This window comes from Paraburkholderia madseniana (assembly GCF_009690905.1).
GTDB lineage: Bacteria > Pseudomonadota > Gammaproteobacteria > Burkholderiales > Burkholderiaceae > Paraburkholderia > Paraburkholderia madseniana.
Genome location: NZ_VOSW01000022.1, coordinates 1 through 57,501, shown reverse-complemented (window position 1 = coordinate 57,501; position 57,501 = coordinate 1). Strand labels below are relative to the sequence as shown.

The 57,501-nt window shown below is 61.1% G+C and carries 52 protein-coding genes and 1 pseudogene (1 of these 53 only partly in view); 19 read left to right on the top strand and 34 right to left on the bottom strand.

Annotated features, from left to right (window positions below; translation table 11 throughout):
• Positions 1–86 carry the 3' portion of an MFS transporter gene (locus FSO04_RS13760; RefSeq protein ID WP_233464838.1) on the top strand. The gene continues 1,156 nt to the left of window position 1, outside the view, so 86 of the gene's 1,242 nt are visible here — the last part of the coding sequence; the start codon falls outside the window, past its left edge; its stop codon occupies positions 84–86.
• A 51-nt stretch (positions 87–137) separates the two neighbouring features.
• Positions 138–1,343, top strand: coding sequence for a M20 aminoacylase family protein (locus tag FSO04_RS13755; RefSeq protein ID WP_414693420.1), 1,206 nt, complete (start codon positions 138–140; stop codon positions 1,341–1,343).
• Between the two features lie 812 nt (positions 1,344–2,155).
• Here the strand turns inward: FSO04_RS13755 and FSO04_RS13750 are convergent.
• Positions 2,156–3,253 (bottom strand): lactonase family protein, encoded by a 1,098-nt coding sequence (locus FSO04_RS13750; protein ID WP_154560205.1) that lies wholly within the window; start codon positions 3,251–3,253, stop codon positions 2,156–2,158.
• A gap of 152 nt (positions 3,254–3,405) precedes the next feature.
• Positions 3,406–4,962 carry a methyl-accepting chemotaxis protein gene (locus FSO04_RS13745; RefSeq protein WP_154560204.1) on the bottom strand — a complete coding sequence of 519 codons (1,557 nt, stop codon included), beginning with the start codon at positions 4,960–4,962 and terminating at the stop codon, positions 3,406–3,408.
• A gap of 420 nt (positions 4,963–5,382) precedes the next feature.
• On the opposite strand from FSO04_RS13745, the gene FSO04_RS13740 reads away from it, so the two are divergent.
• The 5 genes from FSO04_RS13740 to FSO04_RS13720 all read left to right on the top strand — a co-directional run bounded on the left by FSO04_RS13740 (position 5,383) and on the right by FSO04_RS13720 (position 10,482).
• Positions 5,383–5,991: a TetR/AcrR family transcriptional regulator gene (locus FSO04_RS13740; protein ID WP_154560203.1), complete on the top strand. Its 609-nt coding sequence runs from the start codon at positions 5,383–5,385 to the stop codon at positions 5,989–5,991.
• A 116-nt stretch (positions 5,992–6,107) separates the two neighbouring features.
• On the top strand, positions 6,108–6,917 hold the full coding sequence (locus FSO04_RS13735; RefSeq protein ID WP_154560202.1) for an oxidoreductase: 810 nt from the start codon (positions 6,108–6,110) through the stop codon (positions 6,915–6,917).
• Positions 6,918–7,011: 94 nt separating this feature from the next.
• Positions 7,012–8,013 (top strand): NADP-dependent oxidoreductase, encoded by a 1,002-nt coding sequence (locus tag FSO04_RS13730; RefSeq protein WP_154560248.1) that lies wholly within the window; start codon positions 7,012–7,014, stop codon positions 8,011–8,013.
• Positions 8,014–8,175: 162 nt separating this feature from the next.
• On the top strand, positions 8,176–9,477 hold the full coding sequence (locus FSO04_RS13725) for a UDP-N-acetylglucosamine 1-carboxyvinyltransferase (RefSeq protein ID WP_154560201.1): 1,302 nt from the start codon (positions 8,176–8,178) through the stop codon (positions 9,475–9,477).
• Between the two features lie 45 nt (positions 9,478–9,522).
• Positions 9,523–10,482, top strand: a complete 960-nt coding sequence (locus FSO04_RS13720) for an alpha/beta fold hydrolase (RefSeq protein ID WP_233464837.1) — start codon at positions 9,523–9,525, stop codon at positions 10,480–10,482.
• A gap of 71 nt (positions 10,483–10,553) precedes the next feature.
• Here FSO04_RS13720 and FSO04_RS13715 read toward each other — a convergent pair whose 3' ends face one another.
• Positions 10,554–11,795 carry an NAD(P)/FAD-dependent oxidoreductase gene (locus tag FSO04_RS13715; protein WP_154560200.1) on the bottom strand — a complete coding sequence of 414 codons (1,242 nt, stop codon included), beginning with the start codon at positions 11,793–11,795 and terminating at the stop codon, positions 10,554–10,556.
• 64 nt (positions 11,796–11,859) lie between these two features.
• Positions 11,860–12,648 (bottom strand): ABC transporter substrate-binding protein, encoded by a 789-nt coding sequence (locus FSO04_RS13710; protein ID WP_154560199.1) that lies wholly within the window; start codon positions 12,646–12,648, stop codon positions 11,860–11,862.
• Positions 12,649–12,888: 240 nt separating this feature from the next.
• Here FSO04_RS13710 and FSO04_RS13705 point away from each other — a divergent pair, with 240 nt between their 5' ends.
• The 4 genes from FSO04_RS13705 (at position 12,889) to FSO04_RS13690 (ending at position 16,895) form a co-directional block, all read left to right on the top strand.
• Positions 12,889–13,860, top strand: a complete 972-nt coding sequence (locus tag FSO04_RS13705; protein WP_154560198.1) for an ornithine cyclodeaminase family protein — start codon at positions 12,889–12,891, stop codon at positions 13,858–13,860.
• 144 nt (positions 13,861–14,004) lie between these two features.
• The gene (locus tag FSO04_RS13700) at positions 14,005–14,649 is read left to right on the top strand and encodes a helix-turn-helix transcriptional regulator (RefSeq protein WP_054038287.1); all 645 of its coding nucleotides are present in this window, start codon (positions 14,005–14,007) and stop codon (positions 14,647–14,649) included.
• 270 nt (positions 14,650–14,919) lie between these two features.
• Positions 14,920–16,323, top strand: coding sequence for a GGDEF domain-containing protein (locus FSO04_RS13695; RefSeq protein WP_154560197.1), 1,404 nt, complete (start codon positions 14,920–14,922; stop codon positions 16,321–16,323).
• 125 nt (positions 16,324–16,448) lie between these two features.
• The gene (locus tag FSO04_RS13690; RefSeq protein WP_154560196.1) at positions 16,449–16,895 is read left to right on the top strand and encodes an SRPBCC family protein; all 447 of its coding nucleotides are present in this window, start codon (positions 16,449–16,451) and stop codon (positions 16,893–16,895) included.
• 10 nt (positions 16,896–16,905) lie between these two features.
• Here FSO04_RS13690 and FSO04_RS13685 read toward each other — a convergent pair whose 3' ends face one another.
• The 9 genes from FSO04_RS13685 to FSO04_RS13645 all read right to left on the bottom strand — a co-directional run bounded on the left by FSO04_RS13685 (position 16,906) and on the right by FSO04_RS13645 (position 26,576).
• Positions 16,906–17,526: an ANTAR domain-containing response regulator gene (locus FSO04_RS13685; protein ID WP_154560195.1), complete on the bottom strand. Its 621-nt coding sequence runs from the start codon at positions 17,524–17,526 to the stop codon at positions 16,906–16,908.
• Positions 17,523–18,698 (bottom strand): transporter substrate-binding domain-containing protein, encoded by a 1,176-nt coding sequence (locus FSO04_RS13680; protein ID WP_154560194.1) that lies wholly within the window; start codon positions 18,696–18,698, stop codon positions 17,523–17,525. The genes FSO04_RS13685 and FSO04_RS13680 overlap by 4 nt, the downstream gene beginning before the upstream one ends.
• A gap of 32 nt (positions 18,699–18,730) precedes the next feature.
• Positions 18,731–20,032 carry an amidase gene (locus tag FSO04_RS13675; protein ID WP_154560193.1) on the bottom strand — a complete coding sequence of 434 codons (1,302 nt, stop codon included), beginning with the start codon at positions 20,030–20,032 and terminating at the stop codon, positions 18,731–18,733.
• Positions 20,033–20,067: 35 nt separating this feature from the next.
• On the bottom strand, positions 20,068–20,775 hold the full coding sequence (locus tag FSO04_RS13670; protein ID WP_154560192.1) for a branched-chain amino acid ABC transporter ATP-binding protein: 708 nt from the start codon (positions 20,773–20,775) through the stop codon (positions 20,068–20,070).
• Entirely contained in the window at positions 20,772–22,634 is a 1,863-nt protein-coding gene (locus FSO04_RS13665; protein ID WP_154560191.1) for an ABC transporter permease subunit, read from the bottom strand. The genes FSO04_RS13670 and FSO04_RS13665 overlap by 4 nt, the downstream gene beginning before the upstream one ends.
• Entirely contained in the window at positions 22,627–23,460 is an 834-nt protein-coding gene (locus FSO04_RS13660) for a branched-chain amino acid ABC transporter permease (RefSeq protein ID WP_097394188.1), read from the bottom strand. Before FSO04_RS13660 ends, FSO04_RS13665 begins: the two co-directional genes overlap by 8 nt.
• Before the next feature lie 86 nt (positions 23,461–23,546).
• Complete coding sequence (locus FSO04_RS13655) at positions 23,547–24,713, bottom strand: substrate-binding protein (RefSeq protein WP_154560190.1); 1,167 nt, start codon at positions 24,711–24,713, stop codon at positions 23,547–23,549.
• A 65-nt stretch (positions 24,714–24,778) separates the two neighbouring features.
• Positions 24,779–25,675: a nitrilase family protein gene (locus FSO04_RS13650; protein ID WP_154560189.1), complete on the bottom strand. Its 897-nt coding sequence runs from the start codon at positions 25,673–25,675 to the stop codon at positions 24,779–24,781.
• Between the two features lie 361 nt (positions 25,676–26,036).
• Complete coding sequence (locus FSO04_RS13645) at positions 26,037–26,576, bottom strand: carboxymuconolactone decarboxylase family protein (RefSeq protein ID WP_154560188.1); 540 nt, start codon at positions 26,574–26,576, stop codon at positions 26,037–26,039.
• 248 nt (positions 26,577–26,824) lie between these two features.
• On the opposite strand from FSO04_RS13645, the gene FSO04_RS13640 reads away from it, so the two are divergent.
• Complete coding sequence (locus FSO04_RS13640) at positions 26,825–27,784, top strand: AraC family transcriptional regulator (RefSeq protein ID WP_154560187.1); 960 nt, start codon at positions 26,825–26,827, stop codon at positions 27,782–27,784.
• 91 nt (positions 27,785–27,875) lie between these two features.
• On the opposite strand, the gene FSO04_RS13635 is transcribed toward FSO04_RS13640, so the two are convergent.
• The 4 genes from FSO04_RS13635 to FSO04_RS13620 form a co-directional block, all read right to left on the bottom strand.
• The gene (locus tag FSO04_RS13635; RefSeq protein WP_267905029.1) at positions 27,876–28,838 is read right to left on the bottom strand and encodes an aldo/keto reductase; all 963 of its coding nucleotides are present in this window, start codon (positions 28,836–28,838) and stop codon (positions 27,876–27,878) included.
• A 152-nt stretch (positions 28,839–28,990) separates the two neighbouring features.
• Positions 28,991–29,857 (bottom strand): NmrA family NAD(P)-binding protein, encoded by an 867-nt coding sequence (locus tag FSO04_RS13630; protein WP_154560185.1) that lies wholly within the window; start codon positions 29,855–29,857, stop codon positions 28,991–28,993.
• A gap of 56 nt (positions 29,858–29,913) precedes the next feature.
• The gene (locus FSO04_RS13625; RefSeq protein ID WP_154560184.1) at positions 29,914–31,227 is read right to left on the bottom strand and encodes a serine hydrolase domain-containing protein; all 1,314 of its coding nucleotides are present in this window, start codon (positions 31,225–31,227) and stop codon (positions 29,914–29,916) included.
• Between the two features lie 50 nt (positions 31,228–31,277).
• Entirely contained in the window at positions 31,278–31,613 is a 336-nt protein-coding gene (locus FSO04_RS13620) for a DUF4148 domain-containing protein (RefSeq protein ID WP_154560183.1), read from the bottom strand.
• Positions 31,614–31,773: 160 nt separating this feature from the next.
• Between FSO04_RS13620 and FSO04_RS13615 the strand changes: the two genes are divergently transcribed.
• Entirely contained in the window at positions 31,774–32,688 is a 915-nt protein-coding gene (locus FSO04_RS13615) for a LysR family transcriptional regulator (RefSeq protein ID WP_154560182.1), read from the top strand.
• Between the two features lie 33 nt (positions 32,689–32,721).
• Here FSO04_RS13615 and FSO04_RS13610 read toward each other — a convergent pair whose 3' ends face one another.
• From FSO04_RS13610 to FSO04_RS13575, 8 genes are all read right to left on the bottom strand, one after another.
• Positions 32,722–34,020 (bottom strand): L-fuconate dehydratase, encoded by a 1,299-nt coding sequence (locus FSO04_RS13610; RefSeq protein ID WP_154560181.1) that lies wholly within the window; start codon positions 34,018–34,020, stop codon positions 32,722–32,724.
• A 166-nt stretch (positions 34,021–34,186) separates the two neighbouring features.
• Positions 34,187–35,128 carry an ABC transporter substrate-binding protein gene (locus FSO04_RS13605; RefSeq protein ID WP_154560180.1) on the bottom strand — a complete coding sequence of 314 codons (942 nt, stop codon included), beginning with the start codon at positions 35,126–35,128 and terminating at the stop codon, positions 34,187–34,189.
• Between the two features lie 98 nt (positions 35,129–35,226).
• Positions 35,227–36,252: an ABC transporter permease gene (locus FSO04_RS13600; RefSeq protein WP_154560179.1), complete on the bottom strand. Its 1,026-nt coding sequence runs from the start codon at positions 36,250–36,252 to the stop codon at positions 35,227–35,229.
• A 24-nt stretch (positions 36,253–36,276) separates the two neighbouring features.
• Entirely contained in the window at positions 36,277–37,788 is a 1,512-nt protein-coding gene (locus FSO04_RS13595) for a sugar ABC transporter ATP-binding protein (protein ID WP_154560178.1), read from the bottom strand.
• A gap of 266 nt (positions 37,789–38,054) precedes the next feature.
• On the bottom strand, positions 38,055–39,020 hold the full coding sequence (locus tag FSO04_RS13590; protein ID WP_168435674.1) for a LysR family transcriptional regulator: 966 nt from the start codon (positions 39,018–39,020) through the stop codon (positions 38,055–38,057).
• Positions 39,021–39,256: 236 nt separating this feature from the next.
• On the bottom strand, positions 39,257–39,898 hold the full coding sequence (locus tag FSO04_RS13585; protein WP_154560176.1) for a DsbA family oxidoreductase: 642 nt from the start codon (positions 39,896–39,898) through the stop codon (positions 39,257–39,259).
• A gap of 143 nt (positions 39,899–40,041) precedes the next feature.
• Positions 40,042–40,524, bottom strand: a complete 483-nt coding sequence (locus FSO04_RS13580) for a cupin domain-containing protein (protein ID WP_154560175.1) — start codon at positions 40,522–40,524, stop codon at positions 40,042–40,044.
• Between the two features lie 131 nt (positions 40,525–40,655).
• Positions 40,656–41,165, bottom strand: coding sequence for a DUF1993 domain-containing protein (locus FSO04_RS13575; protein ID WP_154560174.1), 510 nt, complete (start codon positions 41,163–41,165; stop codon positions 40,656–40,658).
• A gap of 284 nt (positions 41,166–41,449) precedes the next feature.
• Between FSO04_RS13575 and FSO04_RS13570 the strand changes: the two genes are divergently transcribed.
• The 3 genes from FSO04_RS13570 (at position 41,450) to FSO04_RS13560 (ending at position 44,835) form a co-directional block, all read left to right on the top strand.
• A complete protein-coding gene (locus FSO04_RS13570) occupies positions 41,450–42,739 on the top strand; it encodes an NAD(P)/FAD-dependent oxidoreductase (protein WP_154560173.1) in 1,290 nt (429 codons plus the stop codon).
• 15 nt (positions 42,740–42,754) lie between these two features.
• The gene (locus FSO04_RS13565; protein WP_154560172.1) at positions 42,755–43,312 is read left to right on the top strand and encodes a helix-turn-helix domain-containing protein; all 558 of its coding nucleotides are present in this window, start codon (positions 42,755–42,757) and stop codon (positions 43,310–43,312) included.
• Positions 43,313–43,488: 176 nt separating this feature from the next.
• A complete protein-coding gene (locus FSO04_RS13560) occupies positions 43,489–44,835 on the top strand; it encodes a glutamine synthetase family protein (RefSeq protein WP_154560171.1) in 1,347 nt (448 codons plus the stop codon).
• Between the two features lie 8 nt (positions 44,836–44,843).
• Here the strand turns inward: FSO04_RS13560 and FSO04_RS13555 are convergent, their stop codons facing one another.
• Together FSO04_RS13555 and FSO04_RS13550 are read right to left on the bottom strand one after the other, a co-directional pair.
• Positions 44,844–45,704, bottom strand: a complete 861-nt coding sequence (locus FSO04_RS13555) for a class I SAM-dependent methyltransferase (protein WP_154560170.1) — start codon at positions 45,702–45,704, stop codon at positions 44,844–44,846.
• A 113-nt stretch (positions 45,705–45,817) separates the two neighbouring features.
• On the bottom strand, positions 45,818–46,597 hold the full coding sequence (locus tag FSO04_RS13550) for an SDR family NAD(P)-dependent oxidoreductase (RefSeq protein WP_154560169.1): 780 nt from the start codon (positions 46,595–46,597) through the stop codon (positions 45,818–45,820).
• 158 nt (positions 46,598–46,755) lie between these two features.
• Here FSO04_RS13550 and FSO04_RS13545 point away from each other — a divergent pair, with 158 nt between their 5' ends.
• On the top strand, positions 46,756–47,649 hold the full coding sequence (locus FSO04_RS13545) for an AraC family transcriptional regulator (protein WP_154560168.1): 894 nt from the start codon (positions 46,756–46,758) through the stop codon (positions 47,647–47,649).
• 17 nt (positions 47,650–47,666) lie between these two features.
• Here the strand turns inward: FSO04_RS13545 and FSO04_RS13540 are convergent, their stop codons facing one another.
• The 7 genes from FSO04_RS13540 to FSO04_RS48275 form a co-directional block, all read right to left on the bottom strand.
• Positions 47,667–48,569, bottom strand: coding sequence for a metal-dependent hydrolase (locus FSO04_RS13540; protein WP_154560167.1), 903 nt, complete (start codon positions 48,567–48,569; stop codon positions 47,667–47,669).
• Between the two features lie 28 nt (positions 48,570–48,597).
• Complete coding sequence (locus tag FSO04_RS13535) at positions 48,598–50,397, bottom strand: SDR family oxidoreductase (protein ID WP_154560166.1); 1,800 nt, start codon at positions 50,395–50,397, stop codon at positions 48,598–48,600.
• Positions 50,398–50,408: 11 nt separating this feature from the next.
• Positions 50,409–51,281 carry a M24 family metallopeptidase gene (locus FSO04_RS13530; RefSeq protein ID WP_154560165.1) on the bottom strand — a complete coding sequence of 291 codons (873 nt, stop codon included), beginning with the start codon at positions 51,279–51,281 and terminating at the stop codon, positions 50,409–50,411.
• Positions 51,282–51,619: 338 nt separating this feature from the next.
• On the bottom strand, positions 51,620–53,410 hold the full coding sequence (locus FSO04_RS13525) for a chloride channel protein (RefSeq protein WP_154560164.1): 1,791 nt from the start codon (positions 53,408–53,410) through the stop codon (positions 51,620–51,622).
• Between the two features lie 6 nt (positions 53,411–53,416).
• Positions 53,417–53,830 (bottom strand): MarR family winged helix-turn-helix transcriptional regulator, encoded by a 414-nt coding sequence (locus FSO04_RS13520; protein ID WP_154560163.1) that lies wholly within the window; start codon positions 53,828–53,830, stop codon positions 53,417–53,419.
• A gap of 95 nt (positions 53,831–53,925) precedes the next feature.
• A complete protein-coding gene (locus tag FSO04_RS13515) occupies positions 53,926–55,089 on the bottom strand; it encodes an HPP family protein (protein ID WP_154560162.1) in 1,164 nt (387 codons plus the stop codon).
• 198 nt (positions 55,090–55,287) lie between these two features.
• Entirely contained in the window at positions 55,288–55,515 is a 228-nt protein-coding gene (locus FSO04_RS48275; RefSeq protein WP_325063522.1) for an SDR family NAD(P)-dependent oxidoreductase, read from the bottom strand.
• A gap of 182 nt (positions 55,516–55,697) precedes the next feature.
• Here FSO04_RS48275 and FSO04_RS13505 point away from each other — a divergent pair, with 182 nt between their 5' ends.
• Together FSO04_RS13505 and FSO04_RS13500 are read left to right on the top strand one after the other, a co-directional pair.
• The gene (locus FSO04_RS13505) at positions 55,698–56,543 is read left to right on the top strand and encodes a helix-turn-helix transcriptional regulator (RefSeq protein WP_408383682.1); all 846 of its coding nucleotides are present in this window, start codon (positions 55,698–55,700) and stop codon (positions 56,541–56,543) included.
• A gap of 548 nt (positions 56,544–57,091) precedes the next feature.
• A pseudogene (locus FSO04_RS13500) lies at positions 57,092–57,501 on the top strand (hypothetical protein); the annotation flags it as partial.

Sequence of the window (57,501 nt, the reverse complement as noted above, 5' to 3'; positions counted from 1 at the left end):
CATTGATCAGCTGCGTGCCGGTGCTGTTTATGACCAAAGGCAAAGGCAACCCGGAACCGGACACGGTCCAAACCCAGCTCGAGTGATTACATCGTCCAGTCGCATGCCCCAAAAACCAGATCGCACCAAAACTGAAAATGATTTACGACGAATCGATTATCGCCTTTGAACCCGAACTGATCCGTATCCGGCGACATCTCCATGCGAATCCCGAGCTTCGTTTCGAAGAACAGCGGACGTCCGACTATATCGCCAGTCTTCTTGACGACTGGGGAATACCGGTCGTTCGAGGGATCGGCGGGTATGGACTTGTCGGTGTTCTGCGTCACGGAACGAGCGAGCGTTCCATTGGTTTGCGCGCTGACATGGATGCGCTGCCGATGCACGAAGCAAACACGTTCGCGCACGCGTCGCGTTACTCGGGCAAGATGCACGCGTGTGGCCACGATGGACATACCGCCATGCTGCTCGGCGCAGCGCGCTATCTTTCCCAGCATCGACATTTCGACGGCACCGTAAACTTCATCTTTCAGCCTGCAGAGGAAGGCGGCTGCGGCGCGCGTCTGATGATCGAGGACGGCCTGTTCAATCGATGCCCAATGGACGCCGTGTTTGGAGTTCACAACTGGCCGGGCATGCCCGCGGGCAACTTCGGCATCCGTCCGGGTGCATTGATGGCGTCGAGCAACACGTTCGAAGTGCACATAAATGGACGCGGCTCGCATGCCGGGCAGCCGCATCGTAGTGCGGATCCTGTCATGGTCGCCGTCCAGATCGCGCAAGCCTGGCAGACGATCGTGTCGCGCAACGTCGATCCAAACGAGTCGGCTGTGTTGTCAGTCACGCAAATTCACGCAGGCAGCGCGGTGAACGTCATCCCTGAGCAGGCGATGCTCAACGGCACCGTACGCAGTTTCAGCGTCGATGTGCTCGACATGATAGAAAGCCGCATGCGCACAGTGGCGGAAGGTATCGCCGCTGCATTCGATATCGAGCTCACGTTCAATTTCACGCGCATCTACCCGGCGCTTGTCAATCACGCGGCCGAAGCCGCGCTCGCTGGCAACGTCATGCGCGACCTGGTAGGAGCCGCGAACGTGGACGAAAACGTGGAGCGCACCATGACGTCGGAAGACTTCGCGTTCTATATGCTGCACAAACCGGGCGCCTATGCGTTCATCGGCAACGGCGACGGCTCGGCGCGCTTGCCCGGACAAGCGGGCGGCCTGTGCCAGTTGCACAGTGCGAGCTATGACTTCAACGACGCGCTGCTGCCTCTTGGCACGTCGTACTGGGTCGCGCTTGCCCACGCCTATCTCGACCATCCGGGCGCAGAGGCATAAGCAGGCTCAGCGGAAAACGAACTGTCGGCTTGACCCAACACACATGTGTTGACACGCGTTCCAATTGCAAAGAAACTTGATGCCATGCTGACGCAAAACCTCTTCTCCTTCGCGTTTCAATGCCACATGGCAGTCCGTTCGGGCATGCCATCGGAGGCCAACGCGCGTTAGATAAGCAGGAACGCAGCTCAAAGGCCTCGCCGAAAATACGGATGAGGCCTTTTTTGTTTGTGGCGTCTCCGTGATCGGCATCACCAGCGGAGATGACCATGGACGAAAGAAGCCCAAAGTTGGCCCCATCCGGCTTACCTGCAACCGACGATTGCAGCAAAGACCGCGTGGCAAGTACTGCGATCTACCCAACCCGGGGCCCTGTGTCGGCAACGCGTTGGGACACTACCGTCGAATGGCACGATGGCGGATGCGATGCACGTATTCGCTTCGCCCGGATGTTGTACCCGTACGAGTACTGGAATCTTCCGATGCAGGAAGGCCACTTCGGCCGGCCGGTCATTTCGATGATTTCAGAGGATGACCCACCGACAACGACAGGGCCACCCCTCCCCGGCATTCTTGCGACTGTGGGCCGTTTGTGGCGGCTGGCGATCCGCAGGGCGCGGGCTACCGGGAGAGCCACATCTGCGCTCTTCGGCAAGCGGCCGCAGGATTGACTAACGGCTTGACGTTCCGCGCGACGGTGCTGCGCTGTCGCGTGGAACTTCATCCGCAAAGCTCTTCACTTGACCGTCCAACGTCACAGAGTGACAAGGCAGTTCGTGTGCAACTTGACCTGCTCACCCGTGACCCGGCTCTCAATTGCCGTTTGTCCCCTCGAACTCAACGATCTCGATCCAGTTCGCACCCTTACCCACGGGGTACTGTCCAATCAAAGCCAGTGCGCCGGAGTTGCGGTCAATACTGTAAGCGCTCAGGTTTGACGACAGTTGACCCACTGCAAGCAGATACTTGCCCGACGGATCGATATTGAATCCGCGCGGCTGCTTTTCTGTCTGATACGTGCCGATGCGCGTCAATTCACCTGATTTTGCGCTCACCCGATAGGCAGCCAGCGTGTTGGACGTGCGTTCAGTGGCGTACAGGAAACGCCCGTCTGGCGTGACGTGTACATCAGCACCCCACGGCTTGTCGCCGGAAAAATCGGGCGGCAGGATGGAGACGGTCTGGACGGGTTTGACTTTGTCACGCGTGCTATCGAACGCGAGCACATGCAGTTTGCCATCGAGCTCATCGATCAGATAGACAAAGCGATGATCCGGCGAGAACACAAAGTGGCGCGGACCCGACTTCGCAGGCAACGAATAGGCGGGCGCGGCGTCTTCGGTCAACTGACCGTTCGACGCATCGAATTTCAGACGCAACCACGCATCCGAGCCGAGCACCGATGCGAAGACATAACGATTGTCGGGCGCATTGCGTATGGCGTGAGCCATGGGGCCGGTTTTGACGGTTCGCAGGACTTCACCCGCCACGCCATTCGCGGCGATCCGGCTCACTGCCAGAAGGTTTCCGCCATACGATGCGGAAAAGAGGTAGCGGCCGCTCGCATCCGTCGAAACGTAGGCCATGCTATCCGCAAGCGGCGCCCTGCCCAGTTCGATCAGCCGACCGTCGAGCGGATTGACCGCGAAGCTCACCACGCTATACGGCTTGGAGCGTAACGCAGCATAGAGCCGGAGGTGGTCGGGCGAAAGCGCCATCGGCATGACCGTGCCCCCAACCGGCACGGTCTCGACTGCGGCGAGTGAGCCGCTCGATTTGTCGAGGCTGAAGACAGAAATGTCCTGGCTGTCCGCATTCGATACGTAGGCGTACGTAGCAGCCTGCGATACGCCCGATCCCAAAGCACCCGCAAACAGGATTGCTGCGACCAGGGTGGCCCTAACGCTCATCGTGACACTCCGTTGAAATGGTTGAATTCGTCGAATATGAACATCCAGCATCGGCCGCCTCAGTCTTTTCGAAAGAATATCCGCGGCCGGTGGCAGTACATTGCCAGCCCGGCACGTGCGCGACAGATGCTTCTACTGGATATGGATGCGGGTCAAGCCCGATTGAGGCGGAATGCCGAAACAGCATCCGTCATCGCCTGCGCCTGCTGCTCAAGTGCGCTCGCGGCGGCGGCTGCCTGCTCGACTAGCGCGGCGTTTTGCTGCGTTACCCGGTCCATCTGGCTGACGGCCTGCCCGACCTGCTCGATGCCGGAGCTCTGTTCAACTGTCGCCGAAGTAATCTCAGCCATGATGGTGGCGACGCCTTGCACCGCGCCCACAATCTCGCCCATGGTCTGCCCGGCCTGGACAACGAGTTCATTGCCGTCACGGATATCGTTGACGGATGCGGCGATCAGCGTTTTGATCTCCTGTGCCGCGGCAGCGCTGCGCTGCGCGAGCGTGCGCACCTCGCCGGCGACAACGGCAAAGCCGCGACCCTGCTCCCCTGCTCGCGCGGATTCGACCGCCGCATTCAAGGCCAGGATGTTGGTTTGAAATGCGATGCTGTTGATCATCCCCGTGATCTCGGCAATCTTGTTCGAGCTGGCCGTGATCGCCGTCATCGTTTGCACTGCCTGCTGCACGACATTGCCGCCTCGCTGTGCGACGTCCGCCGCGTTAGCGGCGAGCTTGCTTGCCTGGCGGGCATGGTCGGCGTTCTGTTTGACGGTCGAAGTCAGCTCTTCCATGCTGGCCGCCGTTTCTTCAAGCGACGCAGACTGCTGCTCGGTTCTACTCGACAAATCGAGGTTGCCGGCAGCGATCTCACGCGCACCACCGTGGATGGCTTCACAGTTCACGCGCACATTCGACACCGTCTTCGCCAAGCCCGTCTGCATCTGCGACATCGCCGTAAACAACTGTCCCAACTCGCTCCTGCCCCCTTCCGGAATCGATACGGTCAGGTCGCTGCCCGCGATACGGTTGAGCAACTCAGATGCAATCTGCAGCGGACGAACCACGATCTTCCGCAAAGCGAAATGCGCAGCGACGATCAATGCAAGGGCCAGTGCCACCCCCGCCGCCACCATCGTGACGACCCAGGTGTACTCACGATCACCTTGCGCGGCGGAATCCTTGGCAAGTGCTTCAGCGAGGTTCTGGAACTTCTCGACATTGGCCGAATAGGCGACACCAGCCAGCGTGATGTCTTTATCGTTGATCGATACGTAAGCATTCGTATCGCCCCGCCGCAAGGCGTCGAACGCAGCATGCAGAATCGTGGCCAGAGTATTGGAAGAATCGACGAGTTTTTGCTTCAGCGCGTCGTCCTGCCCCGCAAATTTATCAGCATCGCGAAACATCTGGGTTTCACGATCCGCACGCTCCAATGTCGTGGCCGCACTTTTGAGCGCCGAGTCGCGGGTCGCTTCGTCATTGCGCTCTTTCAAAGCAGAATACGCACGCGTCAGAGCGGCGCGGGTGCGTGTGGAGTCTTTATAGGCATCGTTGACCAGCACTTCCTGGCTGGCGATATCGTGCAGACGCCGAGCGTTGTCGTTAGAACGGCCAAGTGCCAGCACCCCCACTACGCCGCCGATCAGAATCATGCCCGCGAAAAGCACGAGGACGGCAAGGAGACTGTGTCTTATTGTCAGATTACGCATGCCTACCGATCCAGTTAACCATTGTTTGACTGTTTACGACATAAACAACGCAAAACCTGAGCCGTCGATCTCGCAGGATTGCGGTACAGCCCGCGGCGTGGCGTGGTGCCGTGCAGATCCATTTCGAGATACGTCATCATACAAGACGAATTGACCCCTTGTCGAAATTATTCGACGCGTATTTACCCGAATTTCCCCAAATCACTAAATTTCAATTTCTTTCAACGCGATACCGGCTGAGACCTTATTTATATGACGTCATATGTCTATGAAGCTGATCGTAACCGCCGATATCGCAGGCGAAGCAACGCGGGCACGCACTGCCAAGACCCCGGAGCTGGTAGCGCTGCTCAGCGCAGTCTGAGAGACATTGACCGTCATCGACATTGCCCCGCCCAGTAAATTGCGTCGAAATGTTATATGATGGTCATCATGAAAAAGCCATCAATCAATCGGAAGGCTGCCAGCCGCAAAGAAATCACGCACGAGCGCATCGTCGAAGTCGCCGCGCGCGCGATCCGGCGCAGCGGATACGACGGCACAGGAGTGGCCGACATCATGAAGGAGGCCGGCCTGACGCATGGCGGCTTCTATTCCCACTTCCCGTCGCGCGAGGTGCTGCTTGCCGAAGCCGCTGACCGCGCCGGTGCTGAAGCCGTCGCGCTCTCGGAACATATCGCCGCCTCCGTACCGCCAGAGGAAGCGTTGCCGTCGATGGTGCGCGCGTATCTGTCGAAGGAACATTGCGAAGACATAGAGAATGGCTGCCCGGTCTCCGCCCTTGGCTCCGAGATGCCGCGCCAGGCGCCGGTCGTGCGGCGCGCAGCCACCCGCCGCATCAAGGAGATGATCGATGTCATTGCGCGCCAGTTGCCCGATTGGGGTCAGCCAGGCGCGCATGAGCAGGCGCTTGTCACGGCGGCCACCATGGTTGGCACCATGGTGCTGGCGCGTGCCGTCGACGACCCCAAACTGTCGGAAAATTTTCTTGAAGCCGCATTGAAAAAACTCGCGCCCACTGACGCGTAAATCCACCGGCCCGGTGCCGGTTTTTGTTGGACCGGAAATATGATGAACATCATATTTTTGCGAGATGAACACTCAAGCAAGCACCTAAAGACATCCCTCAATATCGGAAGGACATCATGGAAACTGGAATAGCGCTCGTTACGGGCGCCTCGTCAGGAATCGGCGAAGCCACGGCCAAGCGGCTCACGAAGGCCGGATACAAGGTCTACGGCACCAGCCGGCGCGGCGCACAGGCCGGCCAACGGACGTTCGAGATGCTGCCCCTGGACGTGACTAGCGATGAATCGGTCGAAGCTGCCGTCAAGGAAGTACTGCGCCTGCACGGCCGCATCGACCTGCTGGTGAACAACGCTGGTTTCGGCGTGGCCCCTGCCGCTGCAGAAGAGAGTTCGATTGACCAGGCCCGCGCGATCTTCGATACGAACTTCTTCGGAATCGTCCGCATGACGCGTGCCGTGGTGCCCCATATGCGGCAGCAAGGCAGCGGCCGCATCATCAACATCGGCTCTGTGCTGGGTTTCTTACCCATGCCCTATATGGCGCTGTATTCCGCCACCAAGCATGCGGTCGCGGGCTATTCGGAATCGCTCGATCATGAGTTGCGCACGATGGGCATCCGGGTCTCCGTCATTGAGCCCGCCTACATCAAGACGCCTTTCGACGCGAACTTCATGGAGCCGGACGCTCCCCTCGACGACTACCTTGAGATACGCACGGCCATCGCGAGGCGTGTGAAAGAGGTCGTCGAGAGCGCTGACGGTCCCGAAGTCGTGGCCGAGACCGTACTGCACGCCGCCATCGCGGCTCGCCCGAAACTTCGCTATACAGCCGGTGGACTCGCCGCCCGTCTGCGATTGCTGCGCAGGTTTGCGCCCGCCGGCCTTGTGGATGCAGGTATTCGCAAAGACCTTCGACTTCAAACTTAACGGCATGACTGCGTTGCCATCGAGCTAGAGCGCTACATCCCCGCTACTGTCCGCGAAGCACCCTGACTCAACGAGAAACGTACAAGGAAACATGATGAAGGCATTTGTTGTCGATCGATATGGCCGCAAGAATGACTTGCGAGCCGGCGAAATGCCGGTCCCGGAGCCGCGTGAGGACGACGTATTGATCCGGATCCACGCCGCGGGCGTGAATCCGCTCGATGCCAAAATCAGGGACGGCGAGTTCAAGCTCATTCTGCCCTATCGTTTGCCGCTGATTCTGGGCAACGACCTGGCCGGGGTGGTGGTCCGTGTTGGATCGCGCGTTCGGCAATTCAAGCCAGGCGATGAAGTCTATGCCCGACCGCATAAAGATCGCATTGGCACTTTCGCGGAATTCATTGCCGTCAAAGAAGACGGCGTGGCGTTGAAGCCCAAATCACTCGCCATGGAAGAAGCAGCCTCGATTCCGCTGGTAGGCTTGACCGCGTGGCAGGCGCTAATCGAAAAAGGACAACTCAAGAAAGGGCAGAAAGTGTTGATCCATGCTGGCTCGGGCGGCGTCGGCACATTCGCCATTCAACTGGCGAAACATGTGGGCGCGACCGTCGCGACGACAACGAGCGCGCGCAATGCCGAACTGGTGAAGCAACTCGGTGCGGATATCGTCGTCGATTACAAAAAAGACGACTTTGCTGACATCCTCAAAGGTTACGATCTGGTGTTCGACACGCAGGGCGGCGATACGCTCAAGAAGTCACTGCGCGTGCTCAAGCCGGGTGGCAAACTCATCGGGATCGCGGGACCGCCCGATCCCGACTTTGCCAAAGAGATGGGCGCTTCGTGGTTCCTGAAAATGGTGATGCGTCTTTTGAGCTATCGCATCCGGAAAACTGCAAAACGTCATGACGTCAGTTATTCATTTGTGTTCATGCGCGCCAGCGGGGACCAACTGAGCCGGATCGCTGCACTGATCGATGCAGGATCCATACGACCGGTGATCGATCGGATCTTCCCGTTTGCGGCAACCAACGAGGCCTTGGCTTACGTCGAAACCGGGCGTGTAAAGGGTAAGGTTGTCATCAAGATCCAATAGAAGGCTTGGACCGGTCGCGGGCCAATGCCCGCGAGATGCTGGATAGACTGTTTTAAGAAGCGACAATAAAAAAACCGCCCCGGAATCCCGAAACATCCTCCGCATGCCATCCAATGGCATGATAGTGGCCTCGCTTCTCAATCCACCAGCTCTCTCCCGAACATGTCGAACCTGATCGTACATGGCGGTCTCCCGTTACGCGGCGAGATCGTGCCATCCGCCAACAAGAACGCTGTCCTGCCTATCCTTTGTGCCACGCTGCTGACCGACCAGCCACTGCGTCTCATCGGCGTACCCGAGATTACCGATGTCAAGAAGATCCTCGAGATCTTTCGCACGCTCGGCAGCAACGTGTCGATGGACTTTGCCACCGGCATTCTCGATTTGCATCACCACGCCACGTCCTTCGATCCCGTCGCGCACAGGCTGCCCGAGGAGATGCGTTCTTCGATCATGCTGGTGCCGCCGCTGCTGGCGCGTTTCGGCGTTGCACGTCTGGAGAACGACGTGAAGGGCTGCACGCTGGGCGTGCGCGAGATCGATCCGCACGTTGAGGTATTCGAGCGCTTCGGCGCGAGCATCGAGCGCACCACCGACTCGCTGATCGTGCGCGCGGCCACTCAAATGGCGGCGAATCATCATTGGCTGGACTACGCGTCGGTCACCACCACTGAGAATTTCGTGCTTTGCGCGGCGTCGGCCAACGGTACGTCGACCTTGGTCAATGCAGCATCGGAACCGCATGTGCAGGAGTTTTGCCGTTTTCTGGCCATGCTGGGTGTCCCGATCGACGGCATTGGCACATCGCGCCTGAGCGTAGAAGGCGGCCATAAACTCGGCGGCGGCGAGTTCCGGTTCAGCGAGGATTTCCACGAGATCGCGACCTTTCTCGCGCTTGGTGCGATCACCGGGGGCGACATCAAGGTCAAAAACAGCGCGCCCGATCAGTTCCCGCTGATCGACCGAACCTTCGCGAAGTTCGGCGTGCAGGTGGAGCATCGCGATGGCTGGTCGCACGCCGTTCGCGAAGGCCCATTGCGAGTGCGCCGCCCGTTCACCCAGAATATTCTCACCAAGGTAGAAGCGGCGCCCTGGCCGTATCTGCCCGTCGATCTGCTCCCCATCTTCATCGCGCTTGGCGTGAAGGCGGAAGGCAGCGCGATGTTCTGGAACAAGGTCTATGACGGCGCGATGGGCTGGTCCGTTGAACTCTCCAAGTTCGGGGCTCACGTGTTCCTGTCGGACCCTCATCGTTTGATCACTTTCGGCGGACTTCAGTTAAGCCCAGCGAAGGTCGAGAGTCCGTACATCATTCGCGTGGCAATCGCGTTGCTCATGGTCGCCGCGAGTATCGAGGGGCGCTCGGAAATCACCAATGCGCTGCCGATCCGCCGCGCACACCCCAATTTTGTGGAAAACCTGCGCTCGGTGGGCGCACGCGTGGAATGGACCAGCAGCGAATGATCGTCTAAGGCGATCCACCGGAACCCGAACATCATGGAGCAAACCTTGCACGAACTTCGCCTCGAGACGTTGCAGGTAGGTGCACTGCGCATGCGTGTGGCCAGCCAGGGCAGCGGCCCGCTGGTGCTGCTATGTCATGGATTTCCGGAGTCCTGGTACGCCTGGCGGCACCAGTTGGCGGCGCTGTCAGCCGCCGGTTTCCGGGCAGTCGCGCCCGACATGCGTGGCTATGGCGGCACCGACGCGCCGCCAGACGCGGAGTCGTACACGATGCTGCATCTCGTCGGCGACATGGTCGAACTCGTCAATGTTCTCGGCGAGAGCGAGGCGGTGATCGTCGGCCACGACTGGGGCGCGCCGGTGGCCTGGAACGCGGCGATGTTGCGGCCCGATCTGTTCCGTGCCGTCGTCGGCATGAGCGTGCCGTTCCATCCGCCTGCGCGGGAGGACTTGCTCAGTGCGCTGGAGCGGCAAGGTGTCCAAACGTTCTATATGCAGCATTTCCAGACACCCGGCATCGCTGAGCGCGAGTTCGAGGCTGATCCCGAAGCCACCATTCGACGCGTCACGTTCAGCATGTCGGGCGATGGGCCCGACCACGTGGTGGCGGGCATACTCGCGCCCGGCACAGGTTTTCTCGACAACACAGTGGACCCCGAGACGCTGCCTGCCTGGCTAAGCAGTGAAGAAATCGCCTACGTGGCGGGCGAATTCGCGCGCACTGGCTTCAGAGGCGGGCTGAACTGGTACCGCAGCATTCGGCGCTCGTCGGAACTCATGGCCGCGTGGCGGGGCTGCGTGATCCGGCAGCCTTCGCTATTCGTGGCCGGCGCGAAAGACGACGTCCTTAAGTTTCCGGGCGCGCAGGCCCGTATCGCGAATCTGGCACGCGTACTGCCCGGACTGCGTGGATGTCATATTCTCGATGGCGCGGGTCATTGGATTCAGCGCGAGCGTGCGGCAGAAGTGAGCGATCTGCTGGTTGCGTTCCTGAAGGGACTGTAGGCAGCGTGCATTCCGGCTCGCGCGATTCGTTACGCAGTTGACTTATCGATGAAGCGGGTCCGCCACGCCCTCTATCGGAATCGCTCGGGACGAAACGGATGGGGATCGGTAAAAGGCTCGCCACCCGTCATCATTTCTGCGAGCAAACGGCCTGTCACGGGACCGAGCGTCAATCCGTGATGGTTATGCCCAAACGAGAACCACAACCCTCGATGGCGAGGCGCGCGCCCAATGACAGGCCGCATGTCGGGCGTACAGGGCCGCAACCCGAGCCATGGCGCGTCATCGAGGCGGCGGCCCAGACCGAATATCGGCCGGGCAACGGCTTCCGCGCGTTCCAGTTGAACGCCAGTCGGTGGCGCATCGCGTCGGGCGATTTCCACGCCGGTGGTCAGCCGCAGGCGACCTTGCATAGGCGCGACCACATACCCTTTTTCCGTGTCGACCAGCGGTATCGAGAGCATCGATTTCGTAGCCTCGTAGTGCATGTGATAGCCGCGCTTTGCCCGTAGCGGTATCCGATATCCGAGCGGCTCAAAGACCTTGTCGGACCAAGGGCCAAGCGCTACGACCACCTCTTTCGCACTGATCCTGCCTTGCGACGTCTGAACAGTCCATGCATCGGCTTCCTGACGCACCGTGACCGCCTCGCCGGTGAGCAGCGCGCCGCCGCCCTCCTCGAACAGTCGCGCGTAGCCCTTCGTCAACGCACCCGGATTGGAGATGCTCTTCGGGTCCTGCCAATGCAATGCGCCGCTAAAACCCGGCGCGATACCGGGTTCATGCGCCACCAGTGCATCGGCATCGCACGGCACCACGCGCAATCCGTATGTCCTCGCCGTGACTTCGGCGGCTGATGCCTGCCGTTCATATTCCGAGCGGGTGCGAAATGCCTCGATCCAGCCGCCGTCGTGCGCGAGACTTTGGAGGCCGGCACGCTCGATCAGCACGTCGTGCTCGGCGACGCTTCGCCGGATCAACGGCAACATATCGCGCGCGGCAGCTTCGAGCCGCTCGGGAGACGACTCCCACCAGAATCGCGCCAGCCACGTCGCGAACGACGGCAGCGCCCTGTAGTCCCAGTAAAGATCGGTCGACCGATTGCGCAGGTAGCGCAGCAGCGTACCGAGATCGCGCGGAAAGCCGTAAGGAACCACCGACGAACTTTCGATCAGGCCGGCATTGCCAAAGCTGGTCTCTTCGCCGGGGCCGCGTCGATCGACGAGCCCCACGCGGCGGCCGCGATCCTGCAGATGCAGCGCGGACGACACGCCGACAATCCCGGCTCCCAGCACGATCACATCGAAATCCATAAGCTCGCTCGAATGTTCATTTCGGATTCCGATGCGAATCGGCTCGCATCGGGTCATGAACCGGTTACTTCGCGATGATGTCGCGCTTGAAATACTTCTGCGACAGGTTGCTGAGCGTGCCGTCTTTCTTTAGTGCGGCGAGCGCAGCATCGATCTTTCCGGCCAACGCCTTGTCGCCCTTGCGCAAGCCGAAGCCCGTGCCTTCGCCAAGCGTTGCCGGATCGCTGAGCGGCTGGCCGACAATCGCATAGTCATGGCCTGACGGCTTGTTCAGGAAACCATCCTCAACAGTCTGCGCTTCCTGGACGGCGGCATCCAGGCGTCCGGCAACGAGGTCGGCGTACACCTGATCCTGGTCCTGGTACGAAACGATCGATACGCCGGCATTCGCCCAGTGGAGCTTAAGGAAATCTTCCTGCGACGATCCCTGCAGAACGCCGACGCGTTTGCCCTGCAGGCTCTTCACATCCGGCAACAAGGGGGAACCACGCTTCGCCACCATCACGATCGGCACCACGTAGATCGGCGGCGTGAAATCGATGGACTGTTTGCGCTTGTCCGTAATGTTCATCGCGGAATTGATGACATCGAATTTGCGCGCCTGCAACGCGGGAATCAAGCCGTCGAACGAGTTCTCCACCCATTCGCATTTCACGCCCATCTTCGCGCAGACCGCGTTGCCGACGTCAACGTCGAATCCCTGCAATTGCCCCGTCGGCGACTTGCTTTCGAACGGCGGATACGCGGCCTCGATGCCGAAACGCAAGGTGCTTTGAGTCTCGGCGCTGACGGTGCCAACCGAACCGATTAGAGCGGCAGCGACGAAAAGTGAGAGTGGAAGCTTCAGACGCATGATGGTTCCCTATGAAATTGGGGTTCACAAAATTAGGGCACGGGGCGGTAACTGACGGCGCGACCTCGAGAAGACGCATGAGGTGCCAAAAAGGCCTGTTCTCACACTCGTTCTGGAACAACAGTCTATTCTGGACACTCACAAATGCAAGCGATTTTCAAAATAAAAGTCCAGACTGGACTTTTTGACTTTAGAATTGCGCTGACGCCGCTAGCCGGCAACGATGTGGAGAGCAGGCCCATGAGCAGCACAGACACAGTATTCCCGTTGATCGTCCAGCAGGACGCGGTGCGTAAAGCACTGCCCCACCTCGATGTGCGCGGCGCGTTGGCACGCATGTTTCTCTCGCTTGCGAACGATTCCGCAGTGCAGCCGTCGCAGACCTTCACCCCGTTTCCACAAGGGACTGGCGATTTCATTACGTACCTCGGGGTCATGGCGGAGGCCAAGGTATTTGGAGCAAAGATATCGCCGTACATCGTGACAGAAGCGAAACCGGTCATTACGGCATGGACCGCACTGATGTCGATGGAAACGGGGCAACCTTTGATGTGGTGCGATGCGGGTCTGCTCACCATCGAGCGCACCGCCGGCGCAACGGCACTTGCGGTGGAACACCTTGCGGCACCCAACGCGCGCCGGCTCGCCATCGTCGGCGCGGGTGCCGTGGGGCAGGCGCATTTGCGCCACCTTGCGCCGCTGCGAGCGTGGGATGCGATCAATGTGTTTTCACCCGAGCTTGCGAGCAACGAGGCGAAGCGCGCAGAGATCGTCGCCCTTCATGAGCGTGTGCGGATCTGCACTCAGCTTGATGATTGCGTGCGCGATGCCGACGTGGTCGCGTTGTGCACCTCCTCGGGCACGCCTGTACTGTCGGACAACCTGCTGACCAAGCCGGCACTCATCACGTCGATCAGCACGAATGTCGTCAATGCGCATGAAATTCCACCGGCGTGGATTCAAGACATGGACGTCTATTGCGACTACCGGCGAACCACGCCCGCCAGCGCAGGTGAAATGAAATTGGCGGCGCAACTGCATGACTGGTCGCCGGAAAGCGTTCTGGGCGATTTGCCCGAACTCGTATCCGGCAGGGCCAGGAAACCCTCCTGGCGGCAGCACGTTTTCTTTCGCTCAATCGGACTCGGACTGGAAGATGTCGCGATCGCCTACGCGTTGTTCAGGCACGTGAGCGGGCAACCGACCGGTTGAGCAAGACCGATGCGGCTGTGCGTGGGTTGCCGCAAACAGGGGTGAATATTGCCCGTGGCAAAATAGTGCATCGCACGAATATTCGTTGCACCTTGACACACGCGCCGCCAGACCCGGCCAAACCGAAAAATCTCATGCTTCCCTATGCGAAAGACTAAGACCACACCCGCGCGCCGGCTTTTGCTGGATCGCTACGGCCGTGTCGCCGACGGTATCGCGCTGCTCTTCTTTCCGTACGTCGAAATCGTCATTCATGACCTGCACAGCCAGACGATCGCGTACATTGCAAACAACCTGTCAAAGCGTGAGCTGGGCGACGAATCGGCGCTGGAAGAGATTGATCATTCAGCGCAGTCAGGCACGATCGGTCCGTACGAAAAGATCAATTGGGACGGCAGGCGGATGCGCTGTGTCAGCACGGTGCTCTTTGACGACGCAGGCGCGGCTGTCGGCGTAATGTGCGTCAATTACAACATCGCCGTCTTCGAGGACATGAAACATGTCATCGACCGCGTGGTGTCGGGCGCGGGTCTGGTGAAGCAGCCTGAGGAGCTGTTCAAGGACGACTGGCAGGAGCGCATCAACACGTTTCTCCACGCATGGCTTCAGGAACGCCAACTGGCACTCAACTCCCTGACCCGGGAACACCGTCGCGAACTGGTCGAGGCACTGTGGGAGGAAGGGGCCTTCAAAGGAAAGAGCGCGGCTAACTATGTTGCCAACGTTCTGGGCATGGGCCGTGCGACCGTCTATCAGCATATAAGGGATTTACGCGGCGCCGCAGCCTAGGCTGAATCGGATTCAGCGACTGGCAACTGCCGGCCGCTGTTTCTGTCATTTTCAGAAGACAACTGCACGATATATCAGGAGCTAATTGCACGACCGATATACCACCGATGCAAATTACAGTCCGTTATACTTTCAATTGCCTGAAGATAGTCCGCTGCGCGGTATGTTTGGCCCGGCATAACGGCATGGTGCCGTGTCCGAATCGGCCAATCCACGCGTCAATCGCTCGGCGGTGTGAAAAAACACCGTAATATTGTCGGAGACGGGCACATGAGCACGACAATTTCAATCGAAGAGCCGCCTCGCCTCATCGGGATCGTGACCAAGCTCTACTCGGGTTTGCTGGTCATTGGTTTTGCGCTCCTTCCCGCCTACCTGATTGCCTATCTGGCTTTCTTTCAAGACCCGAGCCTGAAGTTCGAAAACCACGGGTTCCACGAAATCGCGATCGCAGCAGCAACGCTCGAGGGGCTGTTTGTCACCTATGTAACCTGGCGTTGTTATCTGTCGTCGGGTGAACCGCTGTTGCGGTGGCTGACTTTAGGTTTTCTCGGCTTTGTGCTGGTCTATGCGCTGCACGGCGCGTTCACCGGCATGGCGCACCACAATATCTGGCTATTCCTGCTCTACGGACCCGCATCGCGTCTGGTGATGTCGGTGCTGCTGCTGGTTGGGCTTCTCTCGTACCATCGCGCGCCGGACGCGCTCAAGCAGCGCTCGAATCCGCGCCCGTGGCTGAGGTGGATCGCCGTGTTCGTCCTGATCGACCTGGTTGTCGGAATCATCGCGAACTCGCCCTTTGCGGGCAACCTCGCCGTGCGGCTCTCCATGGAAGGCGGCGCGCTCGTCTTCTCGACGCTGAACGTCACGGTGCTGATGCTGCGTCGCATTCGCTCGCCGCTGATGGTGATCTACGGCATCTCGATCACCTTCTTCGCGCTGGCGTCTCTCGCGTTCATTCTCGGCAAGCCCTGGAATCATATGTGGTGGCTGGCACACGCGATCTTCGCCGCCGGCTTTTTCCTGCTGAGTTACGGCGTCGTTCAAGCATTTCGCACGACGCGGTCCTTTTCTACGATCTACAGCCAGGAAGAACTGATGGCTCGCCTCGCCGAAGCGATGGCACGCACGGAAAGCGCGCTGCAGGAACTCCAACGCACCAATCACAAGCTCGAACACCTCGCCGCGACCGATCCGCTGACGGGCGCCGCGAACCGGCGCGAGTTTATCCAGCAAGTGGAGACGGAAATCGCACGCGCCAGGCGAGGTGGTGCGCCGTTCTCGCTGCTGGCGCTGGATCTCGACCACTTCAAATTGATCAACGACAACTACGGCCATCAGGTGGGCGACGAGGTGTTGCAGCGATTCGTGCAGAAATGCCTTGATGCCATTCGACCCTATGACGGCGTAGCGCGGGTCGGTGGTGAAGAGTTTATGGTGCTGCTGCCTAAAGCCGCGCTGGACGTGGCACGTTCGATCGCGGAGCGCGTTCGGGGCGCTGTGGCTACCGAGGAGTTTTACACCGGAACCGGACGGGCCGTCGCCGTTACTGTCAGTGTTGGCGTCTCCGAGTTCGGCCGCGACGGTGTCACGATCGACACCCTCTTACGCGTTGCCGATGAACGCCTTTACCGGGCCAAGCACGATGGCCGCAACCGCGTGGTGGCCGGATAGAAGAGGTAACAGGTGACGCTTATTAGCGTGTACGGGTTTTTCCTGGTCTCAGCCTATGTCGATACCGGCGTAGCCAGATCGTCGTAGGAGTATGTTCAACTTCTCCAGTGAAAGGCGAGCACACCATGACTACCGGAACAATCCGTCTCCATCGTGTCCTGCACGCGACTCCCGAGCGCATCTATCGGGCCTTCCTCGAAGCCGACGCGATCGCGAAGTGGCTTCCTCCCTACGGGTTCACCTGTCAGGTCCACCACATGGATGCACGCGTGGGCGGCACTTACAAGATGTCCTTCCGTAACTTCGGCACCGGCAATGGTCACTCGTTCGGCGGCGAGTACGTCGAACTGGTGCCGTTCGAGACCATCCGCTACTCGGACCGTTTCGACGACCCGAACCTGCCCGGCCAGATGCACGCCACCATTTCATTGCGGCCGGTGTCCTGCGGAACCGAACTCACCATTGTGCAAGAGGGCGTGCCCGAGGTTATTCCAGTGGAGATGTGTTACCTCGGCTGGCAGGAGTCGCTGGTTCAGTTGGCAAAGTTGGTCGAGCCGGTGATCCCTGACTAGCGGGTGCGGCTCAAGGCCTTGGTCCCTTGGCAAGGCCGAGCTTTTCCATTGCCTCATGCGCATCGATCACCAACGTAGCGATCTCGCTCACCGTGACCCGGAGACTTGTCGCTCTTGAACGAATGTGCTCGTATGCTTCGCTCTCGCTGAGCTGATGCGCCTCCATGAGGATGCGGATGGCCTTCTCGATGTGGCGTCGTGCCTTGATCGCCTCCTCGAGCTTGGCGACCTTGCTATGCAAGCGCTGCTGATAGCCTGAAGACGCGCGCGCGAGCACCAGGGTGCTCAGAATGCCGGTAGACCGGTAGGGCTTCGTAATGACGCCATGCGCCTGCGTATCCACCAGCATTTTTAGCGCCGTTGGATTTTCGTAGTCGGATAACGCGATCAAGGTGGCTTCGGTATCGGCCGCGCACCAGTTGCCCGCGCTGCGGGTTTCCGGGCCGACGAGAAAGAAAATCGCGTCGACATCAGCGGGCAGTTGCGACGGAAACGGCCAGAGCACGCGCACCGGACAACCAATGCGGCGCAACTGCTCTTCCAGAACAATGCGGTCCTCGCCCGGCGGATGAATCACGAGGACGCGCAGCGTACGTAGATCGTCGAACAGACGACGGGCCCCCGTGCTCATGCCGATTCTCCGTCGAGCCAGAATTCCGCGAATCCGTACGACGTCAGATAGGGATCAGGTTTGACCGGACCTCGGCCCTCCCAGACGATGTCGAACGAGCCGTCCAGCCTGCACACGGCAATGCGCGGCGTCAGTATCGCGTGATTGTTCTCCGGATCGATTTTCAGCACCCCCTCTGGCGAATCGAATTCGACTTCGTGTACCGCCTCCACCAGCTTGGCCGTATCGAGACTTCCGCTACGGGCCAGCGCCAGCGCAAACAGATGCACCTGGTTATACGCCATCTCCGACCACATGCTGGCCGGTTGATCTCCGAATCGCGCATGCCATGATTTCAGAAAGCGCTGGTTACTCGCGAGGTTCAGCGTGTTGACGTAACTCGCCGAGACGATGTGGCTGCCACACAGTTCGGAGCCGATCATCCGCGTTTCGCCCTCGGTCATTGTCAAGCTTGCGATCGGAATCTGTGCCGGGTCGATACCGTGCTCGCGATACAGTCGATAAAAGTCGCGCGCGCCTCGCCCGATCAGCGTGGAGAACACGACGTCGGGCTCGATGCTCTTGATCTGCCGCACCACGTCTTCCAGCGCCGCTGGATCCGCATCGCTCGGCAGATAGAGTTCTTCCACGATTTCGCCGCCATGCTGCTCGACCATGTCGCGCATGATCCGGTTCGATTCTCGCGGATAGATATAGTCGGCGCCAACCAGAAAAAAACGGCGGCCATGATTGCGCAGCAGATAGGCGGCCAGTTGCATGCTGTTCTGGTTCGGTACCGCGCCGGTGTAGATCACGTTCGGCGAATACTCAAACCCTTCGTAGATCGAGCAGTACCAGAGCAATGCGTTGGTGCGTTCGATCACCGGTAACACCGCCTTTCGGCTCGACGAAGTCGAACAGCCGAAAATCACGGTCACGTCGTCTTCCTGCAGCATCCGCGTGGCGAGCCGGCGATATTCGTCAGGATCGCTCTTCGGATCGTAAACAACCGGGTCGAGCAGGCGCCCACCCACGCCGCCGGCCGCGTTGACTTCCTCGATCGCGAGCACGGTGCCGAAAAAATGCTCCGACTCGGTCGCTGAGGTCACGCCCGTGCGCGAGTACAACACGCCGATGCGCCAACCATCGTCCGCGGGCGCCGGATTGGCCGACTGTCGCGAGCTCGCCGCCATTTCGTCTCCTCCTTGCATCACTTCCTCGTTGCTCAGGTCGCGGGAAAACGTCCCGCTGCAGCCGCGATCGCCTGCTCGGCAAACGCGGCAGCGTCGAGGCATCGTGCATCGTCCCAAGGACGGCAGATCACCTGCACGCCGATCGGGGCGCCGCGTGCGCCCCTCAATCCCGGCACGTTCACGCACGGGCAACCGAGCAAGGTCCAATTGCGATTGAATGCGGGGTCGCCCGTGGACGCCTGGCCGTCGGGCGCTTCGTCGGGTGCGCTCGGCGTCAGCAATCCGGTGATGCCGTCGAATAGTTCGGCAAGCCTGACCTTCGCCTGTTCCGCGAGCACACATGCCTTGATGTAGTTTGCGGTATCGATCCTCGCAGCACGATCAAGAAAACCGGCGAGCATCGGCGATAGATCGACACGATGATGATCGTACTCGAACCCCAACGACTGATACGCCTCATAGCTCTGGATCGTGTTGTGCGCGGCGACCAGGTCGGCCATCCATGGCGCGAAACGCACACGCCGCACGCGCCCTCCCGCCTGCTCGATGGCGCGCACCGCCGTGTCGAGCGCGTCACTCGCATTCGCCGACGGCGCGGTCCATGGGTAGCTGTCCGGCACGCCGAACACCGGGCCGGCCGTCACGCCGCTCAGGGCAAGTGACCGGCCCGACAGGACCTGAGCGAAGTAAGCCACGTCGCGCACATCGGCGCCGAACAGGCCGACCGTATCGAACGACCACGAGAAGCACTTCATGCCGACGGTCGGCAACATGCCGAGCGTGGGCTTGTAGCCAGCGATGCCGCAGAACGAAGCGGGCCGGATGGTCGAGCCGCCAGTCTGCGTGCCGATCGCGAAAGGCACGATGCCGGCTGCCACCGCAGCGGCCGAGCCGGATGAAGATCCGCCAGGGGTACGTGTCAGGTCGCACGGATTGCGCGTCACTGGCGGCGTCATATAGGCGAATTCGCTGGTGACGGTCTTGCCGATGACAATGCCGCCGTTACGCCGCAATAACGTGACGATCGCGGCATCGGACTTCGGTTGATGGCCTTCGTAAATTGGCGAGCCGTAGCCGGTGACCAGGTCGCTCGTGTCGAAGATATCTTTCACCGCGATCGGTATGCCGGCCAATGGACCCGTTGCACCGGCGGCCAAGGTCAACGCCGTTTCCCGGTGCGCGACGGCCGTCATCGCCCTCACCTCGGGCTCGACCTCCTCCATGCGCGCGAACGACTCGAGGACGGCGCGCTCGCGCTCGCGCGGGTCGCCGGCGGTTTGCTCTAGCAGGTCCAGTCCTGAGCGGGGTCGATAAAATGAGTTTGCGTTCGTCATATGCCGCCTATCGTGATGGTCGTCCTGAATGTTGCTTACACACGCAGGTGTTCGAAGATCGATCCTACCGCTGCTTCATCCTTCGCGTTGCCACGCTCGAGGATCTCGCCTTGCTTGAGCACCGCGTAGCGATCGGCAACCTTCAGCGCAAAGGGAACATTCTGCTCTACCAGCAGCAGCGTCGTGCCGTGCTGGCTGCGTTCCCATAGCAGTGCGTCGGCGAGACGGTCGATCACGGACGGTTGCAACCCTTCCGTAATCTCGTCGAGCAAAATGAGCGAAGGACGCATCATGAGCGCGCGCGCCACCAGCAGCATCTTCTGTTCGCCGCCGGAAAGCGTGCCGGCCAACTGCTTCAGGCGACTTGCGAATACCGGGAACACCGGCTCGATCGCGGCAAAGCGTTCGTCGAACGCCGACGCCTTCTCGAGCCCAAGACGCAGATTGTCGCGAATAGTGAGGTCCTGAAACAATGCATGTTCCTGAGGCGCGTAAGCAATGCCCTCTCGCGCGATCTGGTGAGGCGCCATGCGCGTGATATCTTGCCCGCGCGCACGGATGGCGCCGGCTTTCTTCGGCAGATAGCCCATGATTGTCTTGAGCACCGTCGTCTTGCCCATGCCGTTCTTGCCGAGCAGCGCGACGGCTTCGCCGTCGGCAACGGTCATCGAGAGCTTGCGCAGCACGACCGAAGCCTTGTATCCGCTCGTCACGTCCTGCAACTCCAGCGCAATCTGGCTCATGACGCCTCCCGTTGTCCGACGTTTTCGCCTGCCGCAGCGCTTTGCGCAGTCCCGGCATAAATCGTTCTGACCAGCTCCGAGTTGACGACTTCGTCGAAGTTGCCTTGCATCACGATGCGTCCCTGGTGCAGGACCACGATGCGCGTGGCAATCCCGGCCACGAAGTCGAGGTCGTGCTCCACCAGCAGACAACAAAGCCGATACTGGTGAGCCAACGCGGCGAGCACATCGCCGATTTGCGTGCGCTCCGTTTTGGTCAAACCTGCCGTGGGCTCGTCGAGCAGTACGATACGTGGCTCCAGTGCGAGCACCATCGCCAGTTCCAACGCCTGCTGTTGGCCATGCGAAAGATCCTTCGCTACGGCGCCCAGCCTCTGATCGAGATGGGTAGTACGAAGCACCTCCAGCGCATAGGGCGGCAGCGCAAGCGTCGTGGAGCGTCGCAGGAGCGATGGCCGCTCGATGATGGTGCCCGCGATTCTCAGACACTCCGCAACGGTAAGCGTCTCGAAGATATTCGCGTTCTGGAACTTGCGCCCCAAGCCGAAATGCACGCATCGGTCCGGCGGCAATTGACGGACATCGTTGCCACACAGCACGACCGTGCCGGCAGAACGTTCCGCGCCGTCGCTCATGCAGCGCATGAGCGTCGTTTTGCCGGCGCCGTTCGGGCCGATGAGGCCAACCAGTTCACCGCCATCGGCGTTCAGATCGATGCCTTGCAGCACTTTCAGGCTGCCGTAATGTTTGGCGACGCCGTTCATCTGCAGTGCCGGTACTGACAGGTCCCGTTCATGAGCTGTGCCGACGTCGCGCTCAACCAGTTCCGGTTCGGTGCCGTGACCCGCAAGATGACGTAATGGCTTGAGCAACAACGGCACCAAACCTTGCGGCAACAGCACGATCACGGCGACGAACGCGGCGCCCAGAATCAGTTGCCACGCGAATGGCATGCTGCCGCTGAGATAGGCGGTGCCGACATTGATCAGAAGCGCGCCGATCACTGGCCCCCATAACGTTCCCCGGCCGCCGAGCGCGACCCAGATGATCAGTTGGGTGCCAAGGACAAACCCGGCCAGCTCAGGCGCGACCACGCCGCTGAACGACCCGTAGCCGAATCCGGCGAGGCCGGCGATGGCCGCGGTTGCAACCAACAAGACGATCTTGACGAGCGACGTATTAATGCCGAGATACGCGCAGCGTGATTCGTTGTCGCGAATGGCAGCCAGCACGCGGCCGCCGTCGCTACGCACGAATAGCCACGCGATCAATGCGACGGCCAGCAGCGCCGCGCCGGCGAGCCAGTACCACGCCTGCAGCGAAAGATCGAAGGTCTCATAGCCGGTGAGTCCCGAACTCGAGCCGGTCCACGCGCCGCCGGAGAGCAGCAACTGGCTGAGAACGATCGGCAATACGAGCGACATCACCGTCGCGAAGAACGGCGACGCGCCGCGATAGAACGACAGCCAGCCGAGCAATGCGGCCACGGCCGCGGTCACCGCGATAGCCGCTCCCACTGCGAACACCACATAACTCGCTGAAAAACCGCCGTGCGTAAACACGAGTCCCGCGGCATAGGCGCCCAGACCGAAGAACGCCGATTGCCCGAACGTCAGATACCCGGTGTACCCCCACAGGATATCCACGGTCACGGCTACGATCGAGAAGAAGAAGGCCTGAATGAGGACGTTGAGCAGATATGAGCCGAAGACAAGCGGACCCGCGGCCAGCAGCACGACAGCCACGCCACCGGCCATGAGCAGACCGCGTCCATGAGTCGTTCGCCCGTTGCGTGCCCGTTCATCGTTTTGCCCAGCTTGATCACCGGCTCGATGGGGCGATGCGCCGACTTTAGCCATGAGAGAACCCCTTCGGACGAATACGCAGCGTGAGCGCCGCCAGCACGGCGATAGTCAAGCCGCCCAGCACCGGACTGACGAACGTGCTGACCAGCACCTGGCAAGCGCCGAATACGAGGCACGTCACCAGCAGACTGAGCATCGAGTGTCCTGAAACCATGACCAGCATGAACGCGCTCACCAGCCACGGCAGTCCCATGTCGGGGTCGACGCTCGACAGCGGCGTAATGAGTGTGCCGGCGAGCGAACCGAGCGCTGCGCCCAGACTGAAAGTGATGAAACGGATGCGGCCGGAATGAATGCCGAGTCCTCGCGCCAGATCCTCGTTCATGATCACCGCGCGCGTCTTGATGCCGAAGCGCGTTCCCGTGAGCAGCGCGGTCATGAGAATGCACAGACCGAGTGCGATCGGGATCAGCAGCAAACGATAGGCCGAGTAATCGGTCCCACCAATGGTGACGGCTCCTTTGAGCGGCGTCTCCACGAATTGCGCCTCGCGGCCGAAGGCCATCACGATGAGCTGGCCAATCACGATGCCCAGACCCCAGGTAGCAAGGATCGCGTCGAGCGGACGCTTGTAGAGTGGGCGCACGATCACCTGCTCGACGAGCATGCCGACGACGGTACCCACCACGACGGCGAGCGGCAGCCCGAGCCACGGACTCAGCTTGAGCTGCGTCACGACGAAGCTCGCGTATGCGCCGATTGTCAGCAGCGCACCGTGGGCGAAGTTGACGATTTTCATCACGCCGAAAATCACCATTAACCCTGCGGTCACGATGAACAGCACCGCCGCGGTTGTGAAAATATCGAGTGCCAGAACCATTGTCTTCTCCAGTCGCATCCGCCTGCGTGTCGCCTGCTTGTCGCCTGCGAATGCGCATCAGGCGGATGCTGTATTTCCAGCTACGTCTACTTGATATTCGGGCACTGCGCGCCCGGATCCACGTTCGGGAACGTCTGCAAGATCCTGATCGAGCCGTCCGCCTGTATCTGGCCCAGGCGCATGGCGAGAGGCGTGTGGCGGCTCCTGTTCATGGCCACCGGTCCGCGCGGTCCGTCGAACGACACCTGGCCCAGCGCCTTGATCACCTTGTCGGTGTCGGTTGAGCCCGCTTTTTCGACTGCGGCCTTGTACAGGAAGAAGGCTTCGTACTGCGGCTCGGACAACTCGTTCGGGGTCTTTAGATCCTTGCCGAATTTCTTGTCCATGGCCGCAATAAATTTTTTGTTGCCCGGCGTATCGATGCCCGTCAGGTAGGAGCCCGACATATACATGCCCGTGGCGACGTCGCCCATGCTCTTCGCCGTGCCTTCGTCGATCGCCAGGTTGCCATAAGGCAGCGTCATGCCGGAACCCTTCAACTGTTTGGCGAGCGACACGTTAGGCGCGCCGCCGGCCGTCGCGCTGATCAACGCATCAGGATGAGCCGAACGGATCTTGGAAAGAATCGGTGTCCAGTCGGTGCCGTCGATCGGCAAGTACTCCTCGCCGACTACCTTGCCGCCGTGCTCCTCGATGTATTTCCTGGTGAATCCAAGCATACCGCGGCCAAAAACGTAGTCGTTGCCGACCAGATAGAAGGTCTTGGCGCCCTTGCTCTTCGCGAAGTAATCGACCACCGGCGCGACCTGCTGCTCAGGCACCCAGCCGTTGACGTACATCCACGGACTGCACGAACGGCCCTCGTAAAACGACGTGTACACGAAGGGCTTCTTGCCGCGCGCCACGATCGGCAGCGCCGCGTTACGCGCAGCGCTCGTTTCCATGGAAATGATCGCGTCGACGTTCTTCTGGAACACGAGCGTGTCGTACGCTTTCTGCGCGCCGACTGCACCGGATGCGTCGTCGGTGATGTCGAGCTGCACCTGGCGGCCCATGATCCCGCCCGCTGCGTTGATTTCGTCGACAGCGAGTTGCGACGACTGCACGACGGCCGGCGCGACCACGCTATTTGCGCCGGACAACCCCACCGCTACGCCGATCCTGATCGGATCGGCAGCGAGCGCACTCATGCAGGTGCAAGCCGCGACGAGCGCCGCGGCGGCGCCAAGGATTTGTCTGTTGAACGGAGTCATGGATTTTTTCCTCACAGTGGTCGAATGAAATTCTTGTGTTTCGTACGGGTGTGCTATCGGATGCCTCATGCGCGTGAAGTCGGCCAGCCGGTGCCCAGCATCGGGTCGTACACGTCCGCGCGCCGATCGCTCAGCACGTGATTGAAGGCGTTCAGCGTGCGTTCCGAACGAGTGCGCGTCAGATCGATTGCGGCGTACAGGATTTCTTCGCGATCGACACTGGCCGGACCCGCGACCGGCCATCCGTTGCCGCCCACAATCAGGCTCTGGCCGACGAACGGTTGACCACGCTCCATGCCGATGCGGTTTGCACATGCGATCACCACGCCGTTGCTGTGCGCGGCCGCCATGGTGAGCGTCGTGGCCATGGCGGGCCGATCGTCCGGTTGCGCCGGCATCGGCACCCAGTTGGTCGGCACGCAAACGATGTCCGCACCTTGCATCGCGGCAAGCCGGTATGTCTCGGGAAACCAGCCGTCGTAGCAGATGGCGATGGCGATTCGTCCCAGCGGCGTGTCGAACACCGGAACGCCACGATCGCCCGGTTCGAAGAAGCGATGTTCGTCATTCCAGAGATGCAGCTTGCGATAGACGCCGATGTGACCCGTCGGGCCAGTCAGGATCGCTGAGTTGTAGAGTTGCTTGCCCGCCCGCTCGGCAATACCCATCACGACATGAATGCCAAGGCGCTGCGTCGTTTCGGCAAGCAACTGCGCGGTCTCCCCTTCCGGCAACGTTTCGGCCAGCGCGAATGCCTCGTCACGATCGTTGAACACATAGCCGCTATTGGCCAGCTCCGGCAACACCACCAGAGACGCGCCGTGATGCGCCGCAGCTTCGATGTGCCGGATGCATTGCGCCACGTTGTCGTGCTTCCGGCCGACATGAGGTTCCATCTGAACGCATGCGACCACCAGGTCTGCGACCCCATGTTCCGCGGGGTTGTACTGCAACGTCATCATTTCTTCTCCCAAAAGCAAAAAGCCCCCGAACCAGCGTTGGACGCAAGTTCGGGGGCTGCATAGCCTTTCATATGTAGCACGGCATCGTTGCCGTGGAGCCGCCAGAAACAATGACGGCTCAGTCGAAGCGAATTTATGAAGCCAAATTCAGGATGTCAAGCGGTTTGACTGCGTCCAGGGTAATTCCTTGGGGACGTGTTTCAGGTCTGTTCAAATCTGATCCCGCTACCCGAGCCGGCACGTCCGACAACAACGGCCCAAGCCCTTCGGCATAAGTCAGATGCGAAATCACCGCGTCGCGAAGCGTTTGATAGGGCGAGCGCGTCACCATCGTGTGGCGACACGCTCCGCGATGTTGCCGTTACTTGACCGGCGGGAAATCGACGTCGGTATCGTTGATACGGTTGAATGTATTGGTGAAGATCGTCATGGCAACGGCCAACGAAATCTCAGCGAGTTGCGTCTCGGTATAGCCGGCCGCGCGAATGGCGGCGAATTCGTTCTCGCTGATCGTGCCGCTCGTCTTCTGCAAATTCAGCACGAAGTGCACGAGCGCATCGCGCTTGGCATCGCCGGTGGCCTGTCCGGCGCGAATCTGTTTGAGCGCCTCCGTCGAGAGGCCCGTCATCTTGCCCAGCATCACGTGTGCAGCTACACAGTAGTCACAGCCGGTCTGTTCGCTGACCAGCACCTTGATAGTTTCCAGATCCTGTTTGCTCAGGCTCCCCGATGCGAGCACGCCTTCGGCAGCCAGCACGGTGGAGAGCGTCGCCGGGGCCACGTGACCAACAGCAGCGAAGAGGTTAGGTACGGTGCCGCCAGCAATCTTCTTGACCTGGGCGTAGACCTCAGCAGTGGCGCCGGTGGCGGTGGCAATAGCGGGGACAGTGATGCGGCTCATGATGGAACTCCTTCAGTGGTGGTTAGGAGCCTCCACTTTAGGTCCAGCGAATGATCTTTACGATACTAAAAATTGTCATTATTATGCTCAAAAGTATCACATCATCCGCTCAGTGCGACGGCGTCCGTCGGGCAGCGCCGGACGAAGCGACCAGCTAGAATCCGGCGTCATTGTTTGCGCCGATGCGCCACGTTGCGTGCCTTGATGCCGATTCCCGAACAACGCGAAAACATGCTCACCCGGTTCACATGGATCTGCTAAGTCGACTGCTTTCACTGATACCCGTCACGGGGCGGCTGGAGTTGCGCTGTCTTTTCGGCGCGCCGTGGAAAATCGATCAGGCTGTCTCCGGCGTGCGAGAAATTCCCTACCACGTGCTGCTGTCCGGTCATGCCGTTCTCGAAGACGTTAACGGGCCGCCCGAACGGCTGACAGCGGGCGACATCATTCTGTTTCCAGCGGGCAACGCACACCTTATTCATGACGGTAGCGGGGAGACCGCGAGGCCCGAAACAAAAAGTCGACAGGCCTCGCTGATCGTCTTTGAGAACGATGGGAAAGGCGAAAAGGCTGACTTCCTATGCGGACGGTTTCTGCTCGGCGCAGTTCCAGACAGACTATTGCGCGACCATCTGCCCGGCCGCCTGGTCGTACATAGCGCATTGCCCGAACCAGGTGGCGACGTCGAAGGTTCCGCACGATCCATTGTCCGCACTCGTCTGAGACAACTGATCGAACTGATGCATGAGGAGGCCAACGATCCCGGCCCCGGCAGCGAGATGTTCGTCAATCACCTGTCGGCGGCGCTGTTCGCACTGACGTTGCGTTTCGCCACTGAAGGTACTCAGCCGCCGCATGGTTTGCTCGCGCTCTCGAGGCGGCCTCGTTTGCAACCTGCGATATCCGCAATGTTCGAGACGCCAGGTGAGCCCTGGACCCTGGATCAGTTATCGGGGCTCTGCAATATGTCCCGAGCAACATTCATCCGTCAGTTTCAGGAAGCCATCGGTCGCTCGGCTTCCGACGTGCTGACTGAGGTTCGAATGACCATCGCGGGCCGAATGCTGTTGCATACCGCCGCGCCGATCGCCGAGATCGGCGAGGCGGTGGGCTATCAATCGACTGCCGCGTTTCAACGCGTCTTCAAGCGTCATATCGGGGTTTCACCGGCGCGTTGGCGCTCGTCCGGCGGAAATCTCGAGGCGTGACGCTGAAACTCATCGCTACCAGCGCACGCCTTCGGCCCACGGTCACGTTGCAGTTGACGATGGCGTGACGGCATGGCCGCTGCTCAAGCAATCAGACCACCACTCGATCCTTGTCATGGAACTGCTGCATCCAGTACGGATATGGCAGATGCGGCTGCGAAACCTGATTCAGGCGCTCGGTCTGCGCTGCGTTCAACGTAGTGTGCTCAGCGTCGAGGTTAGCGCTCAGTTGGTCGGTTGTGCGTGCGCCTACGATGACGGAACAGACTTCACGGCGCGCCAGAATCCAGGCCAATGCCACCTGAGCGGGCGACGCGTTCAATTCCGAAGCGATGTCGCGCAATACGTGCACGACAGCATCCGCCATCGCGGGATCGATCGGCGGAAAATTCAACGCGGTTCGACGCCCGGTTTCGCCGCTGCTTCCCTGCGTGTACTTACCGCTCAGGTACCCGCCCGCGAGCGGACTCCACACCAGAAGCGCAACATCATTCGCCTTTGCCACTGGTGCGATCTCATACTCGACGTCGCGGCTCGTCAGCGCATAGTGAACCTGATTGCTCACGATGCGGGCTCCATGCGTACAGTTGGCAATTCCCTGCGCACGTTCCAGATCGCCCGCGCTGAAATTGCACACGCCGATATGCCTCACCTTCCCCTGCGTAACAAGATCATCCAGCGCGCGAAGCGTTTCTTCGAGCGGCACGAGTGCGTCACGGTCGTGCAACTGAAAAAGGTCGATATGGTCCCGACCGATACGCCGAAGACTCGTCTCCACCGAGCGCATGATGTGCGAGCGGCCGAGTCCGACGTCGTTGTGGCCAGCTCCTGTGCGCAGCCGAACTTTGGTTGCGACCAGCATGCGCGATTCGTCGAGTCCGAGGTCAGCCAATACCTGACCGACGACCGTTTCAGAGTGCCCTTGCGAATAGGCGTCAGCCGTATCGATCAGGTTGATACCGCGCTCGACTGCCATCGCGACAAGCCGGGTGGCCTGGCCGCGGTCAAGGCCGGCAATTTCGCCCCAGATTCCGGTACCGGCACCAAAGGTCATGGCGCCAAGACAAAGACGGGAAATGCGCAGGCCTGACCTGCCGAGTGTGCTGTATTCCATAGCGAACCCCTTGATATGAATCCCTTGCTGAACGATGAACGGAAAGCACCCGGCGACGCGGCATCCTGCACGCGTCACCGGGTGCGTCCGCGTTAGCCCGCCTGCGAGACGAGGCTTCGTAGAACGGTTTCCAGTTCCACCTCGCCCTTGACGATGTCGGCTTCATTGCCTTCGAAGGCGATGAAGCCTTCATTGAAGCCGTCGAGCATGCGCATGCGCGGCAACGGGTCCGTCGTACCCTGGGACCGGAACAGCTCGCCCCATGTCTCACGCAACACCACCTCCGCACGAACCGGACGACCGAGCACCTGGGCAAATGCCGCGGCCAGATCGTTCGGGCTCACACGGTGCGGCCCCTCCAGCTCAACGACACGCACGCCGAGCCAGGTTTGTTGAAGCAGTAGCGCGGCGACGCGCCCCACGTCCGCGGTCGCGACCATCGGCACCGCCTTGTCGAGCGGCTGCAGAAAGCTGGGGATCACCCCGGTGTCGCGGGCAGGCGCCACGTCCCACGCGGCGTTTTCCATGAACCAGCCGGGACGCAGGAATGTCACCGGCATCGGCAAATCCTGAAGCGCCTGCTCCATCAGCGTACGTTGCGTGAGCAGATTGATTTCAGTGGCTTGCGCGCCGATTGTCGACAGGCAGACCACCTTGCCAGGCGCCGCGGACTGAAGCGCCCCGCGCACAGCGTCAATGACAGCACGTGCCTCGGGAAACCCCGGCGATGGATCGAAATCGGACGGCGGCAGAATGAAGACGCCTTGCGCGCCCTCGAAAGCGGCGGTCAGCGATGTCTCGTCGTCCATGTCGGCAGTCACCACTTCACATCCGCGCTCGGCCCACGAACGTGCCCGAGCGGCATCGCGTACCACCGCGCGTACGGACTGGCCCGCTGCGAGCAACGTGCGCGCCACCGCACCGCCGACCTTTCCTGTTATCCCTGTGATTGCATACATTGCAGTTTCTCCTTGCGTAAATAGATATGTCCCAAGTGCCGATCACTGACCGGTGCTCAGGCGTGTTGCAAGCCGTGATACACCCCCTGCTCGAACTGTCCATACAGATCCACCACGCGAGAGTCATAGAACGGCAGGATCTGCGTGAACAGCGTGCCGGTCACCTTCCTGACAGGATCGACCCAGAAATAGCTGTTCAGCAGTCCCGCCCAGCTGATGCTGCCCGCGCTGCGGCCATGCGGACCCGGCTGCGTGTTGATGTCGAAGGAAAGCCCCCACTTGTGCGGCATCCCAGGGAATTGATCGAAGCTGTTCGACCACGCCGGCTGTGCCGTCTTCATTTCGGTTACCTGAAGATCTCCGATGTGATTCTGGAACATCGTCGCAACGGTGTCGGCGCGCAGGACCCGCTCGCCGCGGTACGTCCCGCCGTTCACCAGCATCTGCAGGAGCGCCATGTAATCGCGCGGCGTGCTGAATGCCCCGCCGCCGCCCATAAAGAACTCGGGCCGCTGGTTGATCTCGAACGGAGCGGGCTTGAGCGATCCATCGGGTTGCCGGTTGTGCATGGTCGCCACGCGTTGCTTCTGCGCGCCGCTGATCAGAAATCCCGAATTGCTCATGCCGAGCGGCGCGAAGATGTGCTCGCGGAAATAAACCTCCAGCGATTGATCGGTGACTGCCTCAACTAGCTTGCCCACCCAGTCCATCCCAATGCCGTACTGCCAGCGCTCGCCAGGCTCGAACTCCAACGGCGCCTTGAACGCGCCGTTCATCGAGTAGCCAATATCCGGCATGCCGGTCACCTTCTCGTACCGGCTCATGTTTTCGCTCCAGATGCTGTACGTGAAGCCGGACGTGTGAGTCAGCAGATGACGCACGGTAATCGTGTTGCGTGCAGGACGCAGTTTCGGCTGTCCGGACGCATCGAAACCGTCCAGCACTTGCGGCGACTTCAGTTCCGGGAGAATGTCGCCCGCGGGTTGATCGAGTGAGAGCCTGCCCTGCTCGATGAGTTGCATACAGGCGGTCGCAGTGATCGCCTTGGTCATCGATAGCAGCCAGAACACCGTGTCGGGCGTCATCGCCGTACCCGTCTGGGGATTGGCATGGCCCGATGCGCCCTCGTAGACGAGCCCGCGCTGCGTGGCGCCCATCGCCACCACGCCGGCCACGCTGCCGTTGTCGACGGCCTGCCGCAGGGAAAGGTCAATCGAGGCAAAGGCTGGGTTGCGGACGAGAACACGATGACGCTCCTGATGACCCTCCGCGGCCTCCGTTCCGATGCTGGTCAATCCGCCCACTGCGGCGACCGCCAGGAGACCGGATGCCCGCTTCAACAGGTCACGGCGGGTGAGTTGAACGGTCATCTCCTACTCCTTGGAAAATGGAATGAACAATGATTGGTGTGACACGCCAATCAACGATGTGCGTAAAGCGAGTTGAACGGTGCATTCGCGAGGGCTGCCGCAGCGACGCGATTGCCCGAATCGGACGAACCGCTGCGCACTCCGCCCACGCCGCTGGCGACGTTCGACTCGGCGCCCTTCTGCGAGGCCACTGCTGCTTCGGCTGCCTGAATGTCGGCTGGGTAATGCGGATCATTGGCTCGGCCGGGCTGGTAGCCCACGCTTTCCAGTTGGACGAGTTCCGCGCGCACCTGTGCACGCGTGACAGTCGAGGATTCCTGAGCGTAGCCAGCGACAGGGAAGGCGATGGCGGCGGCAACGGCAAGTGCGAGATAACGGGTATTCATGGCAATGCTCCTTTGGATCGTTGCGGTCGAAACGGACCGTTGGGATGCATTGTGGGTAAACTCGATGAGAAACTAAATGATACGAATGACACTTGTGAAGTGACAGGCAGTCACTAATGAGCCATAGTGCGGTTTTTGACGCACTGTGCGGGGAGCGCCAATGAGATCGTCCAGCGAGAATCTCTCTAGCGGTATCAGCGTATTTGCGGCCGTCGTCGATGCGGGGACGTTCGCAGCCGCGTCCGAAGTGATGGGTATGTCGCCCCCCGGAGTTAGCCGGGCAATCGCCAGGCTCGAAAAGCGGCTGAAAATACGGCTCTTCAATCGCACGACTCGCGCCGTTTCGCTCACGGAAGAGGGCAAACGGTTTTACGAGCAGGTCATGCCGCACTTAAGGGGAATGGAGGAAGCGGCAGCCGCCGCGTCAGGCGGCACCGCGACAGTACGCGGGAAACTGCGAATCAATCTTGATCCCGCTTTTTTTCGAATCGTTCTGGGTCCGAAGCTCGACGAATTCATGGATGCGCATCCTGAACTTGAACTCGAGTTCATTGCGAGAGATCAGCTTGGCGACCTCATCGTGGACGGCTTCGATCTGGCCTTGCGATTTGGCGAACCTCGCTCATCCAGTCTGATTGCGCGAAAGCTTCTGGACACCGCTGTTGTCACCGTCGCAGCACCCTCGTACCTCGCGCGCCGGGGGCGGCCAGCAGAGCCTCAAGATCTGGGTCGCGGGACGCACCGGTGCCTCGAATTCCGTAACCCGGAAACCGGCAAGCCGTATCCGTGGGAGTTTCATCGCAAGCGCAAAAAGCTGGTTGTCGAAACGAATGGACGGCTTACGGTGAACGATCCGAGCGCACTCTTCAACGCTTGTCTGGCCGGCTCCGGCGTCGCGCAGATGCTTCTGCTCGGAGCGGAACCCCTGATTCGGGAGGGACGGCTCGTCAACCTGTTCCCAGACTGGCCGGATGAGCGCTTCCCTCTCTATGCGTACCATCCATCACGGCACCACACGCCGGCCAAGACAAGGGTGTTTCTCGACTTCATCGTCGCTTTGACGAGTACGAGTTAGCCAATGGCCGCAGAGGGCCCCGCGCGTGCCGCGTCAAACCCGCCAGGCCGGCCCCTCGGGAAAGTCATACTCATCAAGCGACGCTGCATGCATTTCGATGCTGTAGCCGGCACGCTGCGGCGGCATATAACGGCCGTTTCGAATCACGACAGGATCGACAAAATGCTCATGCAGATGATCCACGTATTCGAGCACCCGGTTGTCCAGCGACGCCGACACGCAGATATAGTCGAACAGCGAAATATGCTGGACGTACTCGCACAAGCCGACGCCACCCGCATGCGGACACACGGGCACACCGAATTTCGCCGCCATCAACAGGACGATGATCACCTCGTTCAGACCGCCAAGGCGGCAGCTATCGACCTGACAGAAGTCGATGGCTTGCGCCTGCAGCAACTGCTTGAACATCACCCGGTTTTGGCAGTGCTCGCCCGTCGCGACACCGATGGGCCGAATCCGCTCGCGGATAGCCGCGTGGCCGAGAATGTCGTCGGGACTCGTGGGTTCCTCGATCCACCAGGGATCGAATTCCGCCAGGCGCCGCATGTTCGCGACCGCTTCGTCGACATCCCACACCTGGTTCGCGTCCATCATCAGCTTCAGGTTTTCGCCGATTTCTTCGCGCAGGATGCGGGCGCGGCGCATATCTTCTTCAATATTGCCGCCCACCTTCTGCTTGAAGTGCGTCCAGCCCTGCGCGACGCCTTCACGTGCGAGCCGGCGAATCTTGTCGTCGTCGTAACCGAGCCAGCCGGCCGACGTCGTGTAGGCCGGATAGCCGTGCGCCAGCATGTCCTTTTCGCGCTTGCCTCGCGTCTTTGCATGACGGTGCAGCATGGCGATGGCTTCCTGCGGCGTGATCGCATCGGTCACATAGCGGAAATCGAGGCATCGCACGAGTTCTTCCGGGCTCATGTCGACGAGCAGTTTCCACACCGGCTTGCCTTCCGCTTTGGCCCACAGGTCCCAGGCCGCGTTCACGACAGCCGCCGTAGCCAGATGAATGGCGCCCTTGTCCGGACCGATCCAGCGCAACTGGCTGTCCGACGTCAGCGCGCGCCAGAAGGCACCCATGTTCGCTGCGATATCCTCGAGCGTTTTGCCGACGACCAGCGGGGCAAGCGCCTTCACCGCACTCACGCAGATCTCGTTGCCGCGGCCGATGGTGAAGGTAAGGCCATGACCTGTGAGCCCCGTCGGCGAATCGGTTTCGAGCGTCACGTAGGCAGCGGAGTAATCCGGCGCGGCGTTCATCGCATCGGAGCCGTCGAGTGAACGCGAGGTCGGGAACCGAATGTCCCGGACGGACAGCTTGGTGATCGTGGGCATCTGAACCCCTCCTCTGCGACAGCTATCGTCTTCTGCTTATAGGCAAAGAGGCCGTGCGTGTTCGCCTGGCCTCTTTGCAGCCATCTGCACTCCAGGCGGACGGGAGGCAAGAAAAGAAAAGGGAGCGCAGCGCCCCCTCCTCTCTCTTCGCGTCAGGCGGCCCCGGTCAATCGTAGAGCACAGCGGCGATCTTGGGATCGCTCATATTGCTCTTGTCGTACCAGTAGAAGCCCGTGTCGACTTTCTTGGGCAGCTTCTCGCCCTTCAACGCCTTCACTGCGGAGTCGACGACGCATTTGCCGATGCCGACCGGGTTCTGCGTAATGGCGCCGGCCATCAAGCCCGAATTGATGTCGTCCTTCTGCTCCTTGCCGGAGTCATAGCCAATCAGCACGAGCTTTTTGCCTGATTCCTTGACGCCGATCGCAGCACCTTCCGCCGACCCTTCATTCGCTCCGAAAATGCCCTTGAGGTTCGGGTTGGCCTGGATCATCGTCTTGGCGATTTCCGCCGACTTCAGGTGGTCCCCGCCGCCATACTGGACCGAGACGATCTTGATGTTCGGGTGCTTCGCTTTCATCTCATTCAGGAAGCCATCGCGACGATCGATGCCGGTGCGGCTGGTCTGGTCATGCACCACCAGACCCACCTCGCCGGCATTGCCGATCGCCTCGGCCATCTTGTCGGCGGCGAGTGCGGCCGCGGCAAGATTGTCGGTCGCGCACGTGGTCAACGGAATGTCGCTGTCGACGCCCGAGTCGAAGGCGATGACGGGTATTTTGGCGGCCTGCGCCCGCTTTAACAGCGGAATGGCCGCCTTGCTATCGAGCGCGGCAATGCCGAGCGCCTGGGGCTTCTTGGCGAGCGCCGCCGAGAGCATGTCGATCTGCTTATCGACCATGGCCTCGGTTTCCGGACCCTCGAAGGTGATCCTGACGTTGTGCTCCTTGGCCGACTGTTCCGCGCCGGATTTGACCGCCTGCCAGAACTGATGCTGGAAGCCCTTCGAGATGAGCGGGATGTAGGTGTCTTGCGCGTATGTCACACTCGCCCCGCCAATGAGCGCACCAACGCCGACCACGACACCGACTAGTCTTCTTTTCAACATGGGGTTTCTCCTCCTAAGTTGGCCATCCACTTTCAGCCGTTCGGGGAGCCTTGGGCGCTCCCTTTTCTTGATCTTGTTTCGCGTAGCGTCCGCCTTCGTCAGCTTTTCTTGCGCCGCAAAATATCGGCATAAACCGCGAGAATGATGATGAGGCCGGTCACCACGATCTGCCATTCCTGGGCGACGGACATGATGCGCAGGCCGTTGGTCAGCACACTCATGATGAACGCACCGATGATGGTGCCCAGAATCGTGCCCGCACCGCCGCTGAGCGAGGTCCCGCCGATAACGACGGCGGCGATCGCTTCGAGTTCGTAACCTTGGCCTAGCGCTGGCTGCGCCGAATTCAGGCGCGAGGCAATCAGCAGCCCGGCGATGCCGCAAATTGCCCCAGCCAGGCCGTAAATGGCGATCTTCCACCGGTCGACATTCACGCCGGAAAGGCGCACCGCTTCTTCGTTGCTGCCAAGCGCAAACGTGTACCGGCCGAGCGCCGTGCGATTGAGCGTGATCGAACTTACCACCGCAAGGAAAAACAGGATCAGGACCGCGTTCGGAACCGGCAGGCTCGGCAGGAAAGAGCCGATCAGCGAATCCTGAGAAATCATGTAGAAGTTTTCGGTGTCGGTGAAATAGATCGGCTTGTCGGCCGAGACGACGAGCGAAAGACCTTTCAGCAGCAGCATCATGCCCAAGGTGGCAATGAACGGCGGTATTTTCATTTTCGCCGTGAGCGTGCCCGAAATGGTCCCGCAGATTGCGCCCGTCCCGATCGCAGCCAGGACGCCGGTCCACATCGGCAAATGCCAATAGGTCAGAAACACGCCGCAAATGACCGCCGTGAAAGTCATCAAGGTACCGACGGACAAATCGATGCCGCCGGTGATGATGACGAACGTGCAGGCAATCGCCAGCACGCCGTTGACGGCCGTCGCCTGCAGAATCCCGAGCATGTTGTCCATCTGCATGAACGCAGGGGACGCGAAGCTGAAAAAGCCCAGCAGCAGGATCAGGCTCCCGAAGGCGAGCAGCTTTTGCAGAGCAGTCGGCGTGAAGACGCGGGCTCTGAGGCCGGACAACCGCCCCTCGTTAGCGAGCGTCGAAGTATCCGATGGCTGTGTCATAAACTGGATCTCTCCTCTTCGGGCTCACGCCGCTTTTAAGGTTTCGCGTTGCGTCGCCAGTTGCATGATGCGCTCCTGCGTCGCCTCCGTGGCTGAAAGTTCGCCGGTAATGCGGCCCTCGCACATCACGACGATGCGGTCGCTCATGCGCAAGATCTCCGGCAGTTCCGACGAGATCATGACGATCGCCTTGCCTTGCCCGGCGAGCGAGCGCAGGAGTTTGTAAATTTCGCTCTTGGCGCCGACGTCGATGCCGCGCGTCGGCTCGTCGAAGAAAAGCACGTCGCAGTCGCGCTCGAGCCATTTCGCAACGACGATTTTCTGCTGATTGCCGCCCGAGAGAAGCCGCACCTCCTGCGTCGCGGAGGGCGTACGAATGGCGAGCAGATTGATGAAATGGGTGGCTGTCCGGCGGATCTCAGTGCGGCGCAAGAAAAAGTTGAGCGACAGGAATTTGCGCAGGTTGGACATCACGATGTTCGATTCGACGTTCATGCCGGTCGCAAGACCGAAGCGCTTCCGGTCTTCCGAGAGATAGCCGATGCCGCGCGCCACCGCATCGCTCGGATTCCTGATCGTCGCCTTCACGCCTTTCACGATGATTTCACCCGATTCGATCGGATCGGCGCCGAACACCGCGCGGGCGACCTCGGTGCGACCGGCGCCCATCAAGCCGGCAAAGCCCAATATCTCGCCTTTGCGCAGCGCAAAGCTGACGTCTCTGACAAGCGGGCCGGCATTCAGATTGTTGACTTCGAGCGCGATCTCGCCCGTGCCGGCGACGCTCTCAGAAGGCGCGGCGTCGGTCAAGATTCGACCGACCATCATGCCGATGATCGCGTCGACGCTGGTGTCTTTCGCGGTGACGGTGGCCACATATTCCCCGTCACGCAACACGGTGACGCGGTCAGCAATCTGCTTCAGCTCGTCCATCTTGTGGGAGATATAGACGATGCCCACGCCCCGGCTCTTCAGCTCGCGGATGATGCGGAACAGCTCGGCGATCTCGGCGTCGTTGAGCGCCGAGGTCGGCTCGTCCATGATCAGCACGCGCGAATCGAAGGACAATGCCTTGGCGATCTCGATCATCTGCTGCTTTGCGACGGTGAGCGTGCTGACCACCGCGCGCGGGTCGATATTCACATGCATGCGGGCAAGAATGTCGCGCGCCTGCTCATTGAGCTTGTCTTCGTCGAGGAACAGACCGAGGCGCCCACGCGGCTCGCGGCCGATGAACATATTCTGGGCGACGGTCAGGTGATTCATCAACTGGAGTTCCTGATGAATGATGCCGATACCCATGGCCTGCGCCTCGCGCGGGCTCGAGAACTCGACCGGCTGACCGTCATAGAGAATATCGCCCGTATCCCGGGTGTAGACGCCGGCGAGGATTTTCATCAGCGTCGACTTGCCCGCGCCGTTCTCGCCCATCAACGCGTGGACTTCACCGGCCATGAGCTCGAACTGGACTTCGTGAAGCGCCCTCACGCCGGGAAAGCGCTTGTTGAGCTTTTTAACGGAAATGAGCGGGGTCATGGCGCGGATTGAACGACAATTCCGCGATCGCCGCTGGCCTCAATGCGGGGAGCGGGTCGAAAAAGCGCGGGAAGCCACTGCGCCGGGCGTTGCCGGGTATCGCGGCTGAAATCGTAACGAGAAGCCAGACACATTGCTGGGCCACCCAAACTGATGTGCCACGATTTTACGACGCTGGATGGCAGCGGCTCAAGCGTAGGCATTCCCTAGTGTCGTGCGCACAGGTATCTCGCGCCTGCTTCCCACTATTTGGTTTGTCGCTCATTTCAGGCCGGTTCGGCGGCCGCCACGCCACGCAGACTCCGGTGCACGGGTGACGGCTCATGGCTTACGTGCCGCGCCGTTTCGAACAGTTCCGCGAGCCAGTTGACGAAGGCAAGCACGCGAGGCGGAGCGCGCCGATGACGCAGATACGCGACCGATACCGGCAGCGCCGCGGGCCTGCAATGCGGCAGCACTTCACGCAGCCGCCCGGAGTCGAGATAGGGCTGGGCGAGCGCACGCGGCGGCTGGATCAGTCCAAGTCCGCGCAGCCCGCATTCGAGATATGCATGCTCGTCGCTCACCTGCACGAAGCCCTCAAGCGCCACGTTGACCGTGTCGCCTTCGACCTGAAAATCGAAATCCGCTGCACGTCCCGTGTGCGCACACATGTAATTCACCGCGATATGACCGCTTAGCTCATCGAACCGTTGCGGCGTGCCGTACCGTGCGAGATAAAGCGGGCTCGCACAGGTCACACGCTCGAGCGCGCCCAGTCGGCGAGCGGCGAGGCCCGCATCCGGCGACTTTCCAGTCAGAATGCAGCAATCGATCGCTTCGCCGGCCCGTTCGACCTGGCGGTTGCTGACGCCGAAGGTGAGCAGGATGTGCTCGTAGCGCGCGTGAAAATCGTCGAGCGCCGGAAACACGATCGCGTTCGCGACGACCGCCGGCATCTCAACGCGCAGCCGCCCGCGCGGCCGGTCGTCGGGATGCCGCAGGCTCGCCTCGATGTCGTCGAGGTCGGCGAGAATCTGCACGCAGCGCTCGTAATAGGCGGCCCCCTCGGCAGTCAGACTGAGCCGGCGCGTGGTGCGCACGAGCAACTGGATGCCGAGCATGGCCTCGAGGTTCTGCACGAGTGTTGTCGCGCTTGCGCGTGGAATCCCAAGCGACTGCGCGGCGCGGGTAAAGCTGTTGGCGTCGACGATGCGTACGAAGGTCTGCATCGCCATGATGCGATCCATCACGGGCGTCTCTCCTTTTGATGTCGAGGCGCTATGGAACACATCACCAGCCTCGTCCTTGTAGAGCACACTAATGCCGTGCATCGAACGGTGTGAGTGACAAGTGTGGCGGGATTCAGTGTGCGGGCAATGAACCCGTCTTTCGTCTGCCGGTGAGAAAGCGGACGCGGACCGAAGTGAGTCTTCGGTTGCGGCCCGTTGAATGCAACGGGCCGCCGGCGCGATTGCCGATTGCCGCCCTACGCTTCGGCGAGAATCTGCTGGATGACTTGCTCGAAGGTTTCCACGGGTTGTCCGCCGCTCACCAGATAGCGACCGTTGAAGATGATCGCCGGCACGGACTGGATGCCCTTCGACTGGAATTCCCGTTCTTCCGCACGGACGTCGTCGGCATAGATTCCGCTGCGCAGTACCTCACTTGCTTGCGCGGCGTCGAGCCCTACAGATTGAGCCGCTTCAACCAGGACTTCGTGATTGCTCGGGTCTTTGCCCTCGGCATGATAGGCCCGCAGCAGCGCCAGTTTGAGCGGCAACTGCTTGCCTTCGATACCGGCCCAATGCAGCAGGCGGTGCGCATCGAAGGTGTTATAGACGTGCGTACGCGGGCCGAAGGCAAAACCGACGCTCGCCCCGCGCTCGCGGATCATGGCCTGGGTTTCCGCGATCTGCTCCGGAGTACGTCCGTATTTCTTGCCGAGATAATCGACAATGGCTTCGCCGTCCGGCCCCATCTCCGGATTCAGCTCAAAGGGATGCACGGTGACTTGAGCGTCGACCGTATCGCTCAAGCGCGATAGTGCGAGCTGGAGTGACGACAGGCCAATCGCACACCACGGGCATGCGATATCGGAGACAAAATCGATTGTTAGCTGTTGTTTCATTGCTTTCCTGACTGGAATAACCGTGTGGCACGGCCGCTGCGGTGCGACGCAAAACGGCCCACGCGGTAGCCTAGCCTGAATCGCTAGTTCTTGCAGGACCGCGCTCCGGATATGCGCCGAGGCCGTCATCCGCGGCGTACCCTTCAGTCCGGCATCCCGTTGTGGTCCCCGATTGGCCTGGTAGGCCAGTCCACCCAGCGGTCCGCGCGGGTCCGTTCGTGCGCTTCGTTGAGCGGATAACGAATGCGGTTGTCGTCGCGCGGACGTTCGCCGATCACCATCAGCCTGACTTCGTCCTTCGTATTGTTGATGAAGGTGTGGCAGATGCCGGTGCCTGACGGAAACGCGACGGAATCGCCTTCAGCAATGGGATGAAGCACGCCGTCGATCCAGACATCGGGCTTGCCTTCGAGCACATACACAAACTCCTGCTCGGTACTTTCGGCGTGCGGATATGACGTGCGCCGGCCGGGCAAAAGCCTCACGTGATGAATGCCAATGCGCGTGATGCCGAGTGCGGCAGATAGCGGCGCGTCGAGCGCCATTTTCTCGGTATCGCCGCGATAGGAATGCGCATCCGGTTCTTCCAGCTCGGTCCAGTGTTTGATGAAATCGGGTCGGCTCATCGATTGTTCTCCTTTGGGGACTACGGTCGATGATAGCGGCTAACTCACTCATAATTCGTCGTTAGCCGGCGACGTGAAAATCCGCTGAAACTACCGCCGACCGCTGGCCCGCCCTGCCCGTGCGTCAACGATCAGTACGATCCCATGTAGTCGCGCTTGCCGATTTCAACGCCGTTGTGGCGCAGAATCGCGTAGGCCGTCGTGACGTGGAAGAAAAACTGGGGCAGACCGTAGTTCTGCAAATAGGCGCTGCCGACCAGCTTCTTCTCTTTCGGCGTGCCCGGACGCAGGACGATTTCCTTGTTCTCGCTACCCTCGAACTGGGCGGCGTCGAGCGTGCCGAGGTGAGCCAACGCTTTGGCGATCAGCGCTTGCAGGTCGGCAAACGTCACCTCAGTGTCGGGCCACGACGGCACTTCTACGCCGGCCAGGCGCGAACTGACGCCCTTGCTGAAATCCGCGGCGATCTGCACCTGGCGCACCAGGGGAAACATATCCGGAAACAGGCGTGCCTGCAGCAGCGCGTTCGGCTCGATGTTCCTTTCGGTGGCATGCGCTTCGGCTTTCTTCAGCACGTCGGACAATGCAGTCAGCATTTGCTTGAAGACGGGAACGGATGCGCTGTAGATGGAACTGGTCATGATCACTCTTTCGGTCGATGTTGGATGCCGGCGCGGAAGATGCCACGCCGGCCGGATGAATAAGCGGGGGAAGGTTACCACCGTCCTGCCGGAAGTGCGGATCCACACGCCTTAGGAGCGGAACAGCAATAGCTGTCTCGCGTTGGCCGAGCACAGCCCGATACGCGTTTCTCCTCCAGTGATTCGATGAAAAGAACGTCGGCATTTTGAGGCGCGCTTGCGCTTGTGAAAAATGAATGGTATTTTTTCATGAAATTTACCGCGATTTTTTCACGAGAGCCAACATGTTCGACCAGTCAGCCGAGCACGTCGCGAGCTACTACGCACGCACCTATCCTGCCCCGATCCCCCTGCGGCCGACGCTGGAAGAGCGCCTCGACACGGAAGTGCTCATCGTCGGCGCGGGGTTCAGCGGCCTGCACACGGCGCTGCGTCTGGCCCTCGCGGGCAAGCGTGTCACGGTGCTCGAAGCCAGCCGGGTCGCCTGGGCAGCGTCCGGGCGCAACGGCGGCCAGGCCCTGCTCGGCTGGTCCTGCGACATGCCTCCGCTAGAGGCAGCGCTAGGTCTGGAACGTGCCCGTCAACTGTGGGACAGCATGCGCTGGGCCGCCGGTGAGATACGTGAGCTGCCGGCGCGGCATGGTTTCGATGCGGACTACCGTGCAGGAAGTCTGTGGGCGGCAGTGCTGCCGCGTCGCACCGCGCTCCTCGAGCAGGCTCAACGGGAAGCCGAGGAAAAGTGGGGTTACGACAAGATGCGCTTCATCCCTCGCGAGGAAATGCCTCAATGGATTGCAAGCGACCGCTACCAGGCGGCGCTCTACGATCCCGAGGCAGGCCATCTGAATCCGCTAAAACTCGCCCAAGGCCTGGCGGCGGCAATCGAACGGGCCGGTGGACGCGTCTTCGAGCAAAGCCAGGTGTTGGACTACCGCGAGACGCCCGGCGGTTATGTCGCGCGCACTGAGAAAGGCGAGGTGCGTGCGGACGTGCTGGTACTTGCCTGCAACGCCTATATCGACCGCCTCGACCGCAAACTGTCCAGGCGCATGCTGCCTGTTGGCACCTACCAGGTGGCCACGTCGCCGCTGCGGCCGGAGGTGGCCCGTTCGCTACTGCCGCGCAATAGCTGCGTGATCGACAACCAGTTCGTTCCCGACTACTTCCGCTTAAGTCCTGACAACCGCCTGCTGTTCGGCGGCGGCTGCACCTACGCGGGCGGCATTCCAAAGGATATTGCGGCGGCTACCCGGCCTTACCTGGAGCGCGCATTCCCGCAACTGCGCGGAGTGGAACTGGAGTTTGCGTGGGGCGGGCATATCGACATCAGCATGAAACGCACGCCGGACATCGGTCGACAAGGTGAGCGCTACTGGTTGCAAGGCTATTCGGGGCATGGCGTGCTGCCTACGCTCGCCGCCGGCCGGGCGGTCGCCGATGCCATCCTCGGTGACGACGAACTGCTCGACCTGTATCAGGCCATCGACAATCCGCCTTTTCCCGGCGGTGCGCTACTGGCCGCGCCGCTGGAGGTCATTGGCAAGACCTGGTATCGTCTGCGCGACAGAGTCTGAGCGAAGGGGCAGAAGATGAACAAGCAGGAAGAAATTGAAGGTCTCGCGATACTGATTCGGGACCTGCGCAAACATAAGAAGGTGACGTTGGGCGCGTTGGCGGAAAAGATCGGCCGCTCGGTGGGTTTTCTTTCCCAGATCGAGCGCGGCCTCTCGCGTCCGACCGTAGGCGATCTGACCGCCATCGGCGAGGTGCTCGGCGTACCCACCACCTATTTTTATAGCCTGAGCAAGCCGCGTGCGCTGCCTTGGGTGACCCGGCCGGATGAACGCCGCACGCTTTATTACGCCGAAGGTGTGACCGACGTGCTGGTGTCGCCGAACATGTCAGCGGGTTTTTCGATGCTGGAAAGCCACCTGGCGCCGGGCGCCAGCAGCGGCGACAAACCGTTGAATGACAGCGACGAGCAAGGTGGCTTCGTCCTGGAAGGCGAGTTGACCATCTGGCTGGACGACGAAGCGCAACCGGCGACGCTCGGCCCCAACGACGGCTTCCAGGTGCCGGCGCACGCGCGGTTCCGCTACGCCAATCTCTCCGACGAACCCACGCGGGTACTTTGGGTGTTCACCTAGGATTCAGGCAGTACGGGACGCAGCAGCGAACGCTGCTCTGAATTTCAATTCGGATGACTAATGGACGGCGTTGTGACTATCGCGTTCCGTTATGTCATCGACTTGCCTACCTTTTTCGACGGTAGCTTTTAACTGAACCTCAATCATCGCGTCTTTTGCGTGAGAAGGACAACAACATGACTTCCCCCAGCGTCGACCTGCTCAGCGAAGTACGCGCCTTCCGCGCGGCGTATCCCGAGGTGCGTTACGTCGACCTCATTTGCCTGGATATCCCCGGGCACTTCTACGGCAAGCGTTATCCCGTGGACATGCTCGAGAAAGTCGCTGCCGGCGGTCTCCTGAAACTGCCGCAGAACTGCATTTTGCTCGGCGCACAGGGTGGCGTGTTTCCAATCGGCGACTATTGCTTCAACGACGGCGATCCGGACGCGCAGCGCCGCCTGATCGCCGGCACCCTCAAGCCCGTGCGATGGGAAAGCCAGCCATTGGGACAGATGCTGATCAGCTCGGACGGCACCGAGGCGCCCATTGAGTTCGAGCCCCGCGAGGTATTGGCGCGCGTACTGAAACGTTTCGAGCGGCGCGGCATCCGCCCGGTTGTCGCCTTCGAACTGGAGTTTTACCTATTCGACGCCAGGCTGGCGGACGGTCTTCCGCAATTCCCCCGCGACCCGTTCTGCGACGATCCGGACGACCAGTCCAATATGCACATCGAGAGATTGTCGCGCTTCTCCAGTGTGCTCAATGAGATGGTCGACGCGACGCGTGAGCAGGGCGTGGACGCTACCGTGATCACCGCCGAGCTCGGGCCCGGACAGTTCGAGATCAACTTTGGCCACAACGACGACAGTCTGCGCGCCGCCGACTGGGCTGCCCTGTTCTGCCGCAGCACGCGCGGTGTGGCGCTGAAACACGGCTACCGCGCGAGCTTCATGAGCAAGCCATACCTGCACGCGCCGGGCAGCGGCATGCACGTGCATGTAAGTCTCTACGACGAAGCGGGTAACAATCTGCTGGCCGCCGACGGCCAGCGCCCACTGCGCCATGCGGTGGCCGGGTGCCTCGCCTTGCTGCCGCATTGCATGCCTGTCTTCGCCGCCAATCACAACGCGTTTCGCCGCTATGGCTGGAAGACGAATGCAGCCAGTCGTGCCAGTTGGGGTTTCGAAGACCGCGACGCCTGCATTCGCATTCCCGAATCGGATTACCGCAACCTGCGTATCGAACACCGCCTGGCGGGCGCCGATGCGAACCCTTATCTGGTACTCGCCGCTATTCTTACCGGCATGGAACACGGGCTGGATGCAGGCCGCGAACCCATCGCGCCGCTCAACGAAGACCGCCAAAGCGGCGTCGACTTTCCGCAAGACATGCTCACGGCCGTCGCCGCGATGCAGGACCATCCGGTCGTAGGCAAAGGCATGGGCGAGGAGTTCGTGATGGTCTACTGCGAGAACAAACGACAGGACCATCTGGATTTCTTGAACGAGGTGAATGCGCGGGAATACCGCTGGTTTCTTTGAGCGAGCAGCTAGGTATTGGCTACCAGCAGTTCCTCAGCATTCTTTGGCGGCCGCAGACCATCGGTCCTGCCCACGAAGTAGCGCTCGGTAAGATCGGCCGCCGAGACGTGCCGTGCTTCTCTAAAGCCTGCTTCGCGGGCCAGCGCCAGCATCTCCGGCGGAGTGAAGAAGCTGAGGAACGGTGTCCCGCTTGCTCGTGCGCCCTTCTCCGCCATCTCAAGCCCGGGGCGCACTTCAGGGTCCGCCATCTCCAGCGGCAGCAGGAACGTCATGGCGAGCGTCGATCCCGGGGCGAGGGACGCGACTTCGCGCAGCGTGGCGGCGTTCGCATCTTTGGTGAGATACATGCTGACGCCTGTTGAGACCACGATTGCCGGCTTGCTCTCATCGAAGCCGGCTGTCACGAGCCCGTCTCGCCAGCTTCCCCCCGCCTCGAAATCGACTGGCACGAAGCGCAGCCAATCCGGAACGCCGAAGCCGAGTTCGATCAGACGCTGACGCTTCCATGCCTGAGGACCTGCCTGGTCGACCTCGAACACCTTGAGATGGGATGCGATCTCCGGCCGCCGCTGGGCGAAGCTGTCGAGGCCGGCGCCGAGGATGACGTACTGATCAAGCCCGCGCCCGGCCTGTTCCACGACCAGGTCTTCAATGAAGCGAGCACGCGCCACGATTGAAGCGCGAAAGGGTCGCGTGAATTGAGGATCCATATCCCCGCGGCTGCGCCAGCCCTCCTCCGGGGCCAGCAGCTTAAGGCCGATTACGTCTTCCAGCACGTGCGGCGGCGGGTCGGACTGGACATGGAGAGCACGCCACAGGGCGACTCGCGCTGCTGTGCTGTCTGGCGCTGCATCTTGCTTGTCGGTCATGACTTTCGATCCTCCTGTGGGCGAATTCTGTTGACGTTAACCCATTTCACGCCTACGAAGGCAAGAGGACTTTTTTCATCGACGGTGCGGGATGGACCACGTAATTCTGTCGTTTATAGAGACATGCCGCCCGAGACTTCGATGCGCTGGCCATTGACCCAGCGGTTGTCCTCGGACAGCAGTGACGCGATCATCGGGCCGATGTCGTCGGGCACGCCCGCACGGCCGAGCGCCGTCGCGTCCGCCACCAGCTTGTTGATCTCGGGATTGTCGCGCACCATGCCGCCGCTGAAGTCCGTGGCGACTGCGCCTGGCGCGACGGTGTTGACTGCAATTCGACGCGGACCGAGCTCCTTCGCGAGATAACGAGTCAGAACCTCGACCGCGCCTTTCATGGACGCATAGGACCCACTGCCTGGAAAGGCGACACGAGTCAGTCCCGAGGAGATATTCACGATGCGGCCACCGTCCTTGATCAACGGCAGAAGCTTTTGCGTCAGGAAAAATACGCCCTTGAAATGGACATGGTAAAGACTGTCCAGCTCTTCCTCGGTTGTCTTGTCGAACGGAGTGTGATTCGAAGTGCCGGCGTTGTTGACGAGGTAATCGAAACGCTCGGCACCCAACTGCGCAAGCGACGCCCGAACCTGCTCCACGAACGCGTCGAACGTACTCACTTTTCCGGTATCGAGTGGTAGTGCAATTGCCCTTTGCCCCTCCTCTGCCACGAGGCGGACAACCTTGTCGGCTTCCGCCTGATTGGCGCGATAAGTGAATAGGGAACTGACGCCGCGCTTCGCAAGGTTAAGGACCGTATTGCGCCCCAAGCCGCGACTCCCGCCTGTCACGATGGCGATCTTCGAGATGATGTCTGCCGATTGTCCTGCTGTCATTTTTGCGCTCCACGTTAGAGGTGTAGACGCAGCTTATTCCGGCCGATAGCGAGGCTGAATGCCCTAACTGTCCTTCTTCTTGCCTAATCCTGCTCTAGCTCTGCAGCTCGACACGAGAGGCAGTAACATGAGGAAATGCGGGCGCGGAGGAGGTACATATGTCAAATGCCTTGGTCGAAGGTGTCAAACGCTACACCGACAATCAAGCCGGGAGTGAGGGCCCGTTCATAACCGCCATCGAGGGCTTGATCATCATCCGGTCGGATCATGAAAAACATCCCTCTCATCTGATCATGAAGCCGGCCCTGTGTGTCGTCGTTCAAGGTGCCAAGTGGACGACATTCGGTGACAGGCGGTACGACTACCGGGCAGGACAAGCCCTGATCGTCAGCGTTGAGATGCCGGCGTTCAGCAGGGTTGTGAAAGCCAGTCCAACAGAGCCCTACCTTGCTATTGCCATTGAGTTCGACCTTGCCATCATGCGCGATGTCATGGCATGTCTCGATACGCCGCCTGCGCCGGAAGACGAGCTCGGCCACGGCGTCTTTGTCACCGAGATTGACGGCCCGCTCGCTGACTGCATGCTGCGCATGGTGCGTCTCCTCGACACGCCTCACGCTATTCCCATTCTCGCGCCGATGATCAAGCGAGAAATTTGCTACTGGTTGCTAACGGGGCGTCACGGCAACGAGGTCGCCCGGGTCGTGCTGGCAACCAGCCATGTGCATAAAGTCGTGACTGCCATCCATGCGTTAAGAGGCCAATTCACCGAGACCGTACGCATCGAGGAGCTGGCCGCCGTAGCACAAATGAGTCCGTCCGCATTCCACAGGCAGTTCAAGGCGCTGACATCGATGACGCCGTTGCAATACCAGAAGCAGCTTCGCCTGCTTGAAGCACGTCACCTGATGGTGGCAGGCAATGCCAATGCCGAAGCGGCGGCCTATCAGGTGGGCTACGAAAGCGCATCGCAATTCAGTCGCGAATACTCGCGCATGTTTGGCGCGCCGCCCCGACGTGACATAGAGGCTTTGAAAACGGCAACGACCTAGTGTTTCATGCTGCCGTCTCAATTCGCATCGCGCACCCAGTTGCCTCCATGCGCCGCGGCCTGCGCAGCGGGCGAGGTGGCAAGATAAGCGAGCGCCTGCTCGGTCGAGCCTTCGTGATGCGGCGTATAACGCGGATTGAAATAGCGTAACGCTGCCGCGATCATCTTCCAGAACGACGGCAGGCAACCGCGCCGCGCCCCGGCGCGCCAGGCGAGGATAAAACCCCGGTACGCGCCGGCGTCGGGATCGCGCCGGTGCATGAAGCGCGCGCCGTGAGTGAGAAAGTACAGTAGGAGCATGACCGTCGACAGCATGTGGAAACAGCGTTCGAAGTAGGTCCCGCCCATATGCCGGAAGATGTCGAATGCTACGGTGCGATGCTCCACTTCCTCCGCACCGTGCCAGCGCAGCAGGTCGAGCATGGTTGGGTCGGCATGAGCGGCATCGAGGCCGTTGGCATTGAGCACCCAATTGCCGAGATAACCGAAAAAGTGTTCCAGCGCGGCGATGACGCCCAGTTGCTGGCGCTGCCAGAAGCGCGTTTTGCCGATCTTCAGTCCGAGCGGTTGCTCGCCGAGCAGCTTGCCGAACAGCCAGTCGAGTTTCTTTGTGAAAGGCTGCGTATCGATGCCGTGAGCCTTGTAGTAGTGCGTGAGCACACCGCCGTGCGAGCGCGAATGCACCGCTTCCTGCCTGAGAAACCCCTCGGCGTCGTCGCGCAGCGCCGGGTCGGTGATCAGCGGCAGCGCCTTGTTGTACACGCGGCAGAACCATAGTTCGCCGGCGGGGAACAGCAGGTTCAGCACATTAATGATGTGCGTGCTCGACGGGTCACCGGGAATCCACTGGATCGGTGTTTGACTCCAGTCGAATTTCACATGGCGTGCCCTGATTTTGTATTGAGTGTGCTCTTGGGTCATGACGGTCTCCGGCATCCGGTGGGTGAGATCAACGCGGCACCATGCTGATGCGAGCGATCATGCGGCTGAGCCCAGGCATGTAGCGCGAGATGAAACGCATTGAATGCGCCTCGATGCCGATGGCGACCACTGGCTTGTTGCGCAATACCGCGCGGAGCGCGGCTTTCGCGACCGTCTCGGGTTGCAGGCCGCGCAACTGGTAAAGCTTGGTGGCTTTCTGGCGCATGCGGTCCTGCTCCTGAGCGTTGGCGCCGACATACTGGGTCGAGGCCATGATTCCGGTTTCGGCGAACCCCGGGCAGATTGCGCTGACGCCGATACCGTGCGCGCCGAGTTCTCCGCGCATGCACTCGCTAAGCATCAACACGGCAGCTTTGGTGGTCGCGTAGGCCGGCAGGTCGCGCGAAGGGGCGAACGCCGCGGCTGATGCGGTGTTGATGATGTGACCGCCGTTGCCGCGCTTCACCATCTGTCGGGCGAACAGGCGAGAGCCGTGAATCACGCCCCACAGGTTGACGTGAAGAATGCGTTCCCAGTCTTGTGCCGAAGTGTCGAGCACGCCGCCTGCCATGCCAATGCCGGCATTGTTGACCACGATGTCGGCGCCGCCGAGGTCACTCCCGACCCAATCCGCCAGCGCTTCCATCTGTTCGACGCTGCCGACGTCGGCCTTGCGTGCGTACGCCTGGCAGCCTGACAACCTGGCCAAGGTAGCCGTGCGCTCCGCGCTTGCAGTGTCGATATCGACCGCAACGACTGCGGCGCCCTGCTTCGCGAATTCCAGTGCAATGCATCGCCCGATGCCGCTGCCCGCGCCCGTCACGACCGCGAGCTTGCCGCTGAGCGGTTTGCGTGCGGCGTCCATACGGACGCGTTGCAGCGTGTCCGGTTCGGCGCCGCCTTCAGTGTGATCGACGAGCTCACGCACCATCCGGGCCATCTGTTCAGGGTGCGTGACCGGTAGCCAGTGCCGCGCAGTCAGCTCACGGCGCCAATACTGCGGCACCCATCGCGAAAGATCTTCGGACAAGGCCGGGCTGACGTATTTGTCCAGCGTCGGCACGATCACCTGGACCGGCGCGTGGGCGTAGCGCTTGCGCGGCGTGAACAGGCAGCGGATGAAGTTGGCTCGATACAGCGAGACGCCGCGCACGCCGTCCTGCGTTTGCGTCGGGCGCGCCGCGATCTGCGTCTTTTCCACACGACGCAATACACGCGGCCACGCGCGGCCGAGCCACACGCGCCAGGTCAAGCCTGGCAGCACCGGCAAATGGAACAGCAGCACATACCAGGAGCGCACCAGTTGACCCAATAGCTTGCCGATCGAACGCGGCGTGGGACGCAGCAAGCGTGCTCGGATCCAGTAAGCGACGTGGTCGAGGCAAGGGCCCGAGCACGACGTGTACGACGCAATGCGCCCGCGCAAGCGCTCTTCGGTGACGAACTCCCAGCCCTGGATCGAACCCCAGTCGTGCGCGACCAGATGGACGGCGCGATCGGGGCTCACGGCGTCGATGACGGCGATGAAGTCGTCGGTGAGTTTTCCCAGACGGTAAGCGGCCGTCCCTTTAGGCGCGGTGGACTGCCCTGCACCGCGAACATCGTAGGCAATCACATGGAAATCGTGTGCCAGCAATCCGGCCACAGTGTCCCAGACTTCGCTGTTGTCGGGGTAGCCATGTACTAACACCACGGTCGGCCGGGCGGGGTCACCCCATGCCCTGGCGGCAAGCGTCACGTCGCCCGAGCTCACCGTGAATTCGGTGCGGCGCGTGGCGGGTGGCGCCTCGTACAGCGTAGGCGATATCGGTTCGGTTAGAAGTTGCATGTGCGCCTCCGTCATGCCGCGGCCAACGCCCGCCCGCGCTGCGCCCAACGGCGCACATGCGGCAGGTCGTCGTCGAGCCAGTAGGCGTCGTCATCGGTGATGACCAGCAACTCTTCGAATTTGGCGCCCACACCCTGAAAGCCGAGATGCGGCTCGACGGCCCATAGACCAGGCGTCGGCGCATGATCGGAGCGGCGATCGATCGACCATAACGGCGACCAGCCCTCCTTCCTGCCCGCGCTGACCTGGTCAAGGACGAGGTTGCGCGTGGCGTTCAGGCCGAAACGCGCAACGAAACGCGGCTTTGCCGGCTGGCTCAGCTTCGCGACACGGTGCGCAAGCACCTTGAACGGATAGGCCTTGTGGCGCGGCTCGACGCCCTGTTTTCTGCACAACAGGTCGACCGCGCGCGCCACATCGGCAAGCGTCTGCCGTTGCTTCACCATGCTGACGATCAACTCGCGGTGTTCGGCCAGGTCGTCTTTCAGCTGTTCGAGCGTGGGATTCGTGCCGACGCAGGTGGCGTAGCCGACATCGGCGATCACACCGTTCAACACTGGCGCCACGTCGAGAATGACCGGCATGTTTTCTTCCAGCCGACGCGAACTCGGGAAGAATGCCAGGTTAAAACCGGCCATGTGCGACAGCCCGGAAAAACCTTCAAAGGCGGTACGGTCGCCAAACCAGGCGAAGGGTTTGTGCAGCCAGTCGCGCACGCCGTGATCCTGCAGCCATTCGGTCAACAGCCGGGCGGCGTCTTTTTCCGTCATGCCAGGCTGGAGCAATTCGCCGACGCTCTCGACGCAGCGATAGGCCAACTGCTGGACTTCGCGGAACTGCGCCAGTTCTTCCACGTCGACGTGTGGAATGGACTTGTCACCCATACATGCCTCCCGAATATGCTGTCGACGGGGGTGCGGCCGCCCGTCACGATGACATTTATTATTGTTACATTGAATGATGTAACGATTGGATCGTACACCACCCTGGGCGCTCGTCCACTGGTTGTTTTCCCTGGGGGCTGGTTGGGGAATGCGGGATGGGAGGCGTGGAGGCCGTCCGATTAGCCAAAGGTGCGGATGCCTGAACTCAGTCAGGCACCGACTCCGGCATCAGCCGTGTGGCGCGGGGATGCGGTGGCAGACAAGCCGGAGCGCTGTTTGCTCTTTGGCAAACGGCGCATCTGTTCCGGTTGTTGAGCGGCTGCTGATCGGCCGTTGACTTAAGGAACCGGCGGGAAGTGCCGCTTGCCGGCGTGAATTGGCAAACGCCGGAAGCGTTCTTTCTTATGCTCTTCGTCGAAGTGGGCAAGAGACGGCTTGACCAGATCGCTGCGCGACACAATGCCGACCAGTTGCAACGTTTCGGAGTCCGTGACTACAGGCAAGCGTTCGAGACCGTGTACCGCGAGCCGCGTTGCGACGAGCCGGCAGGTTTCGCTCGGCAATGCAAATGCGGGGGAACGGTGGGGCAATACGTCAGCGAGGCGCGACTCGAGCGCATCCACTGGCTCGTCATCGCGAATTTTTTCCAGTAGCGCGCGATCGACGACGCCCACCAGCACGCCATGCCGCACGACCGGATAAGCACAATGTGTCTGCGTCGTGCCGAAGAACATTGCTAGCGCTTCGCCCACGGACATATCGCCATCGATTGTCTCGACAGTACGCGACATCACCTCGTCGACGTGGTGACGCTCAAGCGGATCGACGCCGTATTCCCGGTAAATGTGATAACCGCGCCGGGCAATCTTCTCGGTCATGATGGAGCGCTTCATGACGACCGTTGCAAACCCGTGCGCGATCAGCGTCGCGGCGAGCAGCGGCAGCAATGCGTTGCTGTCGTGCGTGAGGCCGAACGCGAACACGATTGCGGTCAACGGCGCGCCCAGCGTGGCGCCGAGCGTGGCCGCCATGCAGACGAGCGGCCACAGGGCAGGTTCGCCGCCCGGCAACACGTGACCGAGCACGACACCGAGCCCCGCACCCAGCATGAGCAACGGCGCCAGGACGCCGCCTGAGGTGCCCGAGCCCAACGCCACGACCCAGATGATCGCCTTCACGATCAGGATCGCCAGCGCGAGCTGGATTGCAATGTGCTGACGCAACAGGTCGCCGATCACGTCGTAGCCGACGCCCAGCGCGCGAGGTTCGAGAAAGCCGCCGATGCCGACGACGAGACCGCCGAGCGCGGGCCACCACATCCAATGGATGGGCAGCTTGCCGAACAGGTCTTCGGTCTTGTACAACACGGCTGACAGACCCGACGCGAGCGCACCGGACAGCAGGCCTGCAATGACGCACGAAACCAACGACAGCGCGCCGGGAGGCGCAGTCTCAAGCGGAAACAGCGGCCCCGTGCCGAAGAACACCGCGCGCGCAAAACCCGCGACTGCACACGCAAGGGCGACCGGCAGAAAACTGCGCGGACGCCATTCGAACAGCAGCAGTTCGACCGCCAGCAGCACGGCCGCCACCGGTGTGCCGAAGACCGCCGTCATGCCCGCCGCTGCGCCGGCAACCAGCAGCGTCTTGCGTTCCGCGGACGTGACCTTCACGCACTGCGCGATCAGCGACCCCAACGCGCCGCCTGTCATGATGATTGGGCCTTCCGCACCGAACGGCCCGCCACTGCCGATCACAATGCCGGACGACAGCGGTTTGAGAATCGCCACTTTCGGCGACATGCGGCTCTTGCCGAACAGGATGGCTTCGATCGCTTCGGGAATGCCATGCCCACGGATCTTTTCCGAACCGTAACGGGCCATGAAACCGACGATGAGACCGCCGATCACCGGGATGATCACCACCCAGATACCCAGCGTGTTGAGGGCCGGGGGGCGGTCCGCAAACGAAAATTCCTGAAAGAAAAACAGATTGGTGAACAGATGAATCAGGCTCAGCAGCACGAACGCTGCAAGCGTGCTGAGCGCACCAATTCCCGCGGCGAGCGCGGAAACGCCGGGAAGCCGCGCGTTGGTGGAAAAGTCACGCTTATGGGTATCGAGGCTCATGCTGACTCAAACATCGATCTGGGGAACATTGAACGTGCCTTTGAGCGACTTCAGTTCGGCACGGTGCATCTCGGCGAGACGGGCCAGCACCTGCTCGCCCGCTTTCAACAAATGAACCTCGACCTGGCGACGGTCCGTCTCACTGACCTTTCTGCGAACCAGTTCGAGCGCCTCACAGCGCGACACGAGCGCGACCACGCCGTGATGCTGCGCCTGAAGCCGTTCCGCAAGCTCGCCGACGGTCGCCCAGTCACGCTCCGGATAACCCTTGATATGCAGGAGCAACAGATATTGCAACGGTGTGATGCCTTCACCCTGGGCGGCCTGCTCAGAAAAACGCTCGAAGCGGCGCATCTGGTAGCGAAACTCGGACAGTTGCTCGAAGTTCGCCTTGGTCAAGCCGCGAGTGAGTGTTTTCATCGGAGTGCCGTCGAGAAATAGGTGAAGCGCGAATTATATCATGTCGTGATATTTATGCATGTACTCATGCGCAAGTGCCTGCGATAGTGCTATTGCTATGCCGCGTGTCGCTGCCTGGCGTAAGCCTGGCGATAGAGTCCCGCGATGAGGTCGGCCTGCGTGATCATTCCCGCAAGCCGCTGATTCGAGTCCAGAACCGGGATGTGGTGGTGCCCATAATTCGCGAACACCGGAACCAGTTCGACGATCGGTGTCGCCGCGTCGACTGTGTGAACGTCGACGTTCATCAACGCACCGACGAGCGGCGCCGGGGTGATGCTGCGCCGGAACCAGCGTTGCATGGGGGACGACAAACCGATCCCTTTGCTGACCGCCCGTTTGTCGACAAGGTCGGCACGGGTCACGATGCCGATTACGTGCTGCCTCTCGTCAGTGACCGGAAGTGCTTTGATATGGCGCTGTTTCAGCAGACTCCATGCGGCCGACGCTCTCGTGTTCGCCGACACGGCGACCAGCGAACGCGACATGATGTCCTCGCAGGTCAGCTCATTGAACGTGCGGGCGTAGGCCTGCAACTGAACGTCGCGCAGGAGGGATTCCAGATCGTCCGTATCGATGTCGAGCAATTCCCCGCGGCGGTTCAGCACCGCCTCGAGGTCCGCGCGCGTGAAACCTTCGTTCGCAGCCGCAGCCGATGCGGCCGCACCTTTGCCGGAACTCTGCGCGACGTGCGGGTATCGATGCCCGGTTGCAGCGTGGTAGACGATAGCCGCGCACAGCAGCATCACCGTCTGGATCGCAATCGGTTCTGCCACAAAGCGGTAGCCCAGCGCATGCACGGCCGGACCACCGAGGACCGCGGTCAAGGCGACCGCGCCCGACGGGGGATGAACACACCGCAACGCAAACATCGCACAGATCGCCAGCGAGACGGCCAAGGCGGCGGCGCCGACCGGATCGGTGATCCAGCTTGCGCAGGCAACGCCGACCGTCGCGGAGACGATATTGCCGCCGATGATGGACCACGGTTGCGCAAGCGGACTGGCGGGCACCGCGAACAGCAGCACGGCCGAAGCGCCCATTGGCGCAACCAGGAGTGGAATGTTTGCTGCCGGTCCGAGAAGAACGTGCATTGTCCCGCCGGTGAACGCAATCCCCAGCAATGCGCCGAGACACGATCTCAGGCGTTCCGGCCACCGGACGGCGATGGGATGGGGAGCGAAGCTGGAAAGCCAGCGGATGAGAGCGTAGCGGGACAAGGTTTAGATGGGAAAGTTGGCGAGTATCACGTGGGACGGAACTGCACGCTAAGGTGAAAATCCTCACGAAATGAAAGTGCGTCTCGCCGGCATTATATCTTGTTGTGATATAAAAGTCCGTTCCGGGCCGCCATGCCCCGATAGAACCGGCCTGGCCACGCGGATGCCGCGCCTCGCTCCGATGCGCGGCATCCGGATTTACCGCGCGGAGCAGGCTTCGCTACCCGAGGCGCAGAGCGCGTCTACCTCGGCAGTCGCGTCCGTTACGTCGGCAAGCACCACCTTCGCTCCCTCGGCCACGAACCTTTCCGCTATTGCATATCCGATGCCTCGTTGGGCACCTGTAATCAGGGCAACGCGGTCTTTCAGTCTCATGTCGTTCTCTCGCGTAAACAGGGTGAGCGTCATGGCATCAGCCGAGGTCATCCTGATTCTCCGAGGCAGTTGAAGCCCTCGCCCACGTACGCCGACACGCCCTTCTCGCGCGCGATGCCGATGTGAAACGCTCCCAAATCCGATTGCTTGCGAGCAACGTACGAGGCAAAATCATCCTGTTAAATTGGTGACACTATCCGGGTATACGTCTTAACAGGTTAAGCATGGCCCAAGTGAACGACGACGAAAGCAACAACCGGCTCGGCAACTATCTGAAGAACCGGCGGACCAAGCTCGATCCCGCGTCCTTCGGCATTTCCGGTGGCCGGCGGCGCACGGCCGGACTACGCCGCGAAGAGGTGGCGCAGCGCGCCAATATCAGCGCGGCCTGGTACACGTGGCTGGAACAGGGGCGCGGCGGCAATCCGTCAGCGGATGTGCTGGACCGCATCGCGAAGGCACTCATGCTGACCGAAGTCGAGCGCGAACACGTGTTCCTGCTCGGCCTCGGCCATCCGCCCGAAGTCCGTTATCGCGGCGGTGACGCGATAACGCCACGACTGCAGCGCCTGCTCGATGCACTGCCCTACAGTCCGGCAATCGTCAGGACTGCGACGTGGGATGTGGTTGCCTGGAACCGCGCCGCCGCGACCGTGCTCACCGACTACGGCTCCCTGCCCCCCGAACAACGCAACGTCCTGCGCATGATCTTCTGCGATCCCCGCGTCCGTGCCGCTCAGTTCGATTGGACAAGCGTGGCCCGCTTCGTGGTGGGCGCCTTCCGGATCGATGCCGCGCGCGCAGGCGCCGACGCCGAGGTGGCGCCGCTCGTCGACGAACTGTGCCGCTCGAGTCCCGAGTTCGCCGCCATGTGGCGGGACAATGAAGTGCGGACCCACGGCGAGGGGGTCAAGCGCCTGCGCCACCCCGTGCTGGGGCCGATCTCGCTGGAGTACTCATCCTTCGCAGTCGACGGGCGGCCGGATCTTCAGATGATCGTCTATAACCCGGCGACACCGGTCGATCAGGAGCGGATCAGATCCCTGATCGAAGACAAGCAGGCAGTCGCAGCGAAGTGAGCCCGAGGCACCCTCGAAGCACGCGGCATGGAAGTCTTTGCGCCGGCACGGATCTAAACGCGCGTTTCCAACGCGCGCCTCAATATATCGGACTCCATATGATGACAACGCCGCCTTTTGTCTGAACTATTTGCGCAGCACGACGTGTAACGGCGAGGTTACGTTCGATGTGATGGGAACACGTAACACCTGGGACGTAACACGCGCCACACGATGCCGTCACTGCACTCTCCATCTCACCCGATCTGCCCCGTCCAGCAAGACCTTCGTCGCCGCACGCCACTCAATTTCAGCACCGCCCGTGCGCGGAACGTGCCGCGCTCCGTAACCGCAGCATTGGCTCAGAACTTGCGGCGACCAATTGCCCGAGGAAGCCAAATCCGAGCATGGCGCTACCGCACCGGCTCCAGAATTAAACGAAGGCGACGCGCACAAACGCGGTCTCGGGCTAGAAAAGCAACCGTTTCTGCAAGACCGATCAGCGGTTTTCCGGGGGCACTGATTACACCTTCCAATCAGGACGCGATTTCATCGCGAAAGGACTAATCATGGCTCCCTTCAAACACACTCTTGTTGCATCGGCGAGCGCACTCCTATGGTGGTCGCTAGCCACTTCGTGTCAGGCCGGAGACGTCACGACCACACCGCCTCCCTCGTTTGCGCAAGGCAGCGGATGGACGACAACCGGGCAACCAGGATCGGGATTCGCGTGGGCAGGAGGCGGTAACACATCTGGCGCATGGGCCGGCAGCGGTGCGGGTAGTGGCTCGGTTTGGGCCGGCGGCTCGGCCTGGGGCGGCGGTCCGGTTTCCGGCTCGGGCGGCGGGTACGGCGGTGGCTCTGGAGACGGCGGTTATGGCGGCTCGGGAGGCTCCGGCGATTCGGGTGACGGGAACGGCGGTGGCTCTGGAGACGGTGGCCACGGCGGTTCGGGTGGTGGCTACGGTGGAGGTTCCGG

Excerpts from the sequence above, each read along its gene's own strand:
- FSO04_RS13755 (WP_414693420.1), top strand. The coding sequence starts at position 138 with ATGATTTACGACGAATCGATTATCGCCTTTGAACCCGAACTGATCCGT.
- FSO04_RS13750 (WP_154560205.1), bottom strand. The coding sequence starts at position 3,253 with ATGAGCGTTAGGGCCACCCTGGTCGCAGCAATCCTGTTTGCGGGTGCT.
- FSO04_RS13745 (WP_154560204.1), bottom strand. The coding sequence starts at position 4,962 with ATGCGTAATCTGACAATAAGACACAGTCTCCTTGCCGTCCTCGTGCTT.
- FSO04_RS13740 (WP_154560203.1), top strand. The coding sequence starts at position 5,383 with ATGATGGTCATCATGAAAAAGCCATCAATCAATCGGAAGGCTGCCAGC.
- FSO04_RS13735 (WP_154560202.1), top strand. The coding sequence starts at position 6,108 with ATGGAAACTGGAATAGCGCTCGTTACGGGCGCCTCGTCAGGAATCGGC.
- FSO04_RS13730 (WP_154560248.1), top strand. The coding sequence starts at position 7,012 with ATGAAGGCATTTGTTGTCGATCGATATGGCCGCAAGAATGACTTGCGA.
- FSO04_RS13725 (WP_154560201.1), top strand. The coding sequence starts at position 8,176 with ATGTCGAACCTGATCGTACATGGCGGTCTCCCGTTACGCGGCGAGATC.
- FSO04_RS13715 (WP_154560200.1), bottom strand. The coding sequence starts at position 11,795 with ATGGATTTCGATGTGATCGTGCTGGGAGCCGGGATTGTCGGCGTGTCG.
- FSO04_RS13710 (WP_154560199.1), bottom strand. The coding sequence starts at position 12,648 with ATGCGTCTGAAGCTTCCACTCTCACTTTTCGTCGCTGCCGCTCTAATC.
- FSO04_RS13705 (WP_154560198.1), top strand. The coding sequence starts at position 12,889 with ATGAGCAGCACAGACACAGTATTCCCGTTGATCGTCCAGCAGGACGCG.
- FSO04_RS13700 (WP_054038287.1), top strand. The coding sequence starts at position 14,005 with ATGCGAAAGACTAAGACCACACCCGCGCGCCGGCTTTTGCTGGATCGC.
- FSO04_RS13695 (WP_154560197.1), top strand. The coding sequence starts at position 14,920 with ATGAGCACGACAATTTCAATCGAAGAGCCGCCTCGCCTCATCGGGATC.
- FSO04_RS13690 (WP_154560196.1), top strand. The coding sequence starts at position 16,449 with ATGACTACCGGAACAATCCGTCTCCATCGTGTCCTGCACGCGACTCCC.
- FSO04_RS13685 (WP_154560195.1), bottom strand. The coding sequence starts at position 17,526 with ATGAGCACGGGGGCCCGTCGTCTGTTCGACGATCTACGTACGCTGCGC.
- FSO04_RS13680 (WP_154560194.1), bottom strand. The coding sequence starts at position 18,698 with ATGGCGGCGAGCTCGCGACAGTCGGCCAATCCGGCGCCCGCGGACGAT.
- FSO04_RS13675 (WP_154560193.1), bottom strand. The coding sequence starts at position 20,032 with ATGACGAACGCAAACTCATTTTATCGACCCCGCTCAGGACTGGACCTG.
- FSO04_RS13670 (WP_154560192.1), bottom strand. The coding sequence starts at position 20,775 with ATGAGCCAGATTGCGCTGGAGTTGCAGGACGTGACGAGCGGATACAAG.
- FSO04_RS13665 (WP_154560191.1), bottom strand. The coding sequence starts at position 22,634 with ATGGCTAAAGTCGGCGCATCGCCCCATCGAGCCGGTGATCAAGCTGGG.
- FSO04_RS13660 (WP_097394188.1), bottom strand. The coding sequence starts at position 23,460 with ATGGTTCTGGCACTCGATATTTTCACAACCGCGGCGGTGCTGTTCATC.
- FSO04_RS13655 (WP_154560190.1), bottom strand. The coding sequence starts at position 24,713 with ATGACTCCGTTCAACAGACAAATCCTTGGCGCCGCCGCGGCGCTCGTC.
- FSO04_RS13650 (WP_154560189.1), bottom strand. The coding sequence starts at position 25,675 with ATGATGACGTTGCAGTACAACCCCGCGGAACATGGGGTCGCAGACCTG.
- FSO04_RS13645 (WP_154560188.1), bottom strand. The coding sequence starts at position 26,576 with ATGAGCCGCATCACTGTCCCCGCTATTGCCACCGCCACCGGCGCCACT.
- FSO04_RS13640 (WP_154560187.1), top strand. The coding sequence starts at position 26,825 with ATGGATCTGCTAAGTCGACTGCTTTCACTGATACCCGTCACGGGGCGG.
- FSO04_RS13635 (WP_267905029.1), bottom strand. The coding sequence starts at position 28,838 with ATGACCTTTGGTGCCGGTACCGGAATCTGGGGCGAAATTGCCGGCCTT.
- FSO04_RS13630 (WP_154560185.1), bottom strand. The coding sequence starts at position 29,857 with ATGTATGCAATCACAGGGATAACAGGAAAGGTCGGCGGTGCGGTGGCG.
- FSO04_RS13625 (WP_154560184.1), bottom strand. The coding sequence starts at position 31,227 with ATGACCGTTCAACTCACCCGCCGTGACCTGTTGAAGCGGGCATCCGGT.
- FSO04_RS13620 (WP_154560183.1), bottom strand. The coding sequence starts at position 31,613 with ATGAATACCCGTTATCTCGCACTTGCCGTTGCCGCCGCCATCGCCTTC.
- FSO04_RS13615 (WP_154560182.1), top strand. The coding sequence starts at position 31,774 with ATGAGATCGTCCAGCGAGAATCTCTCTAGCGGTATCAGCGTATTTGCG.
- FSO04_RS13610 (WP_154560181.1), bottom strand. The coding sequence starts at position 34,020 with ATGCCCACGATCACCAAGCTGTCCGTCCGGGACATTCGGTTCCCGACC.
- FSO04_RS13605 (WP_154560180.1), bottom strand. The coding sequence starts at position 35,128 with ATGTTGAAAAGAAGACTAGTCGGTGTCGTGGTCGGCGTTGGTGCGCTC.
- FSO04_RS13600 (WP_154560179.1), bottom strand. The coding sequence starts at position 36,252 with ATGACACAGCCATCGGATACTTCGACGCTCGCTAACGAGGGGCGGTTG.
- FSO04_RS13595 (WP_154560178.1), bottom strand. The coding sequence starts at position 37,788 with ATGACCCCGCTCATTTCCGTTAAAAAGCTCAACAAGCGCTTTCCCGGC.
- FSO04_RS13585 (WP_154560176.1), bottom strand. The coding sequence starts at position 39,898 with ATGAAACAACAGCTAACAATCGATTTTGTCTCCGATATCGCATGCCCG.
- FSO04_RS13580 (WP_154560175.1), bottom strand. The coding sequence starts at position 40,524 with ATGAGCCGACCCGATTTCATCAAACACTGGACCGAGCTGGAAGAACCG.
- FSO04_RS13575 (WP_154560174.1), bottom strand. The coding sequence starts at position 41,165 with ATGACCAGTTCCATCTACAGCGCATCCGTTCCCGTCTTCAAGCAAATG.
- FSO04_RS13570 (WP_154560173.1), top strand. The coding sequence starts at position 41,450 with ATGTTCGACCAGTCAGCCGAGCACGTCGCGAGCTACTACGCACGCACC.
- FSO04_RS13565 (WP_154560172.1), top strand. The coding sequence starts at position 42,755 with ATGAACAAGCAGGAAGAAATTGAAGGTCTCGCGATACTGATTCGGGAC.
- FSO04_RS13560 (WP_154560171.1), top strand. The coding sequence starts at position 43,489 with ATGACTTCCCCCAGCGTCGACCTGCTCAGCGAAGTACGCGCCTTCCGC.
- FSO04_RS13555 (WP_154560170.1), bottom strand. The coding sequence starts at position 45,704 with ATGACCGACAAGCAAGATGCAGCGCCAGACAGCACAGCAGCGCGAGTC.
- FSO04_RS13550 (WP_154560169.1), bottom strand. The coding sequence starts at position 46,597 with ATGACAGCAGGACAATCGGCAGACATCATCTCGAAGATCGCCATCGTG.
- FSO04_RS13545 (WP_154560168.1), top strand. The coding sequence starts at position 46,756 with ATGTCAAATGCCTTGGTCGAAGGTGTCAAACGCTACACCGACAATCAA.
- FSO04_RS13540 (WP_154560167.1), bottom strand. The coding sequence starts at position 48,569 with ATGACCCAAGAGCACACTCAATACAAAATCAGGGCACGCCATGTGAAA.
- FSO04_RS13535 (WP_154560166.1), bottom strand. The coding sequence starts at position 50,397 with ATGCAACTTCTAACCGAACCGATATCGCCTACGCTGTACGAGGCGCCA.
- FSO04_RS13530 (WP_154560165.1), bottom strand. The coding sequence starts at position 51,281 with ATGGGTGACAAGTCCATTCCACACGTCGACGTGGAAGAACTGGCGCAG.
- FSO04_RS13525 (WP_154560164.1), bottom strand. The coding sequence starts at position 53,410 with ATGAGCCTCGATACCCATAAGCGTGACTTTTCCACCAACGCGCGGCTT.
- FSO04_RS13520 (WP_154560163.1), bottom strand. The coding sequence starts at position 53,830 with ATGAAAACACTCACTCGCGGCTTGACCAAGGCGAACTTCGAGCAACTG.
- FSO04_RS48275 (WP_325063522.1), bottom strand. The coding sequence starts at position 55,515 with ATGACCTCGGCTGATGCCATGACGCTCACCCTGTTTACGCGAGAGAAC.